This window comes from Nonomuraea sp. NPDC000554 (genome assembly GCF_040300065.1).
In the GTDB taxonomy this organism is placed as follows: domain Bacteria; phylum Actinomycetota; class Actinomycetes; order Streptosporangiales; family Streptosporangiaceae; genus Nonomuraea.
Genome location: NZ_JBEPDC010000034.1, coordinates 1 through 57,671 on the forward strand (window position 1 = coordinate 1; position 57,671 = coordinate 57,671).

Sequence of the window (57,671 nt, forward strand, 5' to 3'; positions counted from 1 at the left end):
CCTGCGCGGTCGCCGCCGCCAGCCCGCGGGCCAGCGCCGCCCAGGACGCCGCGTCCCGCTCCGGCATGGACGTCTGCCCCCTGATCGCGTCCGCCAGGCCACGCTCGGAGAGCAGGGCCGCGCCCTCGGCCGTGACCACCACCGTGCCCGGATGCACCGAGCCGTGCGTGACGCCCGCCGCGTGCAGCGCGAGCAGCGTCTGCGCCGTCTCGGCCAGCACCGCCGCCGCGCCGCCCAGGTCGATCGGCCCGGCCGACAGCAGGTCCGACACGGTCGGGCTGACCGCCTGCGCGGTGAGCAGCCACACCTGGTCGCCCGCCGCCACCACGTCCGCCACCGGGATCAGGCCCGTGAGCCCGCCGAGCACGAGCCGCTGGTCGGTCATGACCGCCGCCACGACCCGGTCGCGCACGCCCGGCAGTCCGATGATCTTCGGGTCGAACAGCAGCGCTCCGGCCCGGCGGCCGTCGGGCGAGATCGCGTCGATCCAGTTGCCCAGCTCGGTGATCCAGGTGTGCTCGGTGAGCCGGAAGCCGGCGATCCCGTTCCTCGCGTTGTTGCTCGCGTTGTTCATCGCCGCCGCCCCCCAGCGCTGCTAGCGCCTCCGCCGGTGCCGTCCCGCCATACGGCGTTTCACCGCAAGTGTGACCGGAACCGTGCCGGACGTCACCAGGCCCAGCGCCAGCAGCGCCGCCGGGGTCGTGCCCGGCTGCTCCATCTCGGGCGCGGGCGTCGGCTCGCCGGGCACCCTGCCGGTGTTCGTCGGGGTCTCGCCGCCAGACGGCTCGGAGCTGGGCGGCGGGGTGTCGGGACGCGTGGGCTGCGGGGACGGCTGCTTGGGCGGGGTCGTCCCGGTGTTGTCCACCCCGGACTTACCGGTGAGCTCCGGGTCCGGCGACTCCGTGGGGGTCGCCTTCACGGTCGTTCTGACCGGCCTGGGGGTGGGCCTGACGGTCCTGGTCCTGCTCGGCTTGGGGGTGGGCGACTTGGTGGCGGGCTTCGGAGAGGAGGTGACGGCGATGGCCGGCGGCGTCGTGCGCTGTGTCGGCTGCGGTGTCGGCTTGTCCGGGGTGGGTGTGGGGTCGTCCTCCGACGGCTCCGTCGTCGGCTCGTCGGACGGCTCCTCGGTGGCGGACGGCTCGGTTCCCGGCGCGGCCGTGCTCGGCGTCGCCTGCGAGGTCTGCGCCTGCAGGACGGGGTTGACGTCGGTGGCCTTCACGAGCACCACGGCCACGCCGATCACCACGCCCAACGAGACGGTGCCTATCAGGATCTTCATCGGGAGCCTGCTCAGCAGCCCGGGAGGGTCGTCGAAGGTGGTCTCCGCGAGCGAGGTCTGCGCCTCGACCGGCGCCTCGGGCGCGCTGGGGAAGAGCAGGAGCAGCAGCCCCGCGAGCCTGGCCAGCCGGTGGCGGCCGCGCTCCTCCCAGTCGGGACCGTACGCCCTGTAGGCGACCTCTTCCAGCTCGGCCAGGAACGCCTCGGCGGACGACGGCCGGTCGGCGGGACGCTTGGCCAGGCCGCGCTGGACCAGCCCCTGCAGCGGCTCCGGCACCTCCTGGACCGGCGGCGGCGTGCTGTGGTGCTGGCGGGCGAGCGCCGCGACGTTGGACGCGCGGAAGGGACGGGCGCCGGTGAGGCACTCGAAGAAGACCACGGTGGCGGCGTAGACGTCGGTCGCGGGCGCGGCGGAGCCTCCCGACCACTGCTCGGGGGCCATGTAGGGCGGGGTGCCCGCGGCGCTCGTGCCCTCGCCCGCCCGGACCGCGATGCCGAAGTCGACGAGCTTGCTGGTGCCGTCGTCCTGCACCATCACGTTCTCGGGCTTGAAGTCGCGGTGCACGACGCCGATCGAGTGCGCGGCGGCCAGGCCCTGCAGCGAGCCCTTGAGCACCGCGAGCGCGGCTTCGGGCCCCGTGGGTCCCTCGGACCGCAGGATCTCCCGCAGCGACACCCCGTTGACCAGCTCCATGACGATGGCCGCGCCCTCGCTGCTCTCGACGTAGTCGATGAGCTGGGCGTTGTGCGGGGTGCGCAGCGTGCCGAGCAGGCGGGCCTCGTGCCGGAACCGGGCGACGAAGCTCACGTCGATTCTCAGCTGGTCGGAGAGGTACTTGATGGCGACCTCGGTGCCGTCGTGGTCACGCCGGGCGAGCACCACCCGGCCGCCGGCCCCGGTGCCGATCTCCCGGACCTCCGTGTAGCCGGGAACCCCCCACTGCCCATCCATAAGGTGCTCCTCGCGAGACGTCCGGGCCCCCACCCTCATCAGACGAACCGTAGCTTAACCAGCGGCAACCCTTTTCCCGCTACCAGTTCGGATAAGTCAGGAAATGTGACGTCAGTCGATGGTCCCCGGGGTTTCCGGCGCCGGCGTCTTCGGTTCCTCTGACTGGCAGTCAGGCGTCTGTCCGCCGCCCTTGTCGCCGCCGTTGTCCGCCTGCGGCCGGCTCGCCGCCTCCACCAGCCAGGACGTGCCGCAGGGCAGCTCGCCGAAGGTGTGGCTGACCACCTGGGAGTACTCCGTCCGTCCTGACAGCTCGAACGTCTCGGTGCCGGCGATCCTGCCGCCGACGGAGAACGAGACGTTCAGCCGGACCGGCTGCTCGTTGTCCGTGGTGACGGAAATCACGGCGGAGGCGACCCCGCGCGGGCTGAGCGAGGCCCGCGTGACCGTGATCCGCTTCACCCCGGGCGGGCAGGAGACCTCGGTCCGCGCGGTGGCCTGCCTGTCTCCCGCGCGCACCACGACCGACACGGTCGCGCCGCACGGGCGGGTCTTGAAGCCCTGGCTGAACAGCCTGCTGTAGGACGTGCGACCGGACAGGGTGGCGGAGCGGGTCCCGACCTCGTCCCCGTTGACGCGGAACGACACCGTGACGGGCACCGCGCCGGTGCCGCTGGTGACCACGCCGACCTGGGCCAGGGCGTCGCCTCCCGGCGGCGCGTCCATGCGGAGCGCCACCCGCAGCCCGGTCACCTCCGTCGGGCAGGGCGGCACGGCGGTGGTGGCCGTCCTGGAGCCGCCGGGGGCGGCGGGCGTGGTGGTGACGGTCAGCGTGACGTCCTGCCCGCAGGGACGCTCGTCGAAGGCGTGGGTGAGCGTGCGGGTGTAGGCCGGCGCGCCGCCGAGCCTGAGGCGCCGGGTCGCGACGGTGTCGCCCGCCACGGCCCAGGTCGCGGTCGCGGTGATGGGCGCGGTGCCGGTGGCGCGGACGGAGAACGTCCCGCTGGCCACGGAGTCGCCGTCGACCGTGAGCCCGCCCACGCTCAGCGCGGACACCGAGGTGACCGGCGTGGGCGTCACGGTCTGCGTGATCGTCGGCGTGACGGTGGGTGTCACCTTGGGCGTCGGCTTGGGCGTCACCTTCGGAGTCGCCTTCGGGGTCGCCTTGGGCGTCGCCTTCGGGGTCGGCTTGGGTGTGGCCGATCTGGTCGGCGTCCTCGTGACCGTCGGCGCGACGGTGGGCTTCGGCGTGCGCGTCGCCGGAGGCGGCACGACGGACTGCCGCCTGGTGCGGGTGGGCGGCGCCACGGCCGAGGGCTCGGCTGACGGGCTCTCCTCGGGGCTCGCCGTGTCGGACGGCGTCTCCGGCGGTGGCGAGGCCAGCTCGGCCGGGGCCTGCGAGGTGGGAGGTCCCGCCGCCGCCACGTCGAACGGCGTCGCGGCGCGTTCCCTGCTCGACAGCGCGACCACCGCGGCGATGGCCACGGCCGCGGCCAGGGTGACGCCCATCGCCATGCGCACGGCGTGGTGCCTGACCGCCCGTCCCACAGAACGGCCCATGGAACGGCTCGCCGAGCGGCCTGTCGAATGGCTGGACGAGCGGCGCCGCCGCACCCTGCGGAAGACCGTGCGCCCCAGGCTGGTCGCGACCTCCGCGGGCGGGGCCTGCGGGACGGGCAGCAGCAGGGCGAGCAGCGCCACCAGCGCGACCAGCCGCCGTTTCCCGCGCTCCTCCCAGTCCTCGCCGAACGCGGCCCTGGCCGTCTCCTCCAGCTCGCGGACGAACGCGTCCGCGCCGGCAGGCCGCGCCGCCGGGTCTTTGGCCAGCCCGCGCAGGAGCAGCGCGCGCACCGCCTCCGGCGCGTCGTGGACCGGGATCGGGGCGTGCTTGTGCTGGTAGCCGAGCACGCTCGGCTCGGTCGAGCGATAGGGGCGATGCCCGGTCAGGCACTCGAAGAAGGTCACCGTGGCCGCGTACACGTCCGTGGCGGGGGAGGCGGGGCGTCCCTCCCACAGCTCGGGGGCCATGTAGGGCGGAGTCCCCTCGGGGTGCGTGATCGTGCCCTGCCGCACGGCGACGCCGAAGTCGACGAGCTTGCTGACCCCGTCGTCCCTGACGACGACGTTCTCCGGCTTGTAGTCCTTGTGGACGACGCCGGCGCGGTGCGCCCTGGCCAGCCCGAGCAGCGAGCCCTTGAGCACGACCAGGGCCGCCTCCGGCCCCGTCGTGCCGTTCTCGCGCAGCAGGGCGCGCAGCGAGACGCCGTTGACCAGCTCCATCACGATGGCCGCGCCGTCGCGGGTCTGGATGTACTCCCACATCGTGGCGATGTTCTGGTCCCGTAACGTGGTCAGCAGCCGGGCCTCCGACTGGAACCTGGCCAGCGTCACCGGGTCGCGCAGCATCCTCTCGGAGAGGTACTTGACGGCGACCTTCACCCCGGTCTCGTCGTGCACCGCCAGCACGACACGACCGCTGACACCCGATCCGAGCTGCTTGACCTCGGTGTATCCGGGAGCGCTCCACTCCATGGCATCCCCCATCAGGAGTCGGCCCACCTGATGAGACGCGTGAGTTAGGAGCCGGGTTTGCCAGGTGGTTCCTGATTTATGGAACTACTCCCGGCCGCTGATGTGAACAGGTACATCGATACCTTCTGGGAGCACCTCGTCCGGTACCGGGTTGCCCCAGGCCGTCACCAGAGGCAGCACCCCGGCCCAGACGGGCAGCGCGTAGTCCTCCTCCTCGTCGTCGGGCCCGCCGCGCCGCATCTTGACGGACGCCTCCTCCAGCGACAGGGCCAGCACCGCCGTCGCGGCCAGCTCCTTGCGCGACGGCTTGCGCACGTACTCCCACTGGCCGGGGGCGAGCTGCTCGGTCAGGGCGCGGAGCCCCTCCAGCCGCTCCTCGGGGTCCGTCACCAGCCTGGCGTGGCCGTAGATGATCGCTGAGCGGTAGTTGAAAGAGTGATTGAACACCGAGCGGGCCAGCACCAGGCCGTCGACGTGGGTGACCGTGACGCACACCGCGCCGCCGCCGCCCGCGCGCAGCGACTGGGCGCCCGTGGAGCCGTGCAGGTAGAGAGTGTCGCCGATGCGGCCGTACCCCGTCGGCACCACCATCGGATGGCCGTCGACCACCACGCCCAGATGGCAGACGAGCCCGGTGTCGAGCACCTCGTACAGATCGTTCCTGTCGGTGCTGCCACGGTGCTTCTCGCGGCCGAGCGTGGTGCGGGGTGTGGTGGAGAGCATGCCGTCGACGCTAGTGCGAAAGTGGACCTATCCTATAGGGCCACTACCGACCGCTTCCCGGAGACCACTTCCGTGCGTACCCTCGTCGACCTGCCCGTATCCCTGTCGAGGGAGTCGTCCACGCCGCTCTCGGCGCAGCTTACGGACTGGCTGCGGCACGCCATGCTGGCGGGCACGCTCGCGCCGGGGGAGCGGCTGCCGTCCTCGCGCGGCCTCGCGGCGCAGCTCGCGGTCAGCCGGACCGTGGTCACGGAGGCGTACCAGCAGCTCTACGCGGAAGGCTGGTTGGAGGGACGACACGGCTCGGGCACCTTCGTGGCCCCGTCCGACACCCCGCGCAGGGAGATCCCCCGGGCGGCCCGGCATCCGGACGGCGTGTCCTCCGATCCATGGCGTCCGGAGGAACGGCGGACCGCGCCGCCGGGCGACCTGATCGATCTCACCCCCGGCACCCCCTGGGTGCGCGACTACGACAGGGCCGCCTGGAAGCGCGCCTGGCGCAGCGCCGGCGACCTCCCTCTCAGGGACACGTCCGACCCGTACGGCCTGCCGCGCCTCAGGGAGCTGCTCGCCGACCACCTGCGCCGGGCCAGGGCCGTGCCGGTCGGCCCGGAGAACGTCCTGGTCACCAGGGGCACCGGCAACGCCCTGGACCTGTGCGCCCTCGCCCTGCTGGGCGGCGGCGGGCGGGCCGGCGTCGAGGATCCCGGCTACCACGTGGCCCGCACCGTCTTCGCGGCCAGGGGAGCACGGGTCGTCCCCTGCCCGGTGGACGAGGACGGCGTGATCGTCGACGGGCTCCCGGAGGATCTCCGCGTCCTCTACACGACCCCCGCCCACCAGTACCCGCTCGGCGGCAGGCTGCCGATCCCACGCAGGGAACGCCTGCTGGCCTGGGCCCGGCGCACCGGCGCGACGATCGTGGAGGACGACTACGACGGCGAGTTCCGCTACGACGTGGCCCCGCTGCCCGCCCTCTACGGCCTGGACCCGTCGCGGGTGGTGCTGCTCGGCACCCTGTCCAAGACCCTGGCCCCGGACGTCGGCGTCGGCTGGCTGGTCGGCTCCCCCGACCTGTTGGCCAGGATCGCCGCCCTCAGGGAGAGCGTGTCGGACCGCACCAGCGGCCCCGTCCAGCAGGCCGTCGCGACCCTGCTGGAACGCGGCGACCTCGACCGGCACCTGCGCAGGATGCGCCTGGAGTACGCCCGCCGCCGCGCCCAGATCGTCGAGACCCTCGGCCCGGTCTGCCGGCTGCGCGGCGACACGGCCGGGCTGCACGTGCTGGCGGAACTGCCGTCGGACACCGTCCAGGGAGTCGTCGCCAGGGCCAGGGAGCGCGGCGTCCTGCTCGACAGCACCCAGCGCCACCACCACGGCAGGGAACGGCTGCACGGCCTGGTGATCGGGTACGGTTCCGCGTCGCTGGCGGACGTCCGGCGCGGCTGCCGGATCCTCGCCGACCTGATCGCCGGGCCACCGGCGGAGGGCTAGGCGGGCAGCAGCCGCTGGAGCACGGGCAGCGAGCGGGAGACGTACAGCGGGTCGACCGGCAGCACGTGCCGCGCCCACCAGCGGGCGGGCTCCGGATCGGGGGAGGCGTCGCAGTAGCCGGGGGCGTAGTCGTCGTACGGCGGGTCGTAGAGGTAGCCGGTCGCGACGCCGTTCCGCTCCAGCTCGGCGATCGCCGCGTCGCGGTCGCGCACCAGCAGGGGGACGCGGAACAGGGGCTGGTCCAGGTTGTCGCGCACCGCCTGGGCGACCGTGGGCAGCTCGGCCAGCCGCCGCACGCCCGCCAGCCTGCGCTCGCGGACGCGGACGCGGGGGACCTTGGCCAGCCGCCTCGACTGGTACCAGGTCGCGAGCGCCCCCCGCCGGGCGCGGTAGTCGTGCAGGTCGGCCCGGACCCAGGGGTCGAACGGCGGCAGCGAGGGCACCTGCTTCATGGCGGCGTCGAGGGCGTCGCGGCGCAGCGCGATGCGGTAGCCGTCGCGGGCCTCCTGCATGCCCAGCGCGCGCATCGCCTTGAGCGCCGGGCGGACCAGGTTGAGGGTGAGCGCCGCCTGCCTGGCCATCGAGCCGGCCACGGCGACCAGTTCCGCGCGGAACGCGCCGGGTTCGAGCAGCTGGTCGCGGGCGCGTTCCAGGGCGCGCAGGTCCAACAGGTCCGCCACCGCCAGGACGCCGCCGGAGCCGGCGCCCGGGTGCTTGGACAGGCTGAAGACCCCGGCCTGGCCGAACGTGCCGAGGGGCCGCCCGCCGACCGTGGTTTCGAGGGCGTGCGCCACATCCTCGATCAGGATTTTTCCGGCATAGGCGGATACGTCGTCAGGCAGCCCGTACAGGTTGGTCGTCAGGACGGCGTCCACCTCGGAGAGGTTCACCCGGGACGCGTCGATGTTGCCGTCGCGACGCGACAGCGGCGCGATCACCGGGCGCAGCCCGGCCGCCAGCACCAGGAAGAGGATCTCGTCGGCCGAGACGGGGGACATCAGCAGCCGCTGCCCCGGCGTGCACCAGTGGCGCAGCGCCAGGTACAGGCCGAGCCGGTTGGACGGGAGCGTCAGGCAGTGGCGTCCGGTGCGCTCCGCGATCGGCCTCACGACTGGAAGACGGTGCGCAGCCGCCCGAACGTCTTGAGCGCGCGGTCGGCCGTCCTGTGCAGCACCGGGTTGGCCAGCACCGTGGCCCGCGTCTTACGGACGGGCACCCGCATCATCCAGTGCAGCGCCGCCGACGGCCTGACTCTGGCCACCCGGCCCTCGGCCACCTGCAGTTGGGCGTTCTTGAGCTTCTCCTTGTACTCCTTCTGGCCCCGGCCCATGTCGATCATCTGGATGCCCGACTCCGCGGCCCGCTCGGCCATCGCCAGGTGGTGGATCAGGCCGGGCGAGGACTTGGCGTACTGCGTGTCGTACGCCGGGAACCAGCCCGCCAGCGTGGTGCGGGTGCGGAGACCGAAATGCCCGGCCATCGGCTCGCCGTCGACGTAGATCATGTCGAGGACCCCGGCGAAGCCCGGCGTCTGCGTGGCGAGCAGCCGTTCCACCAGCTCGACGATCCACTGGTGGGCGAACCTGTCAGTGCGGCCCGTGCGCCGGTACTGGTCGGTCTTCCAGCCGAGCAGCGTGCGCAGCGGTTCGAGGTCGGTCGTCGCGTAGTCGTGTCGGATCGGTCCAATGTCGCGCTGGAGCTTGCGGGACTTGGCCAGCGTGGACTTGTAGGTCTTGCCGGAGTGCTCGCGCAGGAAGTCGGTGTACGCCGGGTAGCCGTCGCGCAGGTCGATGGCGGGAGAGGGGTGGCGCTCGTGCCGCTCGGAGAGCAGCGGCTGGCCGGAGACGAGATGGTCGAACTCGTAGACCGACAGCCCGCAGTCCCTGATCAGCCGCCGCGGGTCGAGCTCCAGGTCCTTGACGTGGACGAGGCCCTGCGCGTCGGTCAGCCCCGCCGCGACCGGCTTGCCGATGCCGAACGGGTGTCGTTCGAAGGGGAAGAACCCGACGATCTCGGGGCCGTCGTAGAGGACCCCGACCCGGACCATGTCACGCAGCTCGCCCACCGTGATCGTGAACTCGGGCGAGAGGAACGGATTGTCGAAGGACGCGTCGGCCTCCTGCAGTGCCCTCCATCGGCTCACTTCAGGTTTCCCAAGGTCGCGGGGGTGAACGACTGTGACGCGCATGGGCTCCTACTGTCAGCATACTTTCAGGAAAGCATGCACGGAGGCGTATACGCCCAGGTTAAAGGATCTAAACAGTGATCGCTCCCACCCCCTCGGACTGTTACGCAATTCTCAGCTAGCTTTCAGGGCCGAGTGTCGTCCTAATGTGGGTCCATGACCGTACCTGGGATTGACTGGCCACGGCTGGTCACGTGGCTGGGCGCGCACGTGCCCGACGCGGGCGAGCCCCTGTCCGTCTCGATGATCTCCGGCGGAAAGTCTAACCTGACCTATCTCGTGGAGGCCCGCGACCGCCGGGTGGTGCTGCGCCGCCCGCCGCTCGGGCACGTCCTGCCGACCGCGCACGACATGCGGCGCGAGTGGCGGGTCATCTCCGCGCTGGCCTCGACGCCGGTGCCGGTCCCGGAGCCGGTCGCCTTCTGCGCCGACGAGGACGTCATCGGCGCGCCGTTCTACCTGATGGGCTACGTCGACGGCGCGGCCGTGCGCACCAGGGAGGAGCTCGGCGAGCCTGGCGCCGAGCACACCAAGCGGCTGTCCGAGCGGCTCTCCGAGGTGCTGGCGGCCATCCACGCCGTCGACTACCGCGAGGTCGGCCTGGCCGATTTCGGACGTCCGGAGGGCTACCTGGCCAGGCAGCTCGACCGCTGGTGCCAGCAGTGGGAGCGGTCGAAGACCGCCGACCTGCCGGAGTTCGACCGGCTGGTGTCGAGGCTGCGCGCGCGCATGCCGTCCGGCTCCGCCTGCACGCTCGTGCACGGCGACTACCGGCTCGACAACACCCTGGTGCGGCTCGCGCCGCGGCCCGAGATCCTGGCGGTGGTCGACTGGGAGATGTCCACGCTCGGCGACCCGCTGGCCGACCTCGGACTCACGCTGACCTACTGGCAGGACCCCGGCGACGAGGAGCGGGCCGGAATCCCGGTGGCGGGGGACGTGACTCTGGCCCCCGGTTTCCTCAACGCCACCGAATTCGCCACCCACTACGGAAAAGCCTCGGGTCGCGATATTTCGGATCTTGGGTTTTATGTGGCTTTCGGTGGCTTCAAGCTCGCGGTCATCGTGGAGGGTATCCACGCCCGCTTCCGTCAGGGTAAGACCGTGGGGGAGGGGTTCGAGAACATCGGCTCCGCCGTCCCGACCCTGATCGCCCGCGCCCACCGCATGCTCGACCGGGAGGACTCGTGAGTAGCGTTGCACTGATCACCGGAGCGGCGAGCGGCATCGGCGCCGCGGTGGCCCGCAGGCTGTCCGCCGGAGGCGCCAGGTGCGTCCTCGTCGACGTCGACGGCGAGGGCGTCGAGCGGGTCGCCAAGGAGATCGGCGGCGTGTGGCTGGCCGCGGACGTCAGCGACGAGGAGGCCTCCCACCAGGCCGTCGCCCTCGCCGAGGAGACCCACGGGCGCCTCGACCTGGTCCACCTCAACGCCGGGATCTCCGGCGGCGTCGATCTGGCCGCCTTCGACCTGGCCCGCTACCGCAGGATCGTCGGCGTCAACGTCGACGGCGTCGTCTTCGGCGTCACGGCCGCGGTGCCGCTGCTGAAGCGGTCGGGCGGCGGCGCGATCGTGGTCAGCGCGTCGCTGGCCGGGCTGGTCGGCTACGGCGGCGACCCGATCTACACCATGACCAAGCACGCCGTGGTGGGGCTCGTCAGGGCCCTGGCCGTGCCGCTGTCGAAGGAGAACATCAGGATCGGCGCGGTCTGCCCCGGCTTCACCGACACCCCGCTCGTGGCCGGCACACGGGAGGTGTTCGTCAACGCCGGATTCCCGCTGCTTTCGGCGGATGATGTGGCCGCCGCGGTCGAATCCGCCTTCTACGCGGAGGAACCAGGAACCCTCCTCGTCGTGCAACCGGGCAGGCAGCCGGTGCCGTACCGTTATGCCGGGGTGCCCGGCCCGGCCGGTCATCAACGGCCGCCGGCTACTTGAACGACGGCAAGTAATTTGCAAGTCCGACAGATACCGTTATAAAGGCCGGGGCTATGCAACCCGGCCTTTCCTTTGTCCACGCGTGTGAAGGAGCGTCCCGTGATTCCCAATGACGGTCGTCATGCGCGTAGACGGTCTCCCTGGCCGATCGCGGTGGGCGCGGGCGTCCTCGCCGTGGCCCTCGTCGTGGCGATCATGGTGTACGCCGGGAACCGGGTCGGCTCGAGAGACGGCTCCGGAGACGGATACAAGGGCGGCGAGGTGGCCCAGGTCGGGCCCAGCGAGCCCGCGCCCACGCTGCAGCAGCCGCCCCAGATGGAGAACTGGCCGCGCTGGGGCGTCACCCACACCCAGTACAGCGCCGACAACACCCCCCGCGAGCTCACCGAACGGGCCGGCGACATCCTGGCCCGCGTCCCGATGCTGCAGAACCAGCACGTCATGGGCTGGGGGGTGGGCAACCCCGAGCCGAGCCCCGGTCAGTACAACTTCCGCGACCTCGACCGGCGGCTGAGGTTCATGTCGTCCTCGCGGGCCCTCCCCGTCATCACGCTGTGCTGCGCACCCGACTGGATGAAGGGCGGCCAGGCCGGGCGCACCGACTGGAGCAAGAACGACACCGTCGCCCCGAAACGGGAGAACTTCGACGACTACGCCCAACTGGCGGCCAAGGTCGCCAGGCAGTACCCGACCGTCAAGTACTTCCTGGTCTGGAACGAGTTCAAGGGCTTCTGGGACCCGTCCACCAGCCGCTGGGACGCCGAGGGCTACACCGAGCTGTACAACAAGGTGTACGACGCGCTGAAGAAGGTGAGCGGCGACATCCAGGTCGGCGGTCCCTACATCCCGATCGAGAGCCACGCGCGCGCCTCCGCGTCCGAGCTGAGCGGCCCGTGGGGCACGGTCGACCAGCGCGCGCTCGACGCGATCGAGTACTGGATCGAGCACAAGAAGGGCGCCGACTTCGTCGTCGTCGACGGCGCCTCGATGACCAACGATCGGGCCAACATCCCCGACGACTTCGGCGCGCAGGCCAAGTTCAGCGCGATCACCACCTGGCTCAGGCAGAAGACCAACGACATGCCCGTGTGGTGGGCCGAGTGGTACGTCGAGCCCGAGAACGCGGGCTGGAGCGAGGAGAAGCGCACCGCGGTCCAGGCCACGACCCTGATGGAGTTCGCCAAGAGCGGCGTGACGACGGCCCTGTACTGGAACCCGCAGCAGAAGTCCGGCGCCGACTGCCGCGGCTGCCTCTGGACCCCCGACAGGGGCGAGGAGATGCCGATGGCGGGGCTGCTGAGCGGCTTCACCCGGTGGTTCCCCGCAGGGGTCAAGCTCGACGAGGTCCAGTCCTCCAACCCGAAGATCAGGGTGCTGGCGCAGGAACGCCAGATGGTCATGGTCAACACCTCTGACGCGCCCGTCACCGCCGACGTCGGCGGCAAGCAGGTCACCTTCAAGCCGTACGAGATCAAGTGGAGCGGCCGCGGCGACGGCTGAGCCGCGGTCAGGGGGTGGTCGAGGTGTGACGGGCCCGGTGCACGGCGCCGGGCCTGTTCCAGTACGTGAGGAAGCGCAGCAGCCACTCCACCGGCCCGTACCGGTGCCCGCGCAGCCACCAGTGGCTGTAGAGCACCTGCGCGGCGAAGACCCCCAGCGCGATCAGCACCTGCCAGGGCGGGGCGACCCGGTCCACGAGCGCCAGGCCGTACCCGGTGAAGATCAGGCAGCAGATCAGCGACTGCCCGAGGTAGTTCGACAGCGCCATCCGTCCCGGCATCGCCAGCAGCCTGCCGACGCGCGGCATGTGGGGCAGCAGCCGCAGGAACGTCGCCGCGTACGCCGCCGCCAGGAGCGGCGCGGTGACCAGGTCCACCGCCTCGCCGAGGAACTTGTGCACGGTCCCGTTCCAGGCCGACTGCGTGTAGACGAACGCGCCCGCCACGCCGACCGTGAAGCCGACCCACTGGAGCTTGCGCAGCGCCGAGGTGTGCGCGGAGATGTCGCGCAGCGCCCCCAGCTTGCCGACGGCCAGCCCGATCAGGCAGGCGGCCAGCACCGCGGGCCCCTGGAAGAGCACCCGCAGGACGACGATCAACGACAGCTTGCGGACGTGCTCGGACACGATCTGGACGGCCGAGCCGCCCAGCGCCTGGTCCGACTTGATGGCCTCCATGGCGCCGTGCGAGACCGTGCCGGCCATGTCCAGGCCCAGCACCGCCAGCAGGGCCAGCAGCATGAAGCCCAGGGCCAGCAGACAGGTCAGGACGACCGCCAGCACGACGGCCGACTTGGGAGTGATCCGGCGCAGCACCAGCAGCGCCAGCCCGACCGCCGCGTACGTGGTCAGGATGTCGCCGGGGAACAGCAGCACGGCGTGCGCCAGGCCGATCAGGAACAGCCCGCCCAGGCGCCGGAGGAACATCGGGACGAACGCCCTGCCCTGCCGCACCGCCGAGTCGAGCTGCAAGGTGAAGCTGTAGCCGAACAGGAACGAGAACAGCAGGTAGAACTTGTTCTCGAAGAACATGGTGATGACCCACCGGACGACCCAGTCGACCGATGAGTTGAACGCCGGTTCCGCCATCCCGGCCATCCGGTAACCGGAGGCCAGGAAGGCGATGTTCACCAGGAGGATTCCCAGGAGTGAGAACCCGCGAAGAGCGTCGACGGAAGTGATCCGAGACGCCGCAAGTCGGCCGTCATTCATCGCGCGATGTGTCTCCTGCGTCCTCATCAGCGAACATCATCCCGCACAAACTGAGAGTTTCCTGTGAATTTAGTTATTTACTGCGATGTAGACGAATCGCTCGATGATCACCGCAACCGCCACCACGAAGGCCGGAATTGCCACGAAGAGCAGGCGTTTTCTGGCGCGCGGAGCCCGATTCGGCCCGTTGAGGCGGATCACTTCGTAACCGAACAGAGACACCCAGGTGACAGCGAGCGCGCCGAGGCCGACCGGCGTCCACGGCGAGGTGGGGTCGCCACGGCCCTTGTACGGCTGCGGTTCCGGGATCTCCGTGCCCTTCACGAACTTCTTCAGCGTGTACAGCGCCGCGTCGTCGTTGGAGAAGACCTTCTTCAGGTCCGGTGAGGCGTCGAGCGCCGCCCTGAACTTCGGCCCCCAGTCGGCCGGGAAGCCCTCGTTGAGCTGGAGGTAGCTGACCTGCCCCAGGCTGACCGCGAGGTAGGTGTTGCGTGGCGACGCCTTCAGCTTGGCCACCGCGCCGGCGATCTGCTTCGGGTCCTTGTAGACACGCGCCTGGCCGTTGAAGTTGACCAGGTCGACGTCCCGCTCACCCCACGGGAGCGTGGGCGTGACGTTCTGGCTCTCCTCCGGCACCAGGTACACCACCCGGGCGCTCGGTTTGTCATGCTGGTAGACGTAGTGCATCGCGGCGATCTCGCCGGACGTCACCCGCTCGAACTTCTCGTTGCCGTACCGGGCGACCAGGAACGCCATCGCGAACAGCACCGCGAAACAGGCCGCGAGCACCACGCTGATCCGCTTGGTCAGCTCCGGGTTGAACCGGACGTTCCGCCTGCGGATCGGGACGGTCTCCTCCCGGACGTCCGCGCTGTCGGCGGGCAGATTCGGGAAGAACGCGTACGCGGCCAGCAGGCAGGCGCCGGGCAGCGCGAACATGTAGATGCGCAGCCCGATCTCGCCGCCGTAGCTCTGCAGCCCCAGCGCCAGCACCGGCACGCAGAGCAGGATCAGCGCCGCCCTGTCGAACACCCCCCGCCGCAGCCGCCGCAGCAGGCCCGTCGCCGCCAGCGCGAGGATCACCACCAGGATGCCCAGCCGCGCCTTCAGCACCAGCGCGTGCGCCGGGTCGCTGCCCGCGATGCGGTCGCCGGTGTTGCTCTGGATGTTGTCGAAGATCCGGCCCAGGCCGCCGAAGATGGCGTCGATCTGGCCGGCCCAGAACCCCACCGTTTCGTAGCTGATCCAGGCCGCCACCACCAGGCCGAAGAAGAACGGCAGCGCCCACGTCAGTGAGGTCCGCTTGACCAGCAGGAACGCCGTCACCACGCCCAGCATCATGAACGGCGTGATCTGGTGCGAGGCCGTCGCCGCGAAGAACAGCGCGATCAGCATGAGCAGCATCAGCAGCTTGTCGGCCCGGAACGTGCCGGTGTTGGCCAGCTCGCCGGGCGTCATCGCGTCCAGGCGGCCGAGCAACTTGCGCAGGCCCTTCGGGGCGATCGGCTTGGTGCGCGGCTCGACGCGTCCGAACCAGCGCAGCAGGATCGCCACGAACGCCAGGTACAGGGCGAACGTGAAGCCCTGCGGCGAGAAGTAGTCCTGGCCGATCCACTGCACGAGCACGAACAGCAGCGCCGCGAACCAGCGCGCCCGGGTGGTCGCCACCACCTGGCGCAGGATCAGCACGAACGGCAGCAGGTAGAGCAGGTTCGACAGCAACGGAGTCCACTGCAGGACCGTCGTCATGTCGGAGATGCCCGCCGCCTTCGTCACGAAGGCGAACAGCGCGAAGAAGCCCGGCCAGCCCATGCGGGCGTCGATGTTGATCGCCGTCTCGCCGGTTCTGCCGATGAACTCCACGAAACCGGCGTGAATGTACGCCGTGGGGAAGCGCGGCTCGGTCGCCACCAGCGCTCCCGCGCCGTGCAGGGCGAACGTGATGGCCGCGATCTGGAACAGCAGCAGGAACTTGCGGTCGGTCCTCTGGGCGACGGTGACGAAGAACGACACCAGCATGATCAGGATCGCCGCGAACGCGCTCAGCGGCAGCGCCGCGATCAGGCCCAGGCCGTTGATGTCGGCCGGGTTCACCCCGCGCAGCGGACCCGGCGCCGCCTTCAGCGCCAGGACGTACATGATCAGGCCCTCGAGCGTGAGCAGCACGGGCAGCCACTTGGGGGCGCTCTGCACCAGCGCCGCCAGCCCCCGCGCCCGTGGCGCCTTGGCGGGCCCGGAGGCGGCGGGGGGCGCCTTGGTGGCGGGGGCCTCCGCGGGCGTCCCCTTGGTGGCCTGTGGGCCCGTGAGGGGTGTCTTGGTGGGCGGGGACTGCGGCCCGGTGGGCGCCCCCTTGCCGGGCAGCCGGACGGCGGCCGTCACCTCGGCCGCGGACGCCTCCGAGAGCCCCGCCTCACCCCCTTCGGCCGCGCCCGAGACAGCCGGAGCCCCGCCCGGGGCAGTCGCGCCCAGGGGAGTGGCATCCGAGAGGGCCGCGCCTGACGGAGTCGCGTCCGAGGAGGTCGCGCTCGGGGAAGTGGCGTCAGAGGAAGGGGTGCCTGGGGGAGTCACGCTCTGGGGCACCGCGTCGAAGGGCTGCGTTCCCGCGGCGGACAGGTCCCCAGGCGCGCCCTCGGGGCGCTCTGCCTCACCGGCAGGCGTTCCTTCGGACGCCGAGCCCTGTGCGCCAGGCGGAGGCGGCTCATCCGGATCGCCGGGCGTTTCGGCGACGGGCTTGTCGGGTTGCGTGGCCTCGTCGGCCGTGGGCGGGCTGCCGATGTGCAGCGGAGCCAGCCTCGGGAGGCGTATCTGCGTCGTCGTGTCCGCGTCACCGCTGTGGGCCGCGTCCTCCCCGTCGCTTCCGTCGCCTGCGTCAGCCGCGTCGCCGTTGTCGCCGGTGCCGGTCGGCTTGTTCGCTTCGTGCGCGGTGCCCGCGTTGTCACTCGTTTCGTTCGCGGAGCCTACGTCGGTCGGCTTGTTCGCCTCGCTCGCAGTCGCCGCGTCGGTCGGCTTGTTGGCCTCGCTCGCAGTTGCCGCGTCGGTCGGGTTGCTCGTGCCGGGCGCGCCGGACGGTTCGGTGGCGTCGCTCGTGGTGGACACGTCTGCCGATTCGACCGGGTTGGGCGCGTCGCTCTCGGTCGGTGCGTCCGTCAGGTCGGCTGCTTCGCTCTCGGTGGGCGCGCCGACAGGATCGGGCGTGTCGCCATCGGGGCGCTCGCCCTCGGTCGCGCCGGTGGGAGCGTCCGCGTCGGTGCGGTCCGCCGGGTCGCCGGCGTCGTCAGCGCCCCGCTCGACAGCCCCCTGCTCGTCGGCGGCTCCCTCGTCGGCGTCGGCCTTCGGGGTGTCGGAGGCGGCGTCGGACGGGGCGCCGGAGGGCTCGGAGTCTGAGGTGTCCGGCTCGTTGGGGGAGTCGGCGGGGCTGTCCTTGGAGGGGGCGAATGTCAGGCGGGGGATCACTCCCGTCGCCTCCGGATCGAAGGCCACGCCTGATTCCTCCCCCGTGTCCCCCTTCAGGTCGGAGGAGCCGCTGATGCCCGTTGTCATGCCATCGCCGTCCCGTTGCCTCACGTTGACCATCATGAGGCCCCGGGCGACCCCTGAGCGACGCTCGGCTGCCCGGTCTGGTGGTAGTTGAGTATTTTGCGTAGTGATCTGAAGATCAAAAGCGCTACCAGCAGCTCACTGAGCAGCAGCCCGTACCCGACCGCGTTGACCCCGAAGGTCGGGAACAACGCGACGGTCGACACGAGCACCAGCCCCGCCAGCCCCATCTGGACGAGGGCGAGCTTCCTGGCCTCGCTCTGCGCCCGGAGCGCGCTCAGATAGACCTCGATGAGCACCCTCGGCAGCACGGCCAGCGACATGAGCCGCAGCAGCGTCGTCCCCTCGTCGGCGAACTCCGTGCCGAAGATGGTCAGGATCAGCGGCGCCCCCGCGATCGCCACCACGATGATCGGCACAATGATCATGAAGGCCCGCCGCAGCGCTCTGCGGCAGTTCTCGGCCAGTTGCGACCGCTCGAAGGACCCCTCGACGGTCAGCGACACTGCCATGTTCATCGCCAGCAGCTCGATCATGCTGGCCAGCGTGTGCGCCATCGAGAAGCGGCCGAACGTGGCCTCACCCACCTGGGTGGCCACGACCACCGGCACGAGGTAGACGATCGCCAGGATCGACAGCGTGCCGGGGAAGTCGCCCGCCAGGAAGCGGCCCACCTCGCGCAGCCTCGGCGGCTCGACCACGTCCTTGGTCTGCTTCACGTGCCGGGGGACGACGACGCCGAAGATCAGCCAGTTCACCGGGATCAGCGCGAGCGCCGTCGGCACCATCCAGGAGACGAAGATGCCGCCGTCGGGGAGCGCGCTGGCCATCGCGACCAGCAGCCCCATCTTGACCACGCCGAAGACCAGGTTGTTCAGCGGCACCCAGGTGGCCTTGCGCAGGCCGGTCAGCACCACGTCCTGGAGGGTGAAGACCGCCCAGACCAGCACGGAGCCGAGGAAGAACAGCCCGGGCCCGAAACCGCCGAGCACCGAGTACGTCTTGCCCCACAGCGGCAGCGTCAGCAGGAAGCCGATCGCCGCCACCCCGCCTGTCGCGGCGGCCAGCCCGTACCCGCGCAGGATCAACTCGGGCGTGCGGCGGCCCGCCACCGGCAGGAAGCGGGCCAGCGCGCCCACGAAGCCCAGCGCGGTCAGCGACGCGAACAGCCGCATCAGCGTGATCACCGCCTGGCCGCGGCCGAACTCCTCCGGCGTGAAGAAGTGCGCCGCGAGCAGCCAGTACCCCATGCCGAGCGTCGCCGTGATGGCCGTGTTGGCCATGAGCGCGTAACCGTTGCGGAACAGCGGGTTACGCAGGTCGCGCAGGATCCGCCGTCGGATGCTAGACATTTCCGCGCACCCGCCGCAGGCCGTACCTGGTGCGCCTGACGACCGCGTAGCCCTTGGTGAGGACCCGCTCCCGCAGGTAGATGAGGGGTACGGCGCTGCCCTCCACGGCACGCCTGAACATGCTCATGGTGGTGTGCCTGGCGACCGTCAGCCGCGGGATGGCCAGCATGTCGTGCCGGTCGGCGGCGATCGTGTTGTTCACGGCGCACGCCGCGAAGTACCCGGCCTTGCGCACCTCACGGCGGACCCGGGCGCTGGAGTACCCGTACGGGTAGGCCATGGTGGCGACCGGCGCGCCGATCTTCTCCTCCAGCAGCCCCTTGTTCCTGCGCAGCTCCTGCCGCAGGTCCTCGGTGCGGAGCTGGTCGAGCTGGGGATGGCTGTGGCTGTGGCCGCCGATCTCGATGCCGGTCTGGGCGGCCTCGCGGGCCTGGGTCCAGGTGAGCATCTCGTCCAGCGCCCTGCCCGCGGCGTCGTCGCCCGCGTCGGCGACCCAGCCGCTGGTCAGGAAGACCGTGGCGGGGAAGCGGTAGCGGTCGAGCAGGGGCAGGGCGTGCGAGTGGAAGTCGGCGTAGCCGTCGTCGAAGGTGATCACGATGGGCTTGGACGGCATGCCGGTGTTCTTGTTCCGCGACGCAACCAGGTCGCCGAGCGTCATCGGGGTGAAGCCGCTCTCCGACAGGTAGGCGAGCTGGTCGGCCAGGTCGGAGGGGCGTACCGAGTGCGGCTTGGTCTCCTCGTTGGGCCGGTCGGTGACCGAGTGGTACATCAGGATGGGGACCCGGATCATGACCGCGCCCCTCTCAGGCGCGCGGAGCCGACCACGTACCCCCAGGTGGTCCAGGCCAGCCCGATCACGATCGCGGCGGCCCTGCCGAGCCCGCCCACATCGCCCCGCAGCGCCTCGCCGACGCCACGGAGCGCGCCGAGCGGCAGCGTCTTCAACGCGTGCGCCCGCTCGCTGGCCAGGCCGTCCTGGGTGCCGACCTCCCGCGTCACCAGGGCCTTCGACAGCCCTTCCGCGTAGCACCTGGACCTGAAGTAGGCGAACCCCTCGCGCTGCCGCGACACCTTGTGCCCGATCACCGCCCGTGGTTCGAACAGCATGACCGAGCCGGGCTTGCGCTGGCTCAGCCTGATGCAGAACTCCGTCTCCTCACAGCCCAGCGGCCTGCTCTTGCGCCCCTGGACACTGCGTCCGATGCCGCTGTGGAAGCCGCCGACCTCGGACACGACGTCGCGCAGGAAGGCCGCGTTGCCTCCCATCACGTTCCTGATGGGCGCCCTGACCGCGGGCATGCCGCGGTAGGTGCAGCCCACCGTCCAGTCGAACTCGTACGGGAACCATCGCGGCCTGCGCTCGGACGACCACAACGGGTCGGTGCGACCACCCACGCCGACGACGCCCGGATCCTGGAAGCCCTCCTCCAAAGCCTCCAGCCAGCCGGGGTCGGCGACCGCGTCGTCGTCGAGGAACGCGACGACCTCGCCGGTGGCCGTGGCCACGCCGGTGTTCTTGCCGCCGGACAGCCCCTGCTCATGCGTGTTCTCCACCACGATGGCCTGTGGATACGCGCGCTTGAGCTTCAGGAGCAGTTCCGGGTTGTGGTCGACGACCAGGATCAGCTCGTGCGGCCGGCGTCGCTGGTTCTCGACCGACTCGACCGCCTGCCTGATGTCCTCCCAGCGCTCCTCGGTGTAGACGCAGATGACGACAGACGTGTTCACTGCTTGCCTCTTTTAAGCGACACCCCGGTCCGCGGCCGGAGCTGCGGCGGGCTTGGGCTGCGGCGCAGAGGGCTGGCGGCGCCACTCGCGCAGGATGGTCTTGAGCACGCGGATGCCGTCGCGCACGGCTCGGAGGTTGCTCTCGCCGTGGATGCGGCACCGCTCGTGGCTCGGCACCTCGTGCACCCTGAGCCCGGCCTTGGCGGCGCGGATGTTCATCAGGGTCTCGACCTCGAAGCCGTCGCAGTCGAGGTTGAGCACGTCGAGGTGACGGGCCCAGAAGGCGTTGTAGCCGTAGCACAGATCGGTGTACTGGGTGCCGTACATCACGTTCACGATGCCGGTGAGGACCTTGTTGCCGAACCGGCGGTTGAAGGTCAGGTCGTCGCTGCCGCCGCCCGCGGCGTACCGCGAGCCCTTGACGAAGTCGGCGCCGGTGACCAGCGCGCCCACGAACGAGATGATCTCGTGCCCGTCGGTGGAGCCGTCGGCGTCGATCATCACGATGATGTCGCCGGTGCAGGCGGCGAACCCGGCGGCCAGCGCGTCGCCCTTGCCCTTGCCGGTCTGCGTGACGATCTTCACGTTCGGCCGCAGCCGCCTGGCGACCGCCACCGTGTCGTCGACGGAGTTGCCGTCGACGAGCACGATCTCGTCGATCCACTGCGGCAGCGTGGCGAACACGTGCGGGAGGTTCTCCGCCTCGTTCATCGCCGGCACCACGACGCTCACCGTTGGAGAAATGGCCAGGTGAGGCGTGACGGGCGTGAAGCGCTCGATGGGCGGCACAGATCGCAAGGGCGCGACTTGGATCTTGCCGTTGGCCTTGGTTATCTCGGGACTCATGGTTGGGGAAATCCTTCCGGGACCCTTCTCAACGGAGCATCCGCGACCGTCCTGGGTGCTGGGAGGACGGCGGGTGCGGCGAACGCTGCATCAAGGGGTCCAGTGGAGTGGAAATGAGGGTGCTGTGCTGTGCCGGGGGGTGGAGCTTGTGCAGGGGGGTGGCCGGAGCGCTCAGCGCGCTCCCGTCGGTTCTTTGACGACTGCGTTCGCTTGTTCCTGCTGCATGGAAGTGCGCACGCGGCCGAAGCCCTTCAACACGCGGTCGGCCACCTTATAGAGAGACGGCCGATCGGTGACGATGGTTCGGGCTTTGTTGAGAGGTGTTCTGCCCATCCAGTGCACCGCCGCCGTGGCGGACGGTCTGGACACGCGGCCCTCGGCGACGTACAGGACACCGCTCTTGAGCCAGTCCTTGTATTCCTTGCCGCCCTTGCCCATGTCGACCATGTGCAGACCGGCGACAGCCGCCGCCTCGGCCATCTGGAGGTGGTGCACGATGCCCGGGGAGTACCGTGCGAACTCCGTGTCGTAGGCGGGGAACCACCCGACGAGCGTGGTGGCCGTGCGCAGGCCGAAGTGGCCCGCGACGGGCACGTCGCCGGCGTAGAGCATGGTCAGCGCGCCGGAGAAGTCGGTTGACTTCTCGGCGTGCATGAGGTCGATCAGCTCCACGATCCACGGCTGGGCGAACCTGTCGACCCGGCCGGTCCGCCGGTACTGGTCCGATTTCCAGGCCAGCAGCGTGCGCAACTCCTCGGGGTCGGGTGAGTCCCAGGCGAACCGCAGTTCGCCCTGCTCCCTGCCGAGCTTGCGCTCCTTGTAGCGGACCGTCTTCAGGTTCTTCGGCGAGTTGGCCTTCACCTGGTCGAGCCAGGCGTCGAAGCCCTGGGTGAAGTCCATGACCGGCGCCGGTCGTACGTCGTTCTCGTACGGGGCGAACGTGGGCTGCCCTGCGACGAGGTGGTCGAAGTCGAACACGCTGAGCTTGCAGGCCCGGAGCAGGCCCTTCGCGTCGATCTTCAATCCGGGGACGGAGATCAGCCCGTGGCAGGTGGTCAGGAAGCCGCCGAGCGGCTTGCCGATGCCGAAGCTGTGCCGCTCGAACGGGAAGAAGCCGGCGATGGCGCGGCCGTCGTGGATGACCGCGACCCTCACGTAGTCGCGCAGACGGTCCATCGCGACCGCGAACTCGACCGACAGGAACGGGTTGTCGAGGCTGGGATCGGCCTTCTGCAGCTCACGCCATCGAACGCGCTCGGACTCTCCGAGCTCTCCCGGGCGAACCACTGTGATGTTCACCTTGCCCTGGCCCCCTGTTCGGTCTGCATGCTCTTCCCCCGGTACAACACGCGAAGCACGTACATGAACCCTCCGAGCACGGCGACCGTCGCCACGCCGGCCCTCGGTGACCAAGCGTTGAATTGGAGCATGGCTTGGGCAAGGAGCACGTTCAGCACGAGACTTGCCGCGGCTCCTACTGATAGTGCGGCAAGTGGGTCACGATCTCGCAACAGTCCTACGACCGCGGCGCCGGGAACGACGAGGAGGAACAGAGAGATCAGGAATGGGCGCAGCGGGGTCTGGATGTCGAACAGCGCGATCACTGCTCCCGCGACGCACGCGAGCGCGAGCAGCCACGTAAGCAATCTGCGGTGTTTGAGCATCTGTTATCTCTCTCCCCGAGCTCCTGGCCGAACGTCGGCGCGACTGATCGCATAATCATGGGACCAATCCACCTCTGAAGGCGTCAATGCCGACGCTTGACGACGCGCTCCGGTTTACCGGCAGGTCAAAGTTTCTTGTGTGTTCTTCAACACACAGGCAAAGGCAATCCCCGGATCCCGGCGCGGTCCCCAAGCACACCAGGATGCCCTATCTCGCATAGGATCTTCGAGCTAAGACGTGATATATCCCCATTTGTCACAAAAGTGTACCCGTGAAACACGATCTACCTGAACGTGACCCCTCAGTTGTCAAGGGCCTCCGTTCGGGTGCTGGCGATCGACGCGGGTTCGGTGGTGGACTCGCTGGGTTGCGGGGTCGGGGTCGCGGAATCCGTCGGAGGTTCCGAGGTCGGCGGTTGATCCCCCTGCCAGGAGAGCGAGCAGCTCGCGCGGCCTCCGTTCGAGCTGAACGAGACCCTGCCGCTGCCCGCCGACCCGGGGTCGTCCACCGTCACCCAGATCGCCACCGAGCCGCCCGCCTTGATGGAGCCGCTCGCCGGGAACACGACCAGGCCCTGGGTGGAGGCGGCGTTCCAGGTGACGGCGGCGTTGCGGGCCCGCAGCCCGACCTTGGCCACGCCGTCGATCCCGGCGGGGCAGGACGCGGCGAGCCTGGCGCCCGGCGCGGCCTGCCGGCGGGTGGTCGTGGGGACCGCGGCCGGCCTGGTGGTCGAGACCTTGATGGCGGGCCGCGCGGACGGCGCATTCGTGGCCGCGGACTTCGGCGTGGGCGTGGGCGTGGGCGTCGGGGTCGGCTCCGCGTCGGTCTCCAGCACGGGCTCGGGGGACGGACTGGCCGGATCCGCCTCGGGAGTCGAGGGGACGGGGACGGCGCGGAACGCGCTCTCGACGCTGTCACGGCCGTTCAGCAGCGCCATCGCGGCCGTCGCCGCCACCACGCACACCCCCGCCAGCACCACCGGCGCCAGCCTGCGCGGCCTGCGACGGCGGGAGCGGCGCTCGACGGCGACGGGGAAGCCGGTCCTGTCGAAGCTGTCGCCCCGGTCGGTGATCAGCGTGCGGGTCTGGTCACGCTCCGGGTTGACGCAGGTGTCGATCACCCGGCGGCGCAGCGACAGCGGCGGAAACTCCACCGGCACCATGTCGAGCAGCCGCCCGGCCGCCACCCGCTGGTGCCGCCCCTCCGTGCACACCTCGCACCCGCTGATGTGCCCGGACACCCTCCGCCGCAGCAGCGGAGTGAGCGGCCCCTGCCAGGAGTCCAGCATCGCCGACAGGTCGGGACAGTGCGCCCGGCCCGTCCTGGCCAGCACCACGGCCGCGGCGGCGTTCTCCAACTGGTCGCGCGCCCTGCCCAGCCGGGACGCGGCCTGCCGCGAGGTCAGCCCCAGCACGGCCCCCGCCTCGCCGGGCGTCAGCCCGTGCCGCACCGACAGTTCCAGCACCTCGCGCTCGTTCCTGCTCAGCTCCCCGAGCGTCTGCTGGACCAGCTCCGCCAGCTCCGGATCCGCGGGCGCGTCGAGCACGGGCGGCGCGACGTTCTCGCCGCCGCTCCGGTGCGCGAGCCGGGCCATCGCCTGGAACCTGGTCAGCGCGTACAGCCAGGGGCGCAGCCGCCCGTTGTCCCGCAACCGCTCCACGCACCCCTGAGCGGTGACGAGCGCGTCGTGCACTGCGTCGGCCGCGCTGTCCCTGTCGCCGATCAACGTCCAGGCGTAGTCGTACAGCCGCTCGCCGTAGGCGTCGTACAGCTTGGCGGGGGCATCGGTGTCCGCGCGCCGCAACGCCTCCACCACGTGGTGATCGTCACTCCGACCGACGCTCGGCCATCCAGGCACGACAGCCCCTCCCCGACGCTCACCGGCGAACCCCCACGCGTACAGGACGCCGCCTGCGCGGCAGGGGTTGCCGCAGCATGCCCAACAGGCATGACCTGGGAAAAGAGTGGCGGATGTGACAAGGAGTCACAGAAGCGTGGAATGGGCCGCGAACGCGTTGTCACGGCGCCCGGCCCCGCGGGCCTGGAGTGCCATCGATCAGCAGACCCCGGCCACGACCGGCGGGCGGCTCCAGCCACTGCTGGCCGTAAAGGAAGGGTTCTCACCGCGAACGGCGCGCACGCCGCGAACGGCGCGAACGGCGCGCACGCCGCGCACGGCGGCTGCGCCGCGCGCAGAAAGGCTGGGGCGCTAGGGGGACCACACGCCGCGCTCAGAAAGGGCACGCCGCGAACGGCGGCTGCGCTGCGCTCAGAGGGGGCACGCTGCCAACGGCGCGCACGCCGCCCGCAGAAAAGGCGCGCTCCAGCGGTGAGCGGCGAGGAGAATCCGCTACCCGTCGCAGTTGGGGGCGCAGATGCGGCGTTGCATGCCCTGGAGGAAGAAGTCGCGGACCTGGAGCACGTCCTTGGCGATGTACGCCTCCCCGCCCGTGGCCTTGGCGACGGCGTCCATCTGCTGCTTGCCCGCCGCGGCCTCCGGGCCGAAGGCGATCAGCAGGATGCTCACCGGCCGCTTCGGGTTGTACTTCTGCTTGAGGAAGGTCAGGATCTGCTTGTTGCTGACGCCGCCGCCGGGGTCGTCGTTGCCCGCGCCGTCAGTGAGGACCACGATCGTGTTGATCTTGTCCTCCTGGTACGTCTTGGTCATCTCGGTGTAGGCGGCCTTGAGGGTGTCGTTCAGCCCGGTGTCGCCCGTGGCCTTGGCCTGGATGGAGGCGAACTGCCTGGCGAGGGCGTCCTTGCGGAGCACGCCGTGGACCGTCTCGCTGAGCGGGCCCACCGAGACGACCTCGCGCCAGTCCTTGTCCTGGCCGTCGAGGTGGGTGGAGAACGCCCACACGCCGATCTCGGAGTCGGCGGGGAACAGCGCCAGGCCCTCGGTGGCGATCCGGCTGATCGCCTGCATGCGCGTCATGTTCGTCTCGGGGACGGGCAGCGCCATCGTGCCCGAGACGTCGACCAGGGTGAGCAGCCGGGTGCCGAGGTTCAGCCGCGACCAGGTCTGTGCCAGGGCCGACACGGTCTTGACGTCGGGGAGGGGCAGCCCCTTCGGCGCCGTGGACGCGAAGCCCTTGCCCTTCGCCAGCGCTTCGCCCGCCTGGCCGTCGGGGGTGCGGAAGCCTTGATCGCGCAGCGTCCGCTTGGCCGACTCGGTGCTGAGGTCGTGCGTGAAGTCGGTGGCGGCCTTCTGCGTGGCAGGGTCCTTGGTCAGGACCGTGATCGGGTAGTCGAGGCTCAGCGTGCCGTCGGTGGGGTAGAGCGGCACCACCGGCGATTCGGGCTTTTTCGCGTTGTGGGCGTAGATGGTCTGTTCGGACGAGACGCCGATCGGCACCCTGCTGCCGGACCTCACGGTCAGGCTGGCCATCAGCGCGCTCGGGTCGGCGACGAGCTGGCCCGACAGCTCCTTGAACGCGCCCACCAGCGCCTTGTCCTGGCCCGCCTTCTTGGCCGAGCCGGCGGCGGCCAGCAGCGCGGCCATCCCGGCGGAGTTCTTCTGCGGGTCCAGCGCGAGCACCCGGACCTTCTTGCCGGGGCCGTCCGGGTTCGCCACGTTCGCCGCCGCGATCAGCCCGGCCCAGCTCGGCTGCAGGTTCTCGGGCAGCTTCGTGGCCATGGACTTCGCCGCCACGAGCACGACCGGAGAGACCGCGACGGTGCCGGCGGGCGCGGGCACCGCCGGCGTGGCGGCGCGCAGCCTGCTGACGACGAGGCTGGAGTCCGCCACCCAGAAGTCGGCGTTCGCCTTGCCCGCGGCCAGCGCGTTCGCGGTGCGCGACGCGCCCTCCTTGGCCACCGTCACCTCGACGCAGCGACTGTCGATCGAGTGCATGGCCTTGTTGTAGTTGCCGGCGATCTTGTTGAGCGCCGGCTGGATGTCGGGGGTGGCGACGACGCGGAGCGGGAGCTTTCCGGAGGTGCAGTCGTGGTCGCGGGTGAAGATGACGTACGCGGCGACGCCGAGGAGGACGGCGAGCGCGACGGACCCGGCCAGCGGGACGAGCACCCGGCCGCGTCCGCTGCTGGGGCGCTTGCGGGGGGCCGGTTCCTCGGCTCGGTAATCATCATCGAGCTCGTCTGTGCGGTGTCGCCCCACGATGTCCTCTTCGGTGTGTTGAGACCTTCCGGAGACCCTAGCGGGAGAAGCTCCGCAATACTTCGGGAACGATACTCGGTGTAGTCAGTGGTGCAAAACAGCACTTTTGGTGCAGGTATGACGCTGCGTCACGTCAGTGGCAGCATGCGTGACCGCGCCAGGCCCGCGTTCCCTCCCGTACGGACACCGCCGCCAGGGCCACCGCCATCACCGGATCCACCCACCACCAGCCGACCGTGTTGAGCCACAGCCCCGCCAGTACGCCTGCCGCCATCGCGGCGCAAATGAGGTTCTGCGTGCCCTCCCCGGCCGTCGCCGTGGAGCCGAGCCGGTGCCCGAGCCGCCGCTTGACCAGCCCCAGCACCGGCATGCTCAGCATGCTCACGGACGTGACCACGATCCCGAGCACGGTCGGGGCCGGCCGGTGGCCCGCGTCCAGGTCGTGCGCCACGTGGATCACCAGGTAGGGGGCGAGCACCCAGAAGCTCACCGCGACCGCCCGCTGCGCGGTGCGCTCGGCGCCCGGCGACAGCGTCCGCGACCCGGTGAAGCGCCACACCACGATGAGGCTCGCGGCCGCCTCCACGAGCGCCGACAGCCCCCAGCCGATCAGCGCCACCGAATGCGCCGACAGCCCCGCCGCCAGCCCCAGCGTGCTCTCCACCGCCAGCCATACAAGAGTGGCGACCGAGAGGGAGCGGGCCACGCCGGCGGCGCGCAGCCATGCGGCCGACGCGGCCGGATGCGGATGAACCCGCTGGTCAGCCATCTTTGCCCCCCCGAACTGCCCGCTTTCGGCCGTCGACCGCGAGACGTAACGTATCCATTACTGACAGTAACTTTAGGGCTTGGGTGTAAAGATCGTGCAAGCTTCGCCGGGTAACGTTCCATCGATCAGGGAGGGGATTCCGTGCCGTTCACACCCAGTCACATCGCCGCGATCCTGCCGCTGGTGTCCTCGCCGCGCATGCGCAAACTGGCGGATCCCTGGGCCCTGGCGGTCGGTGCGATGGTGCCGGACCTGCCGATCTTCTTCCCGTTCCTGCCCGACTACACCGACTGGCACTCCCTCCGCAGCGTCTACACCCTCGACCTGGCGGCGGTCGTGGTCCTCCTGGGCGTCTTCCACGCGTTCTTCAGAGACCCGCTGATCGCCCTGCTGCCGCCCTCGCTCGCGGGCCGCGCCGCGAAGCTGCTGCCGTCGACCCGGATGGAGAGCCTGCTCCCCATCGTGATCGGGGCGGTGGTCGGCGCGGCCAGCCACGTCCTGTGGGACTCCTTCACGCACCTGCGGGCCGTCGACCACTGGGGAGCCTGGATGGACCACTCCGTCTTCGGCGTGATCAGGCTCTTCCGCCTGCTGCAGTACCTGTCGTCGGTCGTGGGCCTGGCCGTCGTCATCTGGTGGTCCTGGCGCAACCTCACCCGTATGGACGCCGCCGCGGTCCCCGAGCGGCTGCGGATCTCTCCCTGGGTGCGGCGCACGGTGGTCACGGCCGCCACGCTCGGCGTCTTCGCCGGCGCCCTCCTCTGGCCCCTCGTGGACGAACCCAGCCCCGAACTCGGCCTCCCCAGCGTGATCACCAAGGTGGGCGCGGGCACCCTGGTGGGCCTCTGCCTGGTGCTCACCTGCTACGCCACGGTCTGGCAGGTCAATCGCCTCGTGGCAATATCGGAAGGTGCCTGACTACGTAACCGACGCCGCCGACCCCCGCCTCGCCGACTACACCCAGCTGCGGGACGTCGAACTCCGCAAGAGCCTGGAGGCGGAACGCGGCCTGTTCCTCGCGGAGGGCGAGAAGGTCATCCGGCGCGCGATCGCGGCCGGCTACCCGATCAGGTCCGTCCTCACCACCCGGCGCTGGCTCGCGTCCCTGGCGGACGTGCTCGGCGATGCGACGGTGTACGTGGTCAGCGACGACATCATGTCCGGCATCGCGGGTTTCCAGGTGCACAGGGGAGCGCTCGCCTCCATGGAACGCCTCCCGCCCACCTCCGTCGACGCGGTGCTGGAACGCGACCCCCGGCGGATCCTGGAGGTCGCCGAGCAACACACTCGGCGGGTTCTCGTCCTCGAAGACCTGGTTGATCACTCCAACGTTGGCGCGATCTTCAGATGCGCCGCGGCGCTGGGGGTGGACGGCATCATCCTGTCGCCTCGATGCGCTGATCCCCTGTACCGCCGTGCCGTGAAGGTGTCGATGGGGGCGGTCTTCTCGATCCCGTACGCGCGGATGGACGACTGGCATGACGGGCTCGCGCAGTTGCGGGAGGCGGGCTTCCAGATGCTCGCGCTTACGCCTGACCAGACGGCCACACCCATAGATGCTGTCAAGATGACCGACCGGGTGGCGCTGCTGCTCGGCTCGGAGGGTGACGGGTTGTCGTCCCGGTGGCTGGACGAGGCGGACGAGGCTGTCTGCATCCCCATGAGCGCTACGGCGATGGAGGCGGGGGTGGACTCGCTGAACGTGGTGGCCGCCGCCGCGATCGCCTGCCACGGCCTGATGCGCTGATCTCGTACGCCCGGCCGGACGACGCGCCTGCCGGCCTCACGAGCGTGGTGGCCGTCGGTGAGGAGCTGTGACCAGCGCGAACCGAAACATCGGTATGCCTACCGATGCACATACGGATGTGCAGGCCTGAGCGCAGCGCCTAGCGTCTGGCGGCAGCAAGGTGAAACGGCATGCTCACCCGCCCCCCTTTCCCGGTCGACCCCGCGGCCCAGGCGATCCCTGCGGCGCGGTGGCCGGCGTGCGCGCACGCCGCGGTGCCCGGGAAACGCCGAAAGGAGCACGACCCGTGAAACGCACCGCCTTAGCCGCCGCGGCCGTGGGACTCGCCACGGCCGCGGCGATGGGCCTCTCCGCTCTCCCCGCGCACGCCGCCCCACCCGGAGCCAACAAGGACGAATCCGGCGCACAGGCACGAGCGTCGGCCGACCCGGCCTCGCTCGCGGCGGCTGTCGCCGACAAGGCCGTCGCCAGCGGGCTTGACAAGCTGGCCAAGGGACCTGACGAGGCGTACCGCCGGGTGTCGGTCACCCGCGGCACCAGCGACATGTACTTCGTCGGCTACGAGCGCACCTACAAGGGACTGCCGGTGGTCGGCGGGGACGCGGTCGTCGTCACCGACTCGGCGGGCCGCGTCCGTGACACCGTCGCAGCGGCCGGGCCGAACAGCCAGGACGTGCAGACCGAGGCCAGGATCAGCGCGGAGCAGGCCACCGAGGTGGCGAAGGGCCGGCTCTCGCGCGTCGACGACTCCGCCGCCCCGCGCCTGGTGGTGCTCGCCTGGGGCGCGAAGCCCAGGCTGACCTGGGAGGCCGTCGTCAGCGGCCTGGCCAAGGGCAAGCCGAGCATCCAGCACGTGTTCGTGGACGCCCGCACCGGCAAGATCGCCGACTCCTACGACGACGTGCGCGAGGGCAGCGGCAACAGCTACTACTACGGGCAGGTCACCATCAACACGAGCGGCTCCGGCAGCTCGTACTCGATGACCGACTCGACCAGGCCCGGCATCCAGTGCGGCGGGCAGGGCGGCACCGCCTACACCGGCCCCGACGACGCGTGGGGCAACGGCCAGGGCACCAACCTGGAGACTGCCTGCGTCGACGCGCTCTACTCCGTCCAGCGCGAGTGGGACATGCTGCGTGACTGGCTCGGCCGTAACGGCATCGACGGCAGCGGCAGGGGCTTCGGCGCGCGCGTCGGCCTCAGCGACGTCAACGCCTACTGGAACGGCAGCTACACCAACTTCGGCCACAACCAGGCCAACGACCGGCAGGCCACCAACATCGACGTGGTGGCGCACGAGTTCGGGCACGCCATCTTCCAGACCACGCCCGGCGGGGCCGGTTCCGGCAACGAGAACGGCGGCATCAACGAGGGCACCGGTGACATCTTCGGCGCCCTCACCGAGCACTACGCCAACAACCCCAACGACCCGCCGGACTACCTCGTCGGCGAGGAGGTGGACCTCGTCGGCCAAGGGCCGATCCGCAACATGTACAACCCGAGCGCGCTCGGCGACCCGAACTGCTGGTCCTCCTCGATCCCCAACACCGAGGTGCACGCGGCGGCCGGTCCGCTGAACCACTGGTTCTACCTGCTGGCCGAGGGCAGCAACCCCGGTGGCGGCAAGCCGTCCAGCCCGATCTGCTCCGGCGGTCCGGCGTCGGTGACCGGCGTCGGCGTGCAGAAGGCCGGCCAGATCTACCTGGGCGCCCTGAACCGCAAGACCTCGTCCTGGCGCTACACCAACGCCCGCGCGGCCTCCGTCGCGGCCGCGATCGAGCTGTTCGGCGCCAACAGTGCCGAGTGCAACACCACCAAGGCGGCGTGGAGCGCGGTGAGCGTGGCGGCGCAGTCGGGCGAGCCTGCCTGCGGCACCTCGACCAACGACTTCGCGCTCTCGCTCAACCCGTCGACCGGCAGTGGGCAGCCTGGGCAGCAGGTGACCGCCACGGTCAACACCCAGACCACGTCCGGTAGCGCCCAGACGGTCAACCTGACCGCGTCCGGGCTGCCCAGCGGCGTCACGGCGAGCTTCAACCCGTCGTCGGTCACCTCCGGCAACTCCTCCGCCCTGACCCTGTCCATCGGCTCCTCGGCGGCGCAGGGCACCTACCAGATCACCGTCACCGGCACGGGGTCGCTCACGCACACCGCGATCTTCACTCTCCAGGTCGGCGGCACCTCGACGCGTGACTTCTCGATCTCGGCCAGCCCGGCGTCCGGCACGGTGCAGGCCGGCTCCGCGGCCACCACCACGATCCGCACCACCACGACGTCCGGCACCGCGCAGGCCGTGAACCTGGCCGCGAGCGGCCTCCCCACGGGTGCCACGGCCGCCTTCAACCCGGCCTCGGTGACCTCGGGCGGCACGTCCACCCTGACGATCTCGACCGCGCCGACCACGCCCGCCGGCTCGTACAACGTGACCGTGACCGGCACCGGCGAGACGGCGACGCACACCACGACCTACGCGCTCACGGTGCAGGGCACCTCGGGCGGCAGGACGTTCACCAACGGCACCGACTACGCCATCAACGACTACAGCACCGTGCAGAGCCCGATCACCTCCACGGCGACGGGCTCGGCGGTCTCGCCGGTCAAGCTGTCGGTCACCATCAACCACACCTGCGCGGAGGATCTCGACATCTGGCTCCGCGGGCCGAACGGCCAGTGGTACGCGGTCGACAGGTACGGCGGCACCAGCTGCACCTCGTACGGCACCAGGACGTACTCGGTCCCGGTGAGCCAGCAGGCTGCGGGCACCTGGGTGCTCGAGGTCAGCGACGTCTACGCGGGTGACACCGGTCGCCTGGACACCTGGAGCATCACCGTCTGACACACGGCACCACAGCCCCGGCCGGTCATCCGGCCGGGGCTTCGCTCCATGGAGGGGGAGGCACCTCGTTGCGGGTGCGGACGCCGAGTTTCTGCAGCACCCGCGCCACGTGCGTGTCGACCGTACGGCGCGACAGGAACAGCACCTCGGCGATCTCCCTGTTGGTCTGGCCGAGCGCGACCAGCCTGGCCACCTCGCTCTCCCTCGGCGACAGCACCCCGCGGGCCTTCCTGCCCCCGCGCGGCCGGCTGTCCGCGCCGATCTCCCGCAGCAGATGGCGGCAGCGTGCCGCGTCGTGGGTGGCGCCGAGCACGGTGTACCGCTCGCCCGCGTGGGCGATGATCTCCGCCGCGGTCTCCCTGTCGCCGAGTTCGAGTCGCGCGCCCGCCTCGGCCTCCGCCGCCCGCGCCGCCCCGTACGGCCTCGGCATCGCCTCGTAGGCGGCGCGGGCCCGGCCGTGGCGGCGGGCGGCCTCCTCGAAGCGGCCCTCCGCTGCGGCCAGCGCTCCGCGTGCCGACTCCAGCGCAGCCTCGGCCGCCGGCGCGGTCGTGCCCTCGATGCCCGCCGCGAACTCGGCCACCAGCTCGGCGGCCTGGCCGGGGTGCCCGGCCCTGAGCAGCGCGGTGACGGCCGCCGGCACCACCTGCTCGCCCCACACCCATACGCCCTTGCGTCGCAGCCTGGTGACCGCGCTGTCGGCCTCCGACAGCGCGGCGTCCACGGAGTCGCGGATCAGGTGTAACTCGACCAGCCCGCCGGAGGCGGCGGCGGCGACCGGGAGGAAGGCCGAGTCCGGGTCGCGCGGGCCGGCCGCCTCCAGGCGTTCCCCGGCCTCCTCCCACTCGCCCCTGGCCAACGCCAGCATGCCGAGGACCAGCGGGGCGTCCACGCCGAGCAGCGGCGTTTCGGGGGTCATCTCGACCACCGCGGCCGCCCGCTCCCGAAGGCCGTCCCAGCGCCCGGTCAGCCAGTCGAGTCTGATCGACGAGACCTCCACCAGGTAGGCGGGGTACAGGGCGCCGGACTCCTCGGCGATCCGCCTGCCCTCGCTGGCGAACCGGTCGGCCGGGCCGTAGTGGCCGAGCGCGGTCGCCGCGTCGCACAGGTTGGAGTAGGCGCGCGCGACCTGCCTGCGCACCGCCGCCGACGGGTCGTTCACGGGGAGCGTGTCGGCCAGCGCGAAGGCGTCGGGTGAGCCCACGAGCATGGCGAAGGTGACCCTGTTGGCGTACACCGTGGCCGTCAGCTCGCGGTCCTCGTCGGCGACGGCGACGAGGAGGCTCTCGGCCTGGTCCATCCACTTCTTGTGGGTGGCGATCGGCTCGCGGCCCCAGGTCGGCATCGCCAGCAGGGCCAGCCCTCTGGCGGCGATGCCGGGCCTGCCGTCCAGGTCGGGGAGCGCGGCGAGGACCTCCTGGCGTCCCGCCGCGATGGCACCCGCCTGGTTGGACAGCAGCACGCCCAAGTTCAGCCTGGCCTCCCCGCGGACCTCCCTGGACAGAAAGTCGTCCGACAGCAGGTGACGGAGCATCCGCACGGCACGCCGGTGGGAGAGCCCGATCGCCGCGAGCCGGCTGAGCTGGAGGGCCAGCGGGCCGCGGGCGTCGCGCGGCAGCTTGGGGTCCGCCAGCATGCCCTCCAGCAGCTCGACCGCGAGCGGGACGTCGCCCAGCGCCGCCGCCTGGTCCGCGGCGGCGCCGCCGTACCGCCGCCACGCCTCGTACTCGCCCGCGCGCCTGGCGTGGTAGGCGAGCTGCACCAGGGGCGGCGGGTCCAGCGCGGCGAGCGCCGGCATGGCCCGCCTGTGGGTGAGCCGCCTGTCGGGGCCGGGGATCGCGTCGTAGACGGCCTGCTGGGCGAGCGCGTGGCGGAACCCGTAATGGCTGTCGGGGTGCTCCATCAGGACGCCCGCCTTGAGCGCCTCGCGCAGGCCCGACCTGGAGGGGGCGGCGATGCCGGAGACGGCGGCGATCAGCGGTTCGTCGGCGGGCAGCTTGAGCACGGCGGCGGCGTGCACCGCGTGCAGCGCGGCCGGCGACAGCCCTGCGAGCTGCTCCGCCATCGCCTCGCGGAGGAGCAGCGGCACCGCGACGCGGTCGAGCGCCTCCGGCTCCTCCACACCGCCGGGGAACTGGCCGTCGCCGTCGAGCAGCGAGCGGACGACCTCCTCGATGAGGAACGGCACACCGGCGGTCCGCTCGCGCAGCCGGGCGGCGAAGCGCTCCGTTACCTGGGAGCGGCCGAGCAGCGCGCTGGTCAGCGTTCTGACGGACTCGACGTCCAACGGCTTGAGCGAGATCACCAGGCTGTTGGCGCCCGGCGGATGCCGGTAGGCGTGGCCCAACGGCAGCCCGGGCACGGGCAGGTCCTCGCGCCGGAAGGTCACCACGAGCGCCAGGCCCTCGGGCGGGTGGTCGGTGAGGAACCGCAGCAGGTCCCGGGTGCCGTCGTCGGCCCAGTGCAGGTCCTCTACGACCAGCACGGCGGGCGCCACGGCGTCCAGCAGCGCGCGGACCGCTCGGAACAGGCGGTGCCGCTCGGCTCGCGGGTCGTCGACCGGCGGTGGCGGTGGTGACGGCGGCAGGTGCCCGGCCAGTTCGGGGAGGTAGCCGCGCAGTGCCCCGGTCACCGGGTTGAGCGCCTCCGTCGCGGGCAGGGCGGCGGCGACGTGGCGCAGCGCGTCGAACACCGGGCCGTACGGGAACGGCTCCCTGAGCTGGTGGCAGTGGCCGAGCAGCACGGTGCGCCCGCCGTCGCGCAGGACGTCGATGGCCGCCCGCACCAGCCGAGTCTTGCCGATCCCCGCCTCGCCCTCCACCAGGGCCACGGCGGGCGGTTGGGTGACCGCGTCGAGGAGCGCTCGCAACTGCGCTTCACGTCCGACCATGGGACTGGCGACACTCGTCATCGGCGTCTCCGAGAGTCCGGGTTTGCTGCCCGTGCCGGAATACCGTTATCTACTACCAGTCATCTACGGTCAAGCCTCACTTTACCGACATGCCACTCTGTAATGCTTCAAAGCGGACGCGCGGGCGCCGTGCTGGGATCATCCTGTCGCGTCGGTGCGTGCCGTCACGGCGTTGCGGCGTCCGGCTTGCCTGCGGCCTGGTTCCGCTCTCCGATCCACACCGCGATCTGGGCGCGCGAGGTGAAGCCGAGCTTGCTCAGGATGTGCTCGATGTGCCCCTCAGCGGTGCGCTGGGCGATCACCAGGGTGGCGGCGATCTCCTTGTTGCTCATGCCCTGGGCGACGAGCTGGGCGATCTCGGTCTCCCGCGCGGTCAGCGGCGACGGCTCCCCGGACGGCTCCGCGGGCTCCTGCGGAGCCTCCTCTTCCAGGGCGAGGACGATCGCCTCGTCGATGGAGAGCCTGGCACCCTGTTTGAGCGCGGACTGGAACGCCGACTCCCCCAGAGCGGCCCGGACGCTGGACTCGCACGCGTCGTGGTAGCGCATCAGATAGGCGAAGCTCGCCATGGGCGTGCCCATCTCGCCCCAGATGACCTGGATGGCGCCCAGCAGCCGGCCTGCCCGTTGGAACCGCTTCTCGGTGGCGGCGATCCAGGACAGCACCTCGAGGTTCATGCCGACACCGAGCAGATCGTCGACCGAGCGGTTGTAGCGGAGACTGCCCTCCTCCAGCTCGACCGCCTGGGCGAGGTCGCCCTGGCGCCAGTACTCCAGGCCGAGCGCCAGCTCCCCGCGCGCCCGGTGCCAGCTCTCCCCGTAGGCGTCGCTCACCGCCAGGCACCGCTCCCCGTTCTCGATCGCGGCGGAGGAGTCGCCGGTGAGGGAGTACGCCAGGCAGAGCCGCAGATGCGCCAGCGACTGCCCCAGAGGATCGCCGATGGCCTGGGAACGGGCCGCGGCCTCCTGGTAGTTCGCGATCGCCTTGTCGGTGTCCCCGCGGTAGAGGATGATGCCGCCCCAGAAGATCGCGACGTAGGCGAGCACGCGCTCCAGGCCCAGCCGCTCACCCAGGTCCCGGCTCTCCGCCAGCATCTTCTCGGCGGTGTCGAGCTCGCCCTGGATGATGGCCAGCCAGCCGGCCGCCCACAGCGCCATGGCCCGCCTCTCGCTCGGCTCGGTCTCCGCAGCCAGACCCAGCTCCAGCCAGCGCTGGCCCTCCTTCATGTAGTAGCTCGTGATCCAGTGGTAGGCGAGATCCGTCGCCATCTCCAGGCCCGTACCGGTGTCGCCGGTGGCGAAGCAGTGGTCCAGGGCGGTCCGCATGTTGGAGTGGTCCCGATGGAGCGAGGTGAAGCAGGTGGCCTGATCCGCGCCGAAGCGTCCCACTACCGCCCTCGCCGCGAGGTGCCGGTAGTACTCCCTGTGTCGGTGCCGCATCGCGGATTCCTGACCCGAGTCCTTCAGCCGTTCCCTGCCGTAATGCTGGATCGTGTCGAGCAGCCGGTAGCGCATCGACGGGGTCTGCTCGTCGGTGATCAGGATGGACTTGTCCACCAGCCCGATCACCAGGTCCAGGACCTCCCCTCTGGCGATCCCGTCCCCGGAACAGACCTCCTCGGCCGCCTCAAGATCGAGGCCCCCGGCGAACACCGCGACCCGCGCCCACAGCAGGCGCTCCTGCTCCGTGCACAGCTCGTAGCTCCAGTCGATCAGGGCGCGCAGGGTCCTGTGGCGGGGGAGCACCGCCCGCGAGCCGGCGGTGAGCAGCTGGAAGCGCTCGTCCAGCCGGTCCAGCAACTCGGTGAGCGACAACATCCGCAACCGCACCGCGGCCAGCTCGATCGCCAGTGGTATGCCGTCCAGCCTGCGACAGATCCGCTCGACCGTCTGCTGGTTGTCCTCCGTCACCGCGAACCCGGGAAGGACGGCCGCGACGCGCTCGGCGAACAGGCGGACCGCGTCATAGCGCATCAGGGACTGCGGCGGCAGCGGGCTGTCGTCCCTGTCGGGCAGATTCATCGCGGGCACGGCGAGGACCTGTTCGCCGCTGACGCCCAGCACCTGCCTGCTGGTGGCGAGAACGCGCAGCTCCGGCGCGGCCCGGGTGAGCGTCTCCACCAGCACCGTGCACGCGTGCAACAGGTGCTCGCAGTTGTCCAGGACCAGCAGCATCCGCTTGTCCTTGAGATGGTCGGCGAGGACGTCCAGAGGCGGCCTCGACGACCAGTCGCGCACCTCCAGCGACTCGGCCACGGTCTGGCCCAGCATGCCGGGGTCGTTCAGCGCGGCCAGCTCGACCAGCCGGACGCCGTTCGGGAAGGCCCGCGACACCTCGGCCGCCACCCGCAGCCCGAGCCGCGTCTTGCCGACTCCGCCGGGGCCGGTGAACGTGACGATGCGCGAGTGGGACAGCAGCCGCTTGGCCTCGGCCACCTCGTGCCGACGCCCGACAAAACTGGTCACATCGGCGGGCAACTGGCTCAGATGCGGTCGCCGGGATGTCTGGGATGTCATCGCCGTCATGGAACGTCGTGCGGATCGCCGCGCATGAATATATGACCCGACAAAATCCAGGCTATGCCTACAGGTCGATGGAGTGGACGCCCGGCCCCGTTTCCTCAGAGCGTCGATTCGCTGAGGTGCTCGTGCAGTGCCGGAAGGAGGTCCTCGGTGGTGGCGATGGCGAGCTGCCAGGTGACGTCCTCCCCGGCAGGCGTCGCCTGGGAGATGTCGACGGAGGTGGCCAGCCCCGACAGGAGGAGGCGCTGGGTCAGCTCGACAGCCTTGTCGTGACCCACGACCGTCGTACGGACCTCGATGATCTCCGCCATGCAGCCATCCTCGGTTGGGGGGAGATCAACTGTAGCGATGCGACCGCCCGCGGAACCCGGGATTTGCGGCGGCCGAGCACCGTAATCCCTGGGGCTGGGGGTAAGCGGTTGCCGCGCCCACCCCCGGGCTTCTCGAGGACGGCGGCCACCGCCGGGGCCCTGGGGTGAGACATCGTCTGGGAGGTGGCCCCTCTGGCGGGCCCGCCCATCGACGACAGACGGAGGTCGTCAGCGGGGGCGTGCGGCTGACGGGGTGGGCGGTTTGGGGAGGATCGTGTAGGCCAGCGTGACCAGGATCTCGACGGCCGTCGCCACCAGCAGCGCGACGGCCGGGCCGGTGCGCGGCACGAGCCAGGCGCCGGCGGTCGCGCCCGCCAGGAAGACGACGATCGCGCCGAGCCTGCGGGCGGCCCCCGCGCTGTCGCCGCCCGCCAGCGACGAGGTCGCGCCGAGCCAGGCGAGGGTGCTCGTGATCACCGTGGTGGTGATGTCCGACACCCCCGCCAGGCGGACGGTCGCGGTGCGCATCCCCATGGCCAGGCCCAGGGCCGCGATGATCGGGTACTGGGCGCGGGCGTCGGCGAACGCGACGGCGGTGGCCGCCGCCAGCAGCGCGGACTCGGCCAGCAGCGAGATCAGCAGCCACCGGTGGTGGAGCGCCTTGGCCAGGCGTCCGGAGACGATGGCCCCGGCGGCGAAGGCCACCAGCGCGACCAGGCAGCCGAGCGTGCTGAAGTCGGGCGTGCCGCCGATGGCCAAGCCCAGGATCACGGTGTTCCCGGTCATGTTGGCGACGAAGACGTGCCCGAGGCTCAGATAGGCGATCGCGTCCACCATCCCGCTGACCGTCGTGAGCCCCAGCAGGAGCAGCGAGTCCGCGATCCGGCCCGGATTGCGCGTCACGCCGGCCATGCTCGCCGACCCGCCCGACGCCCAACCACCCCGACATGGCCGGATTGCCGGGATCTTTACGCGCCCGGGATCCGTGGCAGGTCAGGTCTGAGGGGGCCGGTCGGCGGCCTCCTCCAGGGCGGGGAGCCGAGGTGGAGTCACCCGCTGACGTGATCAACCGGGGGAGGCGCGGTTGAGCGGCGGACGACCAGTCGGTGGGGGAGAAGCTGGCGTTCGGGGGCCGCGCGCCCGCCTGACAGCAGGATGCGCCCGGCCGCCTGGCCCATCTCCCGTTTCGGCTGCCTGATCGTGGTGAGCCCAGCCTCCTCCGCGCCGCTGTCGGAGAAGCCGACCACCGACAGCTCGCGTGGCACGTCCAGCCCCAGGTCGGCGGCGGCGTCGAGGACGCCGAGCGCCAGCACGTCGGTGTTGGTGAGGATCGCGGTGGGACGTGGATCGACGGCCAGCAGCGCGTGCCCGGCCTTCCTGCCCGATTCGCGAGAGTTCCTCGGCACCTCGAAGAACGGCACCCCGCCCCAGTCGACCCCCGCCTCCTCGCACGCCGCGCGGTAGCCGCCGAGCCGCGCGCGCATCGCCTCGAAGGCCACCCGTCGCTGCCGCTCCAGGTCGCACCAGCCGGAGTAGCCGTCGTCGTGCAGGCCGACCATGGCCACGCCGACCCGCCGATGCCCCAGCTCCAGGACGTGCCGCGCCGCCTCGGCCCCCGCCGCGGGCTCGTCGATCCCCAGGAAGGGGTGGCCGGGGACGTACGGCTCATCGACGATCACGACGGGCAGCTTCCGTCCGAGAACCTCGGCCAGCGCCGGGTGCCCGTCGGGCAGCGACACCACGCAGAAGGCGTCGACCACGGCGTCGCGCACCGGCTCGGTGCGCCGGTCGCCGTGCGGCATGGGCAGGATGAGCAGCCCGACGCCCGCGTCCTCGGCGGCGGTGGCGAGGCCCTGGAAGAACCCGATCGCGTAGGGGTCGGCGAAGGCGTACGGCAGCGTCTCGCTGAACAGCAGGCCGAGCGCGCCCGCCCGGCCGAGGCGCAACGACCGCGCGGTGGGGTTCGGCCCGGCGTAGCCGAGCTCCTCGGCCACCTCCATGACCCGCTGCCGCAGCCCCTCGCTCACCTGGTCGGGACGCGAGAACGCGTACGACACGGTGGCCCGTGACACGCCCAACCTGTCGGCGATCGTCTGCAGCGTGACCTTGGCCATCCTCCAACCGTATCGGGGGCCGACGAGCACCGGAACGAAGGAGCTCCGCCGTGCGCTATAAATGTAGCGATACATATGTAGCGAACGGAGGGTGTCATGAACGACGTCGTCATCGTGGGAGCCGGGCCCACCGGTCTGATGGCCGCCTGCGAGCTGGCCCTGGGGGGCGTGTCTTGCACGATCGTGGACAAGCGCGGCAGCGAGTCCAACGTCACCCGGGCGTTCGGCCTGCACGCCCGGGCCCTGGAACTGCTCGACGCCCGGGGCATGGGCGACGAACTGGTGGCGCGCGGCAACCCGCTCAGGACGGTGTACCCCGCCTACGCTTCACGGGTGGACTTCGGCCGCCTCGACACGCGGTATCCGATGCTGCTGCTCGTGCCCCAGAACGGCACCGAGAAGCTCCTTCGGCGGCGCGCCGCCGAACTCGGCGTGGAGATCCGCCGCAACGCCAACGTCGTCGGACTGGCCCAGGACACCGAGTCCGTACGGCTGACGCTCGAGGACGGAGCAGAGCTGGACGCCAGGTACGTCATCGGCGCCGACGGTGCCCACAGCACCGTCCGCGACCTGGTGCACGTGGGCTTCGCCGGCGCGGCCTACAGCCTGCCCATGCTGCTGGCCGACGTCCGCATCCCCACCTCCGAGCCGCCGCCCATCACGCAGGTCGGCACGGAGGGCGTGGTGGTGACCCTCCCGTTCGGCGACGGCTGGTTCCGGGTCGGCGCGTGGCTGCGTGAGGAGCAGGACAACCCGGGTTTCACCCAGATCCGCGAGGCGTTTCGGGTCATCGCCGGCACCGACTATGACATGAGCGAGCCACGCTGGTTCTCCCGCTTCACCGCCGAGCGCCGGCAGGCACGCAGTTACCGATCAGGGCGGGTCTTCCTGATCGGGGACGCCGCCCACGTGAACTCGCCCATCGGCGGCCAGGGAATGAACACCGGCATCCAGGACGCCGTCAACCTGGGCTGGAAGCTCGCCGCCGACCTGCACGGCTGGGCCCCGCCCTGGCTGCTCGACACCTACCACGCCGAGCGGCACCCCGTCGGCTCCGCCGTCCTGGCCATGACCGACCACCTCACCGGGCTGGTGCTGAGCGGATCACGAGTGCGCCTGGAGATCAACCGGCGGCTCATGGCGGCCCTGCTGCACACCGGCCCCGGCCGCCGACGCGTCCTCGGAAGACTGTCCGGCCTGGAGTTCGCCTATCCGCCCGGCGAGCCGGACGCCCACCCGCTGGCCGGGCGCCGCGCCGCCGACGGCCCGACAGATGCGGGCCGCCTGTACGAGGTGCTGCGCGCGGGCACATTCGTCCTGCTGTCGGACGAGGGCGTGCCGACCCCTTGGCGCGATCGCGTACGGCAGGCCGGCCCCCTTCGTGGCACCGGGCCTGAGGCGACGTTGATCCGCCCGGACGGCTACGTGGCCTGGGCCGGTGATCGCGACGGCATCGAGGCGGCTCTGGTGAAATGGTGTGGCCCTGCCGACCACGCCGACCTGAAAGAGCACCGTGCCACCGCCTAACCCGCAGCGCCGCGACCACCTTGCAGACGCGGCCATCGCCGTGCTGGCCGAGCAGGGGTCACGCGGACTGACCCATCGGGCCGTCGACACCGTCGCCGCCGTGCCGGCCGGCACCACCTCGCGCTACTTCCGCACCCGCGACGCACTGCTCAACGGGGTCATCGAGCGGATCACCCACCGGCTCGGCGAACGCGTCGACGCCTACACCGTCCGGCCGATCTCGCCTGCCGACCTGGAGGAAGCGCTGGTCGCCGTCCTGACGACGATGCTGACCGACGGCCGGCACGATCCGCTGGCCCTGTTCGAGCTGCATCTGGAGAGCACCCGAAATCCCCGCCTGCGGCACATGCTGTCCGACGCCCTACGCGGCCGTGCTGATCTCCTTGTCCGCCAATGCCGTGCCGCCGGAATCGAGATCAGCCAGGACGACGCCATGCTGCTGGAGATGAGCGTGCTGGGCATCCTGTTCACCGCTCTGACCACCGGCGTCCCCGAGTCCCCGGGTGAGTCGATCCGCACCGCCGTACGGGCTCTCCTGGTCCGCCATCAGGGGCTGACGGCGACCTAGTCCTTTCCTCCGCTGCGGCGACAGCCGCTCACTGATCACGGCGGTGGCCGGCTCACGCCGCCCTTCCCGACGTACCCGGCGCCCACCCCGCCGGCCTTCTCCAGGCGCCGCCGACGCACGCCGCACCCACTCCGCAGGCCCTCTCGGCCTTGGTGGACGCATGTCGCGCCCACCCACTGACCCCTCGGGCCTTGCCGACGACGTTCTTAATCGATTAAGGTCTTAATTGATTAAGGAGGAAGCGTGGAAGCCATGCAAGTGCTCGCTCACCAGACCGCGATGGGTTACACGAACACGCTCCACGAGGCCCTGCCGGGCGCCCCCGTCGTCCCGTCACGCGAACGGACCCGGGTGCGGGCGCGCCTGGCGTACCGGCTCCGCTGGACCGCCGACCGGCTCGACCCCGTTCCCAGCTGCGGGCCCTGAGCCGCCCGTCGCCGGTTCAGCCGCCCGAGATCTGGGTCTCCGCGTAGTCGAGGAGCTTCTCGGCCGTGCTGAAGCGGCGGGCGTCCTTGTCGCCGAGCAGGACCCCGATCACCACCCTGCCGCTCCGCTCGCCCGCGAACACCAGGCAGAAGCCCGCCGCGTTCGTGTAGCCGGTCTTCACGCCGATGATCCCGGACGCGCTCTCCAGCAGTTTGTTGGTGTTGTGCCAGGTGTGCGCCCGGTGGAGGGCCGTCTTCGGGATCTTCTGGACCTCCCGCGAGACCACCGTCCTGAACGTCGAGTCGGCGAGCGCCACCTTGGTCAGCTTGGCCTGGTCGACGGCCGTCGAGTAGCCGCCCTTGCCGGGAGTGGGCAGCCCGTCGGGGTTGGTGTAGCGGGTGTCCGACAGGCCGAGCCGCTGGGCGGCGGCGTTCATCTTGGCCACGAAGGCGTCGTTGCCGGGGCCGTATCTGCGAGCCAGCGCGCTGGCGGCGTCGGCCCCTGACGGCAGCATCAATCCGTACAGCAGATCCCTGGTCGTCAGGCGTTCACCCTTCTTGAGCTTGGCCGTGGTGGCGCCGCTCCCCACCGCGTGCCGCACGTCGGCCGCCGTGATCGTGATCGTGTCGCTCAACTTGCCCTCGCGCAGCACCACGTACGCGGTCATGATCTTGACCAGGCTGGCGACCGGGACCCGGCTCGTTTCACGCTTGTTGAAGTGGATCGTTCCGGCCGAGTCGATCACGTAGGCGGACTTGGCTTCCACGGCCGGAGCATCCGCCGCCTGAGCGGGCGACGCCACGCCGACACCCATGACTCCGACGAGAATCGCGGAGCCGATCAAACCCCCAGTATGCATGCCAAACATGGTGACAGGTGATCAGGGGTCGGTTGACCGATCTCGGCCCCTCACCGGAAAAATCCCGCCGCCGGCAGGCTTGCGCGGACGTCCTCAGGCTGCCTGGGAGGCGCGCTTCTTCCTGCGCCAGGCGAAGAACGCCACGACCCCCGAGACGACGGCGACCCCCACGACCACGGCCGTGATCGGCGACCGCGCGGCGAGCTCGAACCAGCCGAACACCAGCGCGGTCAGTCCGAGCCACCAGATCGGCGCCCAGGTCAGACAGCCCAGCGCGCTGGCCACGACGTACCACGGGTAGGACACCCGCAACGCTCCCGCCACCCACGGCAGGGTGTGCCGCAGCATCGGCACCCAGAAGCACCCGTAGACAGCGAGGGCCCCCCAGCGCTCGACGATGTGCTCGATCTTCGCGATCCGCTCCCGCCCGAGGCGGGTGCCGATGCGCGAGTCGTAGAGCTTCTCGCCGAGCTTGCGGCCGATCCAGTAGTACGCCTGGAACGCTCCGAACAGGCCCACGAGCAGGACGGCGCCCAGCCAGAGCGGGCCAACCGGATCGATGGGGATGGTGACCGCCAACAGCTGCATATCAGGTCATCACCATCCCAAAGCGATCATTAGGTCAGCCTTACCTTAGTTCACCGTGCACGTTTCTGGCCACTTCACAACAGCGTGCAACCCACCGACAACCAACCCTCAACCCTTGTCGGTTATTTCTTTGAATTAAGGGATAAGGGGTGTCGACCATGGCAACGAGAAGCGGAACGGTCCTGGCCGCCGGCTCGGCGAACGCGGCCAAGCTCTTCGTGGCGGCTCTCGCCTTCACCGGCGCGTACACCGGTCTCTCCGCCTACGGGATCGCCACCTCCGCCCCCGATCCAGCCGGCCACACCGTGAACCTGTCGGCTCGCGAACTCCCCATCACCCGGCCCATCGCCGCCGAGAGGCCCGCCACCGCGGGCGAGGTCTCTGTCAGCGCCCTGCCCGGCGGCTCCGGCTGCGTCAGGACGTTCTCCGCCCGTGCCCTGGTCGGCGACGAGCAGGCCGAGCAGGCTGTCAGCTACCGCTGGCGGCTGGCCCGCTGGAGCCCCGACACCCGCACCTGGCACACCTACCTGGTCCACCACGCGGGCTTCGCCGGGACCGAGCGCACCGTCGACTGGGAGGAGCATGTCACGGGCGACCCCGGCTGGTACCGCGTCGACCTGGCCGTCGAGGGCGCGAAGACCATCAGGAGCGACCGCTTCCGGATGAGTTGCTGACCGACCGCCGCGCCGCCTCCACCCAGCGCGGCACGCCCACCCGCTCCGCCACCTCCAGCGCCTTCTCGTAGTGGGCGCGCGAGGCGTCGGGCTGGCCGAGCCTGATCGCGAGGTCGCCGAGCGTCAGCGCCACCGGCCACAGCGCCACGACCCCGGTGCCCGCGCCCGCCACACGGTCGGCGAACGGCTTGAGCTTGTCGTAGCAGTCGACCATCCGCTCCCGGTCGTCGAGCAGCATCCCCGCCAGCGCCCGCCACGTCATCGCCAGCTCGTACAGGAAGTCGGGGCGCACCGGCGGGCGCACCGCGGCGACCGCCTTGGCGTCGGCCACATGGCCCGAGGACGCGAGCGCCAGCGCGTACGCGTCGAGGGTCCACTTGGCGCCGCGCTGGTGGGCCTCGGCCAGCACCTCGACCATCTCCGCCGCCCGGCCGTCGACCAGGTGCAGGCAGAACGTGGTGATCAGCGGGAGGTCCTGGCGGCCCTCCAGCATGCCGGCCCGCGCGGTCATCCTGGCCGCTTCGCGGTAGGCCCGCTCGGCCCCCGCGTAGTCGCCCACGATCATCAGCCGCTGCCCGGCGTACCAGGCGCACACCGCCGCCGGGGCCGACAGGTCGTACTGCTTGGCCAGCCGATCGGCGGCGGCCGCGTGCTCGTCGGCCACCGCGAACTCGCCGCGCGCCGCAGCGCACTCCAGCAGCACCAGGTGCGCCAGCGCCTGGGTGGCCATCTGCCCGGACCGCTGGGCCACCTCCAGCAGCTCGCGCCCGATGCTCTCGCGCGTGTCGACCGCCGGGATGTCGTAGGACTGCCGCAGCCGCCCGCTCAGCGCCGCCGCGATCAGCGTCGGGTCGCCGCTCTGCCTGGCCAGCTCCAGCGCCTCCAGCGACGCCTGGCGGCCTCGCTCGGGCGAGGAGGAGCCCTCCAGCTCCAGCGCGAGCGTGGTGAGCAGGCTCGCGCGCAGGGTCTGCTCCCCTTCGGGCAGCTCGATCAGCGCCTTCTCGGTGACGTCGACGATCTCCCAGGCGGTGCGGGTGAAGTCGCGGGCCATCCCCTTGTGCGGGACGGCCAGCGACGCCGCCACCCGCGCGGTGATCTCCAGGTCGCCCAGCGGCAGCGCGGCGTCCATGGCCTCGCGCCGCAGCAGCCGGGCCGCGGTCATGTCGCCGCACAGCGCCAGCGCCCTGATCCGGCGCAGCATGAGCTGCAGCCGCTCCTTGGTGTCGCCGCCCGTGCGGTCGAAGGCCGCGATGGCCTGCTCCCACAGCGTGGCCGCCTCGCGGTGCGCGAAGCGCCGCTCGGCCTGCTCCGCCGCCAGCCCCGCGTAGTGCACCGCCTTGTCGGCGGCGTCGGCGAGGAAGTAGTGGTGGGCGAGCGCCGCCACATCGGACGGCGCGCGCCGCTCGATCACCGCCGCGACGGCCGCGTGCAGCCGGGTGCGGCGCAACCGCGAGGCGTCGGAGTAGATCGTGTCGCGCACCAGGTCGTGGTCGAACCTGAGCAGCCCCGGCCCCGGCTCGGTGACCAGCCCGGCCAGCAGCGCCGCCTCGACCGCCTCGACGACGGCGTCCTCGTCGCCTGCCACGTCCACCAGGACGTCGACGTCCACGTCGCGGCCGATCACCGCGGCCTGCAGCAGGATCTGCTGGGCCCCGGCAGGCAGCCGCGAGATGCGCCTGCGCAGCACGTCGCGCACGCCCGAAGGCACCCGCGACAGCACCTCGGCGGCGCTGGCCCGGTCGGCGGCGGCCTCGGAGTCGAGCAGCCGGACGGTCTCGCGGACGAAGAACGGGTTGCCGCCGGTGCGCTCCACGATGGAGCTGACGGCGTCCTCGTCGATCTCGCGCACGCACGTCGCCCTGACGAGCTCGGCCACGGCCTTCGGGTCGAGCCCCGACAGGCCCACCCGTACCGGGCCGAGCCTGGCCAGCGCGGCGAGCACATCGGACTGGCGGTCGTCGAGCTCGCTCTCCCGGCACGTGACCACGAGCAGCACCCTGCTGGTGGCCAGCAGGCTCGGCAGGGCGCGCAGCAGGGCCAGGGTCTGGTCGTCGGCCCAGTGGAGGTCTTCGAGCGTCAGCAGCATCGGGGCGCGGCGCGCGACCCCCGCCAGGTAGCCGCCGACCGCACGGTGCAGGCGGAAACCGCCCGACACCTCGTCGTCGTCGGGATCGGGGGCGGCGTCGTCGAGCAGCGGCGCCAGGAGCTGGGCGTACTCGCCGGCGCCGGTGGAGGCGACCAGCGTGCGCAGGATCTCCACCCACGCCCAGCCGGGTGGGGTGGCGCTGGAGTCAGGGCAGGCGCCCGACGCGGTGATCCAGCCGTCGGCGGTGAGCCTGCCGTCGAGCTGGCGCAGCAGCATGGTCTTGCCCGCTCCGGCGACGCCCGTGACGATCGCGACCTCGAACCGGCCGGTGCGGCCGGCGGCCGTGGTCAGCCTGGCCAGCTCGGCGTCGCGCCCGACGAACGGCTCGGGCTCCAGCGGCGGCGGCTCGACCAGCGCGGCCGGCCTCGGCGGCCAGGTGTCGGAGACCGGCGCGGGCCTGGTGGGACGCGTCGGCGTGGCCAGCTCCAGCTCGGGCGCCTGGGCCAGGATGTCGGACTCCAGCTTGCGCAGCGCGGGACCCGGGTCGATGCCCAGCTCGTCGGCGAGGATGCCCCTGGCCCTGCGCAGCGCCGCCAGCGCGTCGCCCTGCCTGCCGCAGCGGTACAGGCCGAGGGCGAGCAGCCGCCAGCCCTCCTCGCGCAGCGGGTGCTCGGTGGTGAGCGCCTCCAGGTCGGGCACGGTCTCGGCGTGCATGCCGAGGCGCAGCCCGGTGTCGGCGTGCCGCTCGCGCGCCACCAGCCGCAGCTCGGTCAGCCTGTTGACCTCGGCCTCGGCCCACGGCTGGTCGGCGAAGTCGGAGTAGGGCGTGCCACGCCACAGGCCGAGCGCCTTCTCCAGGCGGCCGCGCGCCGACTGCGGGTCGCCCTCTTCGAGGTGCTCGCCCGCGGCCCGGACCAGCTGCTCGAACCTGAGCGCGTCGACCTGGTCGGCCGCCACCCGCAACGCGTAGCCGGACGCGACGGTCACCAGCAGCCGGTTGGGCCCGCCCCGCGGGCGGCCGGGTTCGAGCACCCGGCGCAGCCGCGAGATGTAGACCTGCAAACCGGACTGCGCGCCCTTGGCCGTGTCGTCTGCCCACAGGTCGTAGAGCAGCGTGTCGACCGGGACGACCTGACCTCTGGCCACGAGAAGGCGGGCGAGCACGGCCCGCTGCCGCAACCCGCCGAGGTCGAGTTCGTCGTCTTCGTACGCCTCGACTGGCCCCAGAACCCGGAACGCCACCATGTCAGCCGCCACGCTATGCGGGCTTCCGAATCACGCACAAGGTCTTTGTTTTGTTTGGGATTCTCACTGCGGGGCCTTCGAGATCGCGGACGGGGGCTCCGCGGCGGTGCTCCGGCCGTTGCGCCTGCGCAGGAGCGCCCACGCGCCCAGCGCCAGACCGCCGAACGGGATCTCGATAGTGTAAGTCCAGAAGCCGAAGAGCAGTGCGGTCGCGGTCGCCGGAGCGGGGTCGACCCCGAACGCGGTCAGCAGCACCACCACACCGCTCTCCATGATCCCCGCGCCGCTCGGCGTGACCAGTGCGCTGGTCAGCACCCGCGACAGGGCGAAGACGGCGACCGACTGGGCCAGCCCCGGATAGGCGCCGGTGGCGTACATGCAGACGACCATGATCGCCCACTGGAAGCCGAGGAAGAAGATCATCGCCAGCGACAGCCCGAGCCACCGGGTGTGGACGATCTGCGCGGTGTCCTTGCGCAGCCGGTGCAGCGCGTCGGAGGCGTGGAACTTCAGCCGGGTCAGGCGTACCAGGAAGTCGAGCGCGCGGCCCAGCAGGGCGGCGGCGCGGTCCCAGTACAGGGCCGCGGCGACCACGGCGCAGAGCACGAGGATGGAGACGGCGCCGACCCAGCCCGCCTTGGCGACGGTCGGGTTGGGCACCTCGCCCGCCATGAGCAGCCCGATGATGCCGACGGCGGGCAGGATGAACCTGAACAGCGTGTTCCAGATACCGCTGACCAGCGTCATCACCACGATCGGGCGGTTGGCGAAGCCCCAGCCCCTGGTCATCCCGAAGGTCAGCGCCACCCCGGCCGCGCCGCCGAACGGCAGCAGGTTGCTGACCGCGCTGCCCGCCGCGTTGAGCGTGAGGGCCTGCAGGTTGTTCAGGCCGGGCAGCGAGTTGGTCAGCACGAAGGTGTAGGCGAACAGGCTCAGCAGCCACAGCGCCGTCATCAGCGCGATCATGCCGACGTTCAGCGTGCCGAAGACCGCGCCGATCTCACGCCACGAGACCGGCTTGCCGGTGAGCGTGTGGACGATCTGCGGCAGGTACACGACGAGCAGCACCGCCAGCGCCAGGGACAACGCCGACAGTGTGAACTGGAGCCATTTGTTCTTCATCGGGGTCCAGTCTGCCCCTCTCACGGACCCGTGGAGTCATACCGGAGTCTCATCTTGGCCACTGGTCGAAGGGATGACTGAGCCGGGTGCCCGGCGGCAGGTCACGCCGCACGAACCACTCCGTGCCGAAGACCAGCCGATACAGCGGGCCCGGAACCTTCAGCATGACGGCGAGGGTGCGGTCGCTGTCGCCGCCGGTGGCCTGGGACGCGTGCGCGGCCATGCTCGCCCGCTTCTGCCGGGCGTACTTCCTGACGTTCACCCTGTGGGTGATGGTCTCGCTGGAGGAGTACGCGCTCTCGAACGTCCGCACGTCGAACTCCGGCGGGAACCGGTAGACCTTGCCCGCCATCCGCAGCAGCCTGAGCAGCGGGTCGCGGTTGACCGTCGCCTCCAGGACGATCTTCGTGCCCGCGATCTCCGCCGCCCGCCGGCCCACCCGGTGCACCTGCACGTGGTCGGGATGCCCGTAGCCGCCCGCCGGGTCGTAGATGGACAGCAGGTCGGCCCCCTCCTCGTCGAGGATCGCGGCCAGCGCCTTCGCGGCCTCCTCCGAGTCGGCGTCGATGAAGGCGTTGTCGGGACGCTCCTCGGCGATGCCGCCCTTCGGGCTCAGCCCCGAGTCGCCGTACCCGAGGCACTCCACCCGGGCGCAGCCGAGCAGCGCGGCCGACGCGTACAGCTCCTCGAGCCTGGTCTCGCCGAGCTCGTCGCCCGGCTCCATCTCGGCCAGCCCGCGCTCGCCCGCCGTGGCCACCACGAGCACCACACGGTGCCCCTCGGCCGCGAGCATCGCCATCGTGCCCGCCGTCAGCAGGGCCTCGTCGTCGGGGTGGGCGTGGAAGAACACAGCGGTACGTGGAGGCACACGCCCAGATTAGTCTGGGAGGGGTGCGGATCTTTCACGTGAGTGACTGTTACCTGCCGCGACTCGGGGGGATCGAGGTCCAGGTCGCCGACCTCGTCCGGACTCAACGCGAGGCCGGGCACGACGTCGAGGTCGCGACGGCCACCAGAGGCGAGCCGCTGCCCGGGGTGCACAGGATCGTCGCCAGGATGCCCTTCGACCTGCCGGTACACCCGTTCGGGGTCGGGCATCTCACGCGCCGGATGGTCGCGTCGCGGCCCGACGTGGTGCACGTCCACGCGGGCGCGGTCTCGCCGTTCGCCTGGATGGGGGTGCGCGCCGCCGTCCGGGCCAGGCTGCCGGTGGTGGTGACCGTCCACAGCATGTGGGACCCGGTCACCCGCGGCCTGTACCGGCTGCTGCGGCTGGCGACGGGCTGGCACCGCTGGGGGCTGGTGGGCACGACGGTCAGCAACGCGGCGGCGGCGCCGATCCGCGCGGTCGCCGGCCGCGGGGTGCCCGTCCACGTGGTGTCCAACGGCCTCGACCTCACGGGCTGGCGTCCGCACGACGACCACGTCACGGATCCGGGTGGTGGGCCGCAGGTCGCCGGGGAGCCGCGTGGCGAGGTGCACATCGTCGCGGTCGGACGGCTGGCGCCGCGCAAGCAGCCCGTGCGGCTGCTCCGGCTGTTGCGGGAGGTGCGCGCCCGCGTCCCGGCCTCGATCCCGCTGCGGGCGACGGTGATCGGCGACGGGCCCGCCCGCGGTTCGATGGAACGTTACCTGGCCAAGCACGCCATGACCGGGTGGGTCTCGCTGCCCGGCCGGTACAGCCGCGAGCAGATCGCCAAGGTCCTGGAGTCGTCCGACGTGTTCGTGGCACCGGCGCCGCGCGAGTCGTTCGGCATCGCCGCCCTGGAGGCCAGGGCGGCGGGTCTGCCGGTGGTGGCCCGCGCCCAGAGCGGCGTCGCGGACTTCGTCAGGCACGGCACGGAGGGTCTGCTGGGCCGCGACCTGCCCGGCCTGGCGGCGGCGGTCAGCCGCCTGTGCACCGACACCGCGCTGCGGGCGTCGATTATCGCGCACAACCGCGCCAACCCGCCGACCGCGGGCTCCTGGCCCACGGTCCTGTCGGGTTTCGACACCGCGTACGCCCGCGCCCGCGAGGCACGTCCGCGACCGTCGTCCCCATCGCGCTGAACACCGGTTCTCAGGTTTTCCGCAGCACGACGTACCCGTCCTGCTCGAAGACCTTGCTGTAGCCCTCCGACAGCAGCTTGCCGACCTGCGCGGCCTGGTCCTCGGCGGAGCCGAAGGGGAACTCCCAGCGGGACGTGTCGGCCACCACCCACGGCGAGCCGTGCGACTCGGCGGTCCAGAGCAGGACGGTGGTGCGCGAGGTGAGCGCGGGGCCGAGCGAGTTGACCGCCTCCACCTGGACGCCCGACGGCACACGCGCCGCCGCCGCGCGGGCTGCGGCGGTCTTGACCTGGTCGGCCTGGTAGAAGCTCGGGTGGTAGAGCTGGTCCAGGGCGAAGCGCGGCACGAGCGTGACGGCGACGGCGCACACGGCCGTCGCCCAGGCGAGGCCGAGCCGCCGGTCGCCGGGACGTCCGGCCCAGCGCAGCAGCCTGGACAGCCCGTCGACGCCCGCCAGGAAGAGGATCACCACGGTGAACGCGCTGTACTGGAAGTCCGCCTGCCACCACAGCGCGCGGTCGGACAGCATGCGCTCGAGGACGTGCGGCAGCGCGACGAGCGACAGCGGCGACAGCAGGCAGAGCAGCAGCGTCGGCCAGGCCAGCAGGAACAGCGTGTCGACCTTGGCCTCGTCGCTGAACGGCAGCAGCAGCGTGGAGAGCGGGTCGCGCAGCATCGCCAGGATGGCGCTGGGCGCGTCGGGCCCGAGGTGGCCGTAGGCCCAGAAGTCGCCGGTGTCGCCGCCGAGCATGGGGATCAGCGCGCCCCTGGTGAGCATCACGGCCCCGACGCCGATGCCCGCGCTGCACAGTCCGCTGAACCGGTCGCCGGTGACGAACAGGTAGAGCCCGAATCCGAGCACCATGAGCCCCATGTCCTCTTTGACGAGGACAAGTGCGAACATCGCCGCGAACGCCGGCAGCGCCTTGCCCGCGTGGTACCGCTCGATCATGACGGCGGTGAGCAGCGGGACGAACATCACCTCGTGCGCGTCGAACGCGATCGCCTGCGCGACGGGCCACGACAGCGCGTACGCCACGCTCACCAGGTAGGCCGGGGCGGTGCCGAGCACGCGCCGGGTGAACAGCCAGACGAACGGGATCGCGGCGGCGAACAGCAGCGCCTGCGCGACGATCAGCGACCCGGGCCCGTCGTGGATCCAGTAGAACGGCGCGAGCAGCGCGTAGATGGGGGAGAAGTGGTCGACGATCTGCAGGTAGTCGAGCCCCCGGCCGTGGAAGGCCCCGACGACGGGGATGTGGGGCGGGCGGAAGTGCGCGTAGTTGCGCACCGCCTGGTCCACGATCACCAGGTCGAAGGTGGTGGCGCGGAAGGTCGCCAGCTTGACCAGGCCGATGACGGCGTAGGCGGTGGCGGCGAGCACGCACATCACGCCCAGCCTGAGCCGATGCCCGCCGAAGGCCAGCCAGCGGGGGGTGGAGGTGGCGGCGGGTGCCCCGGACTCCGCCGCCAGCGTGTCGCCCGTCACGGGCGACAAGGGTAGACCCGTTTTGTGTGGATCACCCCGGCCGCCGCGCCGACCTGCCCCCCACAGGCGGCACGGCGGCCGGGGAAGTCATCACTTGCAGGCGCTCTCGATCTTCGTGATGAAGCCCTGCATCTTCTGGACGGAGTCCAGGGTGGCGCTGGGGTCCTTGGCGTCGATCTTGATTCCGTCGAGCCCGGTCGCCAGGTCGTCGAGGGCCGCGGCGAGTTCGCCGTCGTAGCCCTTGGCAAGCTCCTTGACCTTGGCCGCGGCCTCGTCACCAGCGGTTTCCAAGGCCTTGGGGTCGGTGGCAACCTTGGACATGGAGCCGTTGAAGTCAGTCATGATCGTCGTGACTTCGCTGCCGACCTTGTTGCAGTCAACCGCGTTGCCGATCGCGCCACAGGCGGTGGTGAGGCCGGCAAGGGTGAGCGTCGCGACCGCGATGGCGATGCGACGACGAGGGGGTGTCATGAGGTTGTGCCCTTCGTTGGTTTTATTACGAAGGAGACAGTATGGACCAATCCTTGACCGTCACTTGCACCTCACTAACATCACTGGTGTCAGGCGTGCGTAAAGCCGTGCGGTAGATCCCGGACGATCTCGGCCGCGGCCGGATCCCTGCCCGCCTGGTCTCCCGACCGGCTCGTGACCAGCGCGTTCACCTGATGGCCGCGCCGGGCCGGCAGCTCCCTCTTGACAGCCCCATAGGCCCGCCTGACCATGTCGCATATAGGGCAACTCGGTGCGTAATGCGCAACAAGGGGTGTCGGTTGACCAGCTTGATCTCCACGCTTCACGGCCGCTCGTACACCGACCCCGAGGTGTTCGCCGAGGAGCAAGCCAAGATCTTCGAGAGCCTGTGGTTCTGCGCGGTCAGGTCCGACGAACTCGGCAAGCCGGGCGCCTTCAAGACCGTCCAGGTCGGCAGGGAGAGCGTGATCGTCGTCAGGGGCCGCGACGGAGGCTTACGCGCCTTCCTCAACGTCTGCAGGCATCGCGGCGCCCGCCTCTGCGTGGAGGAGCACGGCGAGGTCAAACGGACGATCAGGTGCGCCTACCACGCCTGGTCCTACGACCTCGACGGCAGGCTGGCAGCCGCGCCGAACCTGGCGAAGATGCCCGACATCGACCGCGTCGCCTACGGGCTGATCCCCGTGAACCTGCGCGAATGGCTCGGCTACGCCTGGGTCTGCCTGGCGGACGAGCCGCCCTCGTTCGAGGAGACCGTGACCGCCGCCGCCACCGAGCGGCTCGGCGACCCCGCCGCGATCGAGCACTACCACGTCGACAAGCTGGCCCTCGGCCGCCGCGTGCGCTACGACGTCAGAGCCAACTGGAAGCTCATCGTCGAGAACTTCATGGAGTGCTATCACTGCGCCACGATCCACCCTGAGCTGACCGCCGTCCTGCCCGAGTTCGCGGGCGGCTACGCGGCGCAGTACTACGTGGGCCACGGCGCCGAGTTCGCCGCGCGCGTCGAGGGGTTCACCGTCGACGGCAGCCCCGGCTTCGGCAAGCTGCCGGACGTCTCGCGCGAGCAGGACCGCCGCTACTACGCGATCACCGTGAAGCCGCAGGTCTTCGTCAACCTGGTGCCCGACCACGTGATCGTGCACCGGATGTTCCCGCTGGCCGCCGACCGCACGGTCGTGGAGTGCGACTGGCTCTACCACCCCGACGTGGTGGCCTCCGGCGCCGACCTGTCGCTGTCGGTCGAGCTGTTCCACCGCGTCAACGAGCAGGACTTCGACGCCTGCGAACGGACCCAGCCCGGCATGTCGTCACGGGCCTACCTGGCGGGCGGCGTGCTGGTGCCGAGCGAGCACCACATCTCGGCCTTCCACCAGTGGGTGAACCTGCGCCTCGCGAACGGCTCGCCAGGGTGACCGGCGACCCGAAACCCCAGCTCAACCCCTGAATGTTCAACAGCTGGCCATGAAGTCCACACCTCCGGGTAGCGTGTGCACTGATGTCGGCTGAACCGTTCGTCCACCCGGCCCTCTTCTATCGGGGCGACCGGGAGTACGCGGCTGCCACCACGGCTTTCGTCCGTGAGGGGCTGGCCGCGGGCGAGCCGGTGGCGGTGTCGGTGCCCGGACGGAACCTCGCGCTGATCCGCGCCGAACTCGGCGCGGAAGCCGACAAGGTGCTCCTGCTCGACATGACCAAGGCGGGCCGCAACCCCGGCCGGATCATCCCCGCCGTGCTGCGCGACTTCGCCGACCGCCACCCCGACGACCACGTCCGCATCATCGGCGAGCCGATCTGGCCCGGACGCACCGCGACCGAGTATCCCGCCTGCGCCCAGCACGAGGCGCTGATCAACTACGCGTTCGCCGGCCGCCACGTCACCATCCTGTGCCCGTACGACCTGGCAGGGCTGGACCCGGCGGTGCTGGAGGACGCCGAGGTCACCCACCCCGTGCTCCGCGACGCCGACGGCGAGCGGCGCAGCGACCGGTACGCCCCGCAGGACGTCGTCGACGGCTACAACCGGCCGCTCGCGGAGCCCGACGCCCGCGTGACCAGAGCCGCCGAGCTCCGCTTCGACCGCACCAACCTGTCCGACGTGCGCGGGCTCGCCGCCGCCCAGGCCGCCGCGGCGGGGTTCGCCGGGGCCAGGCTCGACGACATCAGGCTCGCGGTCGCCGAGCTCGGCGCCAACAGCCTTGACCACGGTGGCGGGTCGGGCCTGTTCAGGTCCTGGTCCGCGGACGGACGCCTGGTGTGCGAGGTCAGCGACACGGGCCACATCACCGACCCGCTGGCGGGCCGCAGCCCGGTCGACCCGCGCATGGCGGGCTCGCGCGGGCTGCTCATCGTGAACCTGCTCAGCGACCTGGTACGCGTCCACACCCGCCAGGGCGGCACCGTGATCCGCGTCTACTTCGACCTGCCCTGACCCGTTGGGGGTCAGTTCTCGATGTGCGTCATGTCCGGGTAACGCTCGCCGCGGACCGCGTCCGCAGGAACCGTCCGCGCCAGCTCGGCGAGCTGCTCCGCGGTGAGGATGACGTCGGCGGCGGCGGCGTTCTCCTCCAGGTACTTCAGCCGCTTGGTGCCGGGGATGGGGGTGACGTCGTCGCCCTGGGCCAGCAGCCAGGCCAGCGACAGCTGCGCGGCGGTGATCCCGGCCGCGTCGGCGATCTTCCGTACCTCGGCCGCCAGGGCGGCGTTGTGCGCGGCGTTCTCGCCCACGTTGCGCGGGAACCACTTGCGGAAGTCGTCGTCGGGCAGCTGGTCGGCGGGCGGCAGGGCGCCGGTCAGGAAGCCGCGGCTGATCGGCGAGTACGCCACCAGCGCGGTGCCCACCTCGCGGGCGGCAGGCAGGATCTCCACCTCCAGACCCCTGGTGAACAGCGAGTACTCGCTCTGCAGCGCGGCGATCTGGTGGACCTGGTTGGCCTTGCGCAGCGTCTCGGCGCTCACCTCCGACAGGCCGAGATGCCGGACCTTGCCCTGCCGCACCAGCTCGGCCATCGCGCCGACCGACTCCTCGATCGGCACGTCGGGGTTGCGGCGGTGCATGTAGTACAGGTCGATGTGGTCGACGCCGAGCCGCTGGAGCGAGGCGTCGCAGGCCGCCCTGATGTACTCGGGGCTGTTCTCCACCGTGCGGGTGTCGCCGTCGCGCTTGACGGCGAACTTGGTGGCCAGCACGACCTCGTCCCTGCGGCCCTTGATGGCCCGGCCGACGAGCTGCTCGTTGTGCCCTCTGCCGTACATGTCGGCCGTGTCGAGGAAGTTCACCCCCAGCTCGAGCGCCCGGTGGATGACGGCGATGGACTCCTGCTCGTCGCCCTGGCCGTAGAACTCGGACATGCCCATGCAGCCCAGGCCCAGCGCCGAGACCTGCGGGCCGCCGTTACCAAGAGTGCGCGTCTTCACGCGTGCCCTCCATATGAGTCGATCTTGTGGTTCAGGACGGAGAGGTCCTGGGTGAGTTCGGCGATCCTGGCCTCGACGCGCTCGCGGTGCCGCTCCAGCATCGCCTTCCGCTCGGGCGCGGTGTGCGGCCCCTGCCGGCTCAGGTCCGTGTAGCGGCACATGTCGGCGATGGGCATGCCGGTGGTGCGGAGCTTGGTGAGGAACCGCAGCCATTCCAGGTCCCGCTCGACGTAGTCGCGGTGCCCGCTGACGTTGCGGCCGACCGAGGGAATGAGCCCGATGCGCTCGTAGTAACGCAGCGTGTGAGCGGTGAGCCCCGACCGCTGCGCGGCTTCCTGGATCGTCATGTCTCCAGAGTCGCCCTTAGAGTGCACTCCAAGTCAAATCCGGTGGTGCGGGCACCGCCGACCCTGAGGGGGCAGACACTACCCAGGGTCGTCTCCGCGCAGGTCAGCCGGGAATTTCTCCGGGGTCTACCCCCAAGGTAGTAGGGGGTTGCTCAGGGCTGCTTGGGGTTGATCTCCGATGTTCGCAAAGCCCGCCTTACGCGAGCTTTAACCCATGAAGGGATTGCTCACCAGCGGATTCGCGTCCATCGGCACCGGCACCGGCGCCATGCTCACCCTGCACGCCAGCGCGGGGCTCGACCCGTTGCACAGCGTGATCAGCGAGTACGCGTTCCAGTCCTCCGGCTGGCTGCTTCCCACCGCGCTGACCTCGTTCGCCATCGGGTCCGCGTTCATCGCCGAGGCGCTGCGCAGGTCGGGCGCCGGGCGCTGGGTGTTCCTGCTGTTGCTGGCGTGGGGCGCGAGCATGTTCCTGATCGGCGCCTTCCCCACCGACCGGCCGGGCGTCCCGCTCTCGCTGTCGGGCGGCATCCACCGCTACGC

At 71.0% G+C, this 57,671-nt stretch carries 46 protein-coding genes (1 of these 46 running past the window's edge); 15 read left to right on the forward strand and 31 right to left on the reverse strand.

Annotated features, from left to right (window positions below; genetic code table 11):
• The 4 genes from ABT294_RS42585 to ABT294_RS42600 all read right to left on the reverse strand — a co-directional run.
• A partial coding sequence (locus ABT294_RS42585; RefSeq protein ID WP_502912214.1) for a protein kinase family protein occupies positions 1 to 574 on the reverse strand: 574 nt, incomplete at its 3' end.
• Between the two features lie 21 nt (positions 575 to 595).
• On the reverse strand, positions 596 to 2,230 hold the full coding sequence (locus tag ABT294_RS42590; protein ID WP_350812163.1) for a serine/threonine-protein kinase: 1,635 nt from the start codon (positions 2,228 to 2,230) through the stop codon (positions 596 to 598).
• Positions 2,231 to 2,341: 111 nt separating this feature from the next.
• The gene (locus ABT294_RS42595) at positions 2,342 to 4,759 is read right to left on the reverse strand and encodes a serine/threonine-protein kinase (protein ID WP_350812164.1); all 2,418 of its coding nucleotides are present in this window, start codon (positions 4,757 to 4,759) and stop codon (positions 2,342 to 2,344) included.
• A gap of 84 nt (positions 4,760 to 4,843) precedes the next feature.
• A complete protein-coding gene (locus ABT294_RS42600; protein WP_350812165.1) occupies positions 4,844 to 5,482 on the reverse strand; it encodes a pyridoxamine 5'-phosphate oxidase family protein in 639 nt (212 codons plus the stop codon).
• A 72-nt stretch (positions 5,483 to 5,554) separates the two neighbouring features.
• Between ABT294_RS42600 and pdxR the strand changes: the two genes are divergently transcribed.
• Entirely contained in the window at positions 5,555 to 6,976 is a 1,422-nt protein-coding gene (gene pdxR / locus ABT294_RS42605) for a MocR-like pyridoxine biosynthesis transcription factor PdxR (RefSeq protein WP_350812166.1), read from the forward strand.
• Here pdxR and ABT294_RS42610 read toward each other — a convergent pair.
• A complete protein-coding gene (locus ABT294_RS42610) occupies positions 6,973 to 8,085 on the reverse strand; it encodes a DegT/DnrJ/EryC1/StrS family aminotransferase (protein WP_350812167.1) in 1,113 nt (370 codons plus the stop codon). The genes pdxR and ABT294_RS42610 overlap by 4 nt on opposite strands.
• Positions 8,082 to 9,119 (reverse strand): GNAT family N-acetyltransferase, encoded by a 1,038-nt coding sequence (locus ABT294_RS42615; RefSeq protein ID WP_350812168.1) that lies wholly within the window; start codon positions 9,117 to 9,119, stop codon positions 8,082 to 8,084. The genes ABT294_RS42610 and ABT294_RS42615 overlap by 4 nt, the downstream gene beginning before the upstream one ends.
• Before the next feature lie 198 nt (positions 9,120 to 9,317).
• Here ABT294_RS42615 and ABT294_RS42620 point away from each other — a divergent pair, with 198 nt between their 5' ends.
• From ABT294_RS42620 to ABT294_RS42630, 3 genes are all read left to right on the forward strand, one after another.
• The gene (locus ABT294_RS42620; protein ID WP_350812169.1) at positions 9,318 to 10,352 is read left to right on the forward strand and encodes a phosphotransferase family protein; all 1,035 of its coding nucleotides are present in this window, start codon (positions 9,318 to 9,320) and stop codon (positions 10,350 to 10,352) included.
• On the forward strand, positions 10,349 to 11,098 hold the full coding sequence (locus ABT294_RS42625) for an SDR family oxidoreductase (protein ID WP_350812170.1): 750 nt from the start codon (positions 10,349 to 10,351) through the stop codon (positions 11,096 to 11,098). The genes ABT294_RS42620 and ABT294_RS42625 overlap by 4 nt, the downstream gene beginning before the upstream one ends.
• Positions 11,099 to 11,197: 99 nt before the next feature.
• Entirely contained in the window at positions 11,198 to 12,598 is a 1,401-nt protein-coding gene (locus ABT294_RS42630; protein WP_350812171.1) for a GH39 family glycosyl hydrolase, read from the forward strand.
• Positions 12,599 to 12,605: 7 nt separating this feature from the next.
• Here ABT294_RS42630 and ABT294_RS42635 read toward each other — a convergent pair whose 3' ends face one another.
• From ABT294_RS42635 to ABT294_RS42685, 11 genes are all read right to left on the reverse strand, one after another.
• Entirely contained in the window at positions 12,606 to 13,727 is a 1,122-nt protein-coding gene (locus tag ABT294_RS42635; RefSeq protein ID WP_350812172.1) for a DUF418 domain-containing protein, read from the reverse strand.
• A 150-nt stretch (positions 13,728 to 13,877) separates the two neighbouring features.
• Entirely contained in the window at positions 13,878 to 17,348 is a 3,471-nt protein-coding gene (locus ABT294_RS42640; RefSeq protein WP_350812173.1) for a hypothetical protein, read from the reverse strand.
• A 32-nt stretch (positions 17,349 to 17,380) separates the two neighbouring features.
• A complete protein-coding gene (locus ABT294_RS42645; RefSeq protein ID WP_350812174.1) occupies positions 17,381 to 18,697 on the reverse strand; it encodes a lipopolysaccharide biosynthesis protein in 1,317 nt (438 codons plus the stop codon).
• Positions 18,690 to 19,487, reverse strand: coding sequence for a polysaccharide deacetylase family protein (locus tag ABT294_RS42650; protein ID WP_350812175.1), 798 nt, complete (start codon positions 19,485 to 19,487; stop codon positions 18,690 to 18,692). Before ABT294_RS42650 ends, ABT294_RS42645 begins: the two co-directional genes overlap by 8 nt.
• Positions 19,484 to 20,425, reverse strand: coding sequence for a glycosyltransferase family 2 protein (locus tag ABT294_RS42655; protein ID WP_350812176.1), 942 nt, complete (start codon positions 20,423 to 20,425; stop codon positions 19,484 to 19,486). The genes ABT294_RS42650 and ABT294_RS42655 overlap by 4 nt, the downstream gene beginning before the upstream one ends.
• Before the next feature lie 12 nt (positions 20,426 to 20,437).
• Positions 20,438 to 21,271, reverse strand: a complete 834-nt coding sequence (locus ABT294_RS42660) for a glycosyltransferase family 2 protein (protein ID WP_350812177.1) — start codon at positions 21,269 to 21,271, stop codon at positions 20,438 to 20,440.
• Between the two features lie 171 nt (positions 21,272 to 21,442).
• The gene (locus tag ABT294_RS42665) at positions 21,443 to 22,570 is read right to left on the reverse strand and encodes a GNAT family N-acetyltransferase (RefSeq protein ID WP_350812178.1); all 1,128 of its coding nucleotides are present in this window, start codon (positions 22,568 to 22,570) and stop codon (positions 21,443 to 21,445) included.
• Positions 22,567 to 22,935 (reverse strand): hypothetical protein, encoded by a 369-nt coding sequence (locus tag ABT294_RS42670; RefSeq protein ID WP_350812179.1) that lies wholly within the window; start codon positions 22,933 to 22,935, stop codon positions 22,567 to 22,569. Before ABT294_RS42670 ends, ABT294_RS42665 begins: the two co-directional genes overlap by 4 nt.
• Positions 22,936 to 23,237: 302 nt before the next feature.
• Positions 23,238 to 24,752, reverse strand: coding sequence for an RNA polymerase sigma factor (locus ABT294_RS42675; protein ID WP_350812180.1), 1,515 nt, complete (start codon positions 24,750 to 24,752; stop codon positions 23,238 to 23,240).
• Between the two features lie 534 nt (positions 24,753 to 25,286).
• Entirely contained in the window at positions 25,287 to 27,053 is a 1,767-nt protein-coding gene (locus tag ABT294_RS42680; RefSeq protein ID WP_350812181.1) for a substrate-binding domain-containing protein, read from the reverse strand.
• A 133-nt stretch (positions 27,054 to 27,186) separates the two neighbouring features.
• Positions 27,187 to 27,822, reverse strand: coding sequence for a cation efflux transmembrane domain-containing protein (locus ABT294_RS42685; RefSeq protein WP_350812182.1), 636 nt, complete (start codon positions 27,820 to 27,822; stop codon positions 27,187 to 27,189).
• A 141-nt stretch (positions 27,823 to 27,963) separates the two neighbouring features.
• Here ABT294_RS42685 and ABT294_RS42690 point away from each other — a divergent pair, with 141 nt between their 5' ends.
• The 3 genes from ABT294_RS42690 to ABT294_RS42700 all read left to right on the forward strand — a co-directional run bounded on the left by ABT294_RS42690 (position 27,964) and on the right by ABT294_RS42700 (position 32,405).
• Positions 27,964 to 28,740: a DUF4184 family protein gene (locus ABT294_RS42690; protein ID WP_350812183.1), complete on the forward strand. Its 777-nt coding sequence runs from the start codon at positions 27,964 to 27,966 to the stop codon at positions 28,738 to 28,740.
• On the forward strand, positions 28,733 to 29,569 hold the full coding sequence (locus ABT294_RS42695; protein WP_350812184.1) for a TrmH family RNA methyltransferase: 837 nt from the start codon (positions 28,733 to 28,735) through the stop codon (positions 29,567 to 29,569). Before ABT294_RS42690 ends, ABT294_RS42695 begins: the two co-directional genes overlap by 8 nt.
• Before the next feature lie 286 nt (positions 29,570 to 29,855).
• Positions 29,856 to 32,405, forward strand: coding sequence for a M4 family metallopeptidase (locus ABT294_RS42700; protein ID WP_350812185.1), 2,550 nt, complete (start codon positions 29,856 to 29,858; stop codon positions 32,403 to 32,405).
• A gap of 25 nt (positions 32,406 to 32,430) precedes the next feature.
• Here ABT294_RS42700 and ABT294_RS42705 read toward each other — a convergent pair whose 3' ends face one another.
• The 5 genes from ABT294_RS42705 to ABT294_RS42725 form a co-directional block, all read right to left on the reverse strand.
• Positions 32,431 to 35,313 (reverse strand): ATP-binding protein, encoded by a 2,883-nt coding sequence (locus ABT294_RS42705; protein ID WP_350812186.1) that lies wholly within the window; start codon positions 35,311 to 35,313, stop codon positions 32,431 to 32,433.
• A gap of 164 nt (positions 35,314 to 35,477) precedes the next feature.
• Entirely contained in the window at positions 35,478 to 37,829 is a 2,352-nt protein-coding gene (locus ABT294_RS42710) for an ATP-binding protein (RefSeq protein WP_350812187.1), read from the reverse strand.
• A 104-nt stretch (positions 37,830 to 37,933) separates the two neighbouring features.
• A complete protein-coding gene (locus ABT294_RS42715; protein WP_350812188.1) occupies positions 37,934 to 38,146 on the reverse strand; it encodes a hypothetical protein in 213 nt (70 codons plus the stop codon).
• Positions 38,147 to 38,374: 228 nt separating this feature from the next.
• Positions 38,375 to 39,049 (reverse strand): YoaK family protein, encoded by a 675-nt coding sequence (locus ABT294_RS42720; protein ID WP_350812189.1) that lies wholly within the window; start codon positions 39,047 to 39,049, stop codon positions 38,375 to 38,377.
• A 146-nt stretch (positions 39,050 to 39,195) separates the two neighbouring features.
• The gene (locus tag ABT294_RS42725) at positions 39,196 to 40,260 is read right to left on the reverse strand and encodes a LacI family DNA-binding transcriptional regulator (protein ID WP_350812190.1); all 1,065 of its coding nucleotides are present in this window, start codon (positions 40,258 to 40,260) and stop codon (positions 39,196 to 39,198) included.
• 96 nt (positions 40,261 to 40,356) lie between these two features.
• Here ABT294_RS42725 and ABT294_RS42730 point away from each other — a divergent pair, with 96 nt between their 5' ends.
• The 3 genes from ABT294_RS42730 to ABT294_RS42740 all read left to right on the forward strand — a co-directional run bounded on the left by ABT294_RS42730 (position 40,357) and on the right by ABT294_RS42740 (position 42,781).
• On the forward strand, positions 40,357 to 41,787 hold the full coding sequence (locus ABT294_RS42730) for an FAD-dependent monooxygenase (RefSeq protein ID WP_350812191.1): 1,431 nt from the start codon (positions 40,357 to 40,359) through the stop codon (positions 41,785 to 41,787).
• Complete coding sequence (locus tag ABT294_RS42735) at positions 41,774 to 42,355, forward strand: TetR/AcrR family transcriptional regulator (protein ID WP_350812192.1); 582 nt, start codon at positions 41,774 to 41,776, stop codon at positions 42,353 to 42,355. The genes ABT294_RS42730 and ABT294_RS42735 overlap by 14 nt, the downstream gene beginning before the upstream one ends.
• A gap of 243 nt (positions 42,356 to 42,598) precedes the next feature.
• Positions 42,599 to 42,781, forward strand: coding sequence for a hypothetical protein (locus ABT294_RS42740; protein WP_350812193.1), 183 nt, complete (start codon positions 42,599 to 42,601; stop codon positions 42,779 to 42,781).
• A gap of 16 nt (positions 42,782 to 42,797) precedes the next feature.
• Here the strand turns inward: ABT294_RS42740 and ABT294_RS42745 are convergent, their stop codons facing one another.
• Both ABT294_RS42745 and ABT294_RS42750 read right to left on the reverse strand, forming a co-directional pair.
• Positions 42,798 to 43,649 carry a D-alanyl-D-alanine carboxypeptidase family protein gene (locus tag ABT294_RS42745; protein WP_350812194.1) on the reverse strand — a complete coding sequence of 284 codons (852 nt, stop codon included), beginning with the start codon at positions 43,647 to 43,649 and terminating at the stop codon, positions 42,798 to 42,800.
• A gap of 84 nt (positions 43,650 to 43,733) precedes the next feature.
• Positions 43,734 to 44,228, reverse strand: a complete 495-nt coding sequence (locus ABT294_RS42750; RefSeq protein WP_350812195.1) for a DedA family protein — start codon at positions 44,226 to 44,228, stop codon at positions 43,734 to 43,736.
• 158 nt (positions 44,229 to 44,386) lie between these two features.
• Here ABT294_RS42750 and ABT294_RS42755 point away from each other — a divergent pair, with 158 nt between their 5' ends.
• Positions 44,387 to 44,902, forward strand: coding sequence for a hypothetical protein (locus ABT294_RS42755; protein ID WP_350812196.1), 516 nt, complete (start codon positions 44,387 to 44,389; stop codon positions 44,900 to 44,902).
• On the opposite strand, the gene ABT294_RS42760 is transcribed toward ABT294_RS42755, so the two are convergent.
• The 3 genes from ABT294_RS42760 to ABT294_RS42770 all read right to left on the reverse strand — a co-directional run bounded on the left by ABT294_RS42760 (position 44,871) and on the right by ABT294_RS42770 (position 50,223).
• Positions 44,871 to 48,233 (reverse strand): ATP-binding protein, encoded by a 3,363-nt coding sequence (locus ABT294_RS42760; RefSeq protein ID WP_350812197.1) that lies wholly within the window; start codon positions 48,231 to 48,233, stop codon positions 44,871 to 44,873. The genes ABT294_RS42755 and ABT294_RS42760 overlap by 32 nt on opposite strands.
• A 63-nt stretch (positions 48,234 to 48,296) precedes the next feature.
• Positions 48,297 to 49,355, reverse strand: a complete 1,059-nt coding sequence (locus ABT294_RS42765) for a lysylphosphatidylglycerol synthase transmembrane domain-containing protein (RefSeq protein ID WP_350812198.1) — start codon at positions 49,353 to 49,355, stop codon at positions 48,297 to 48,299.
• Positions 49,356 to 49,404: 49 nt separating this feature from the next.
• Positions 49,405 to 50,223 carry a PIG-L deacetylase family protein gene (locus tag ABT294_RS42770; protein ID WP_350812199.1) on the reverse strand — a complete coding sequence of 273 codons (819 nt, stop codon included), beginning with the start codon at positions 50,221 to 50,223 and terminating at the stop codon, positions 49,405 to 49,407.
• A 38-nt stretch (positions 50,224 to 50,261) separates the two neighbouring features.
• On the opposite strand from ABT294_RS42770, the gene ABT294_RS42775 reads away from it, so the two are divergent.
• Positions 50,262 to 51,404 (forward strand): glycosyltransferase family 4 protein, encoded by a 1,143-nt coding sequence (locus tag ABT294_RS42775; RefSeq protein WP_350812200.1) that lies wholly within the window; start codon positions 50,262 to 50,264, stop codon positions 51,402 to 51,404.
• Positions 51,405 to 51,414: 10 nt separating this feature from the next.
• Here the strand turns inward: ABT294_RS42775 and ABT294_RS42780 are convergent, their stop codons facing one another.
• Positions 51,415 to 52,893 (reverse strand): DUF2079 domain-containing protein, encoded by a 1,479-nt coding sequence (locus ABT294_RS42780; protein ID WP_350812201.1) that lies wholly within the window; start codon positions 52,891 to 52,893, stop codon positions 51,415 to 51,417.
• A gap of 90 nt (positions 52,894 to 52,983) precedes the next feature.
• On the reverse strand, positions 52,984 to 53,364 hold the full coding sequence (locus tag ABT294_RS42785) for a DUF8711 family protein (RefSeq protein ID WP_350812202.1): 381 nt from the start codon (positions 53,362 to 53,364) through the stop codon (positions 52,984 to 52,986).
• A 278-nt stretch (positions 53,365 to 53,642) separates the two neighbouring features.
• Between ABT294_RS42785 and ABT294_RS42790 the strand changes: the two genes are divergently transcribed.
• Positions 53,643 to 54,779 carry an aromatic ring-hydroxylating oxygenase subunit alpha gene (locus ABT294_RS42790; RefSeq protein WP_502912215.1) on the forward strand — a complete coding sequence of 379 codons (1,137 nt, stop codon included), beginning with the start codon at positions 53,643 to 53,645 and terminating at the stop codon, positions 54,777 to 54,779.
• An 83-nt stretch (positions 54,780 to 54,862) separates the two neighbouring features.
• A complete protein-coding gene (locus ABT294_RS42795) occupies positions 54,863 to 55,795 on the forward strand; it encodes an anti-sigma factor RsbA family regulatory protein (protein WP_350812204.1) in 933 nt (310 codons plus the stop codon).
• 11 nt (positions 55,796 to 55,806) lie between these two features.
• On the opposite strand, the gene ABT294_RS42800 is transcribed toward ABT294_RS42795, so the two are convergent.
• Together ABT294_RS42800 and ABT294_RS42805 are read right to left on the reverse strand one after the other, a co-directional pair.
• Entirely contained in the window at positions 55,807 to 56,781 is a 975-nt protein-coding gene (locus tag ABT294_RS42800; RefSeq protein WP_350812205.1) for an aldo/keto reductase, read from the reverse strand.
• Positions 56,778 to 57,128, reverse strand: a complete 351-nt coding sequence (locus tag ABT294_RS42805; protein ID WP_350812206.1) for a MerR family transcriptional regulator — start codon at positions 57,126 to 57,128, stop codon at positions 56,778 to 56,780. The genes ABT294_RS42800 and ABT294_RS42805 overlap by 4 nt, the downstream gene beginning before the upstream one ends.
• Positions 57,129 to 57,342: 214 nt before the next feature.
• On the opposite strand from ABT294_RS42805, the gene ABT294_RS42810 reads away from it, so the two are divergent.
• On the forward strand, positions 57,343 to 57,671 hold the 5' portion of the coding sequence (locus ABT294_RS42810) for a DUF998 domain-containing protein (RefSeq protein ID WP_350812207.1). The gene runs 301 nt beyond the window's last position; the window shows 329 of its 630 coding nt (coding positions 1-329); the start codon lies at positions 57,343 to 57,345; its stop codon lies beyond the right edge, outside the window.

Bases quoted from the DNA above. Each gene is read 5' to 3' on its own strand.
- ABT294_RS42590 (WP_350812163.1), bottom strand. From the start codon at position 2,230: ATGGATGGGCAGTGGGGGGTTCCCGGCTACACGGAGGTCCGGGAGATC.
- ABT294_RS42595 (WP_350812164.1), bottom strand. From the start codon at position 4,759: ATGGAGTGGAGCGCTCCCGGATACACCGAGGTCAAGCAGCTCGGATCG.
- ABT294_RS42600 (WP_350812165.1), bottom strand. From the start codon at position 5,482: ATGCTCTCCACCACACCCCGCACCACGCTCGGCCGCGAGAAGCACCGT.
- ABT294_RS42620 (WP_350812169.1), top strand. From the start codon at position 9,318: ATGACCGTACCTGGGATTGACTGGCCACGGCTGGTCACGTGGCTGGGC.
- ABT294_RS42640 (WP_350812173.1), bottom strand. From the start codon at position 17,348: ATGACAACGGGCATCAGCGGCTCCTCCGACCTGAAGGGGGACACGGGG.
- ABT294_RS42645 (WP_350812174.1), bottom strand. From the start codon at position 18,697: ATGTCTAGCATCCGACGGCGGATCCTGCGCGACCTGCGTAACCCGCTG.
- ABT294_RS42650 (WP_350812175.1), bottom strand. From the start codon at position 19,487: ATGATCCGGGTCCCCATCCTGATGTACCACTCGGTCACCGACCGGCCC.
- ABT294_RS42660 (WP_350812177.1), bottom strand. From the start codon at position 21,271: ATGAGTCCCGAGATAACCAAGGCCAACGGCAAGATCCAAGTCGCGCCC.
- ABT294_RS42670 (WP_350812179.1), bottom strand. From the start codon at position 22,935: ATGCTCAAACACCGCAGATTGCTTACGTGGCTGCTCGCGCTCGCGTGC.
- ABT294_RS42685 (WP_350812182.1), bottom strand. From the start codon at position 27,822: ATGGCTGACCAGCGGGTTCATCCGCATCCGGCCGCGTCGGCCGCATGG.
- ABT294_RS42705 (WP_350812186.1), bottom strand. From the start codon at position 35,313: ATGACGAGTGTCGCCAGTCCCATGGTCGGACGTGAAGCGCAGTTGCGA.
- ABT294_RS42710 (WP_350812187.1), bottom strand. From the start codon at position 37,829: ATGACATCCCAGACATCCCGGCGACCGCATCTGAGCCAGTTGCCCGCC.
- ABT294_RS42715 (WP_350812188.1), bottom strand. From the start codon at position 38,146: ATGGCGGAGATCATCGAGGTCCGTACGACGGTCGTGGGTCACGACAAG.
- ABT294_RS42725 (WP_350812190.1), bottom strand. From the start codon at position 40,260: ATGGCCAAGGTCACGCTGCAGACGATCGCCGACAGGTTGGGCGTGTCA.
- ABT294_RS42730 (WP_350812191.1), top strand. From the start codon at position 40,357: ATGAACGACGTCGTCATCGTGGGAGCCGGGCCCACCGGTCTGATGGCC.
- ABT294_RS42745 (WP_350812194.1), bottom strand. From the start codon at position 43,649: ATGTTTGGCATGCATACTGGGGGTTTGATCGGCTCCGCGATTCTCGTC.
- ABT294_RS42750 (WP_350812195.1), bottom strand. From the start codon at position 44,228: ATGCAGCTGTTGGCGGTCACCATCCCCATCGATCCGGTTGGCCCGCTC.
- ABT294_RS42755 (WP_350812196.1), top strand. From the start codon at position 44,387: ATGGCAACGAGAAGCGGAACGGTCCTGGCCGCCGGCTCGGCGAACGCG.
- ABT294_RS42760 (WP_350812197.1), bottom strand. From the start codon at position 48,233: ATGGTGGCGTTCCGGGTTCTGGGGCCAGTCGAGGCGTACGAAGACGAC.
- ABT294_RS42765 (WP_350812198.1), bottom strand. From the start codon at position 49,355: ATGAAGAACAAATGGCTCCAGTTCACACTGTCGGCGTTGTCCCTGGCG.
- ABT294_RS42785 (WP_350812202.1), bottom strand. From the start codon at position 53,364: ATGACACCCCCTCGTCGTCGCATCGCCATCGCGGTCGCGACGCTCACC.
- ABT294_RS42790 (WP_502912215.1), top strand. From the start codon at position 53,643: ATGCGCAACAAGGGGTGTCGGTTGACCAGCTTGATCTCCACGCTTCAC.
- ABT294_RS42795 (WP_350812204.1), top strand. From the start codon at position 54,863: ATGTCGGCTGAACCGTTCGTCCACCCGGCCCTCTTCTATCGGGGCGAC.
- ABT294_RS42805 (WP_350812206.1), bottom strand. From the start codon at position 57,128: ATGACGATCCAGGAAGCCGCGCAGCGGTCGGGGCTCACCGCTCACACG.